The organism is Paenibacillus sp. 01T442 (assembly GCF_056398345.1).
Genome location: NZ_JBFTPF010000050.1, coordinates 1 through 45429, shown reverse-complemented (window position 1 = coordinate 45429; position 45429 = coordinate 1). Strand labels below are relative to the sequence as shown.

36 protein-coding genes, 3 tRNA genes and 1 rRNA gene are annotated in these 45429 nt (G+C 45.6%); 9 read left to right on the top strand and 31 right to left on the bottom strand.

Annotated features, from left to right (window positions below):
* Positions 1–394: 394 nt before the first annotated feature.
* The 4 genes from AC1DLM_RS26185 to AC1DLM_RS26170 all read right to left on the bottom strand — a co-directional run bounded on the left by AC1DLM_RS26185 (position 395) and on the right by AC1DLM_RS26170 (position 6864).
* The gene (locus tag AC1DLM_RS26185) at positions 395–2512 is read right to left on the bottom strand and encodes a molybdopterin oxidoreductase family protein (protein ID WP_477571611.1); all 2118 of its coding nucleotides are present in this window, start codon (positions 2510–2512) and stop codon (positions 395–397) included.
* Positions 2513–2560: 48 nt separating this feature from the next.
* Positions 2561–2911: a nitrite reductase small subunit NirD gene (gene nirD, locus AC1DLM_RS26180; protein ID WP_477571610.1), complete on the bottom strand. Its 351-nt coding sequence runs from the start codon at positions 2909–2911 to the stop codon at positions 2561–2563.
* Positions 2912–2944: 33 nt separating this feature from the next.
* Positions 2945–5368, bottom strand: coding sequence for a nitrite reductase large subunit NirB (gene nirB / locus AC1DLM_RS26175; protein WP_477571609.1), 2424 nt, complete (start codon positions 5366–5368; stop codon positions 2945–2947).
* A gap of 254 nt (positions 5369–5622) precedes the next feature.
* A complete protein-coding gene (locus AC1DLM_RS26170) occupies positions 5623–6864 on the bottom strand; it encodes a nitrate/nitrite transporter (RefSeq protein ID WP_477571608.1) in 1242 nt (413 codons plus the stop codon).
* A 464-nt stretch (positions 6865–7328) separates the two neighbouring features.
* Between AC1DLM_RS26170 and AC1DLM_RS26165 the strand changes: the two genes are divergently transcribed.
* Together AC1DLM_RS26165 and AC1DLM_RS26160 are read left to right on the top strand one after the other, a co-directional pair.
* On the top strand, positions 7329–7979 hold the full coding sequence (locus AC1DLM_RS26165) for an ANTAR domain-containing response regulator (protein WP_246302711.1): 651 nt from the start codon (positions 7329–7331) through the stop codon (positions 7977–7979).
* Positions 7976–9007 (top strand): anthranilate phosphoribosyltransferase, encoded by a 1032-nt coding sequence (locus AC1DLM_RS26160; protein ID WP_477571607.1) that lies wholly within the window; start codon positions 7976–7978, stop codon positions 9005–9007. Before AC1DLM_RS26165 ends, AC1DLM_RS26160 begins: the two co-directional genes overlap by 4 nt.
* Positions 9008–9415: 408 nt before the next feature.
* Here AC1DLM_RS26160 and AC1DLM_RS26155 read toward each other — a convergent pair whose 3' ends face one another.
* The gene (locus tag AC1DLM_RS26155; protein ID WP_477571606.1) at positions 9416–10192 is read right to left on the bottom strand and encodes a peptidoglycan-binding protein; all 777 of its coding nucleotides are present in this window, start codon (positions 10190–10192) and stop codon (positions 9416–9418) included.
* Between the two features lie 190 nt (positions 10193–10382).
* Here AC1DLM_RS26155 and AC1DLM_RS26150 point away from each other — a divergent pair, with 190 nt between their 5' ends.
* Positions 10383–13388 (top strand): efflux RND transporter permease subunit, encoded by a 3006-nt coding sequence (locus AC1DLM_RS26150; protein ID WP_477571605.1) that lies wholly within the window; start codon positions 10383–10385, stop codon positions 13386–13388.
* A gap of 59 nt (positions 13389–13447) precedes the next feature.
* Here AC1DLM_RS26150 and AC1DLM_RS26145 read toward each other — a convergent pair whose 3' ends face one another.
* Positions 13448–14602, bottom strand: coding sequence for a sulfite reductase subunit alpha (locus tag AC1DLM_RS26145; protein ID WP_477571604.1), 1155 nt, complete (start codon positions 14600–14602; stop codon positions 13448–13450).
* Positions 14603–14909: 307 nt separating this feature from the next.
* Here AC1DLM_RS26145 and AC1DLM_RS26140 point away from each other — a divergent pair, with 307 nt between their 5' ends.
* Complete coding sequence (locus tag AC1DLM_RS26140; protein WP_441992189.1) at positions 14910–15899, top strand: ketoacyl-ACP synthase III; 990 nt, start codon at positions 14910–14912, stop codon at positions 15897–15899.
* 36 nt (positions 15900–15935) lie between these two features.
* Here AC1DLM_RS26140 and AC1DLM_RS26135 read toward each other — a convergent pair whose 3' ends face one another.
* The 13 genes from AC1DLM_RS26135 to AC1DLM_RS26075 all read right to left on the bottom strand — a co-directional run bounded on the left by AC1DLM_RS26135 (position 15936) and on the right by AC1DLM_RS26075 (position 28301).
* Complete coding sequence (locus AC1DLM_RS26135; RefSeq protein ID WP_441992188.1) at positions 15936–16193, bottom strand: hypothetical protein; 258 nt, start codon at positions 16191–16193, stop codon at positions 15936–15938.
* The gene (locus AC1DLM_RS26130) at positions 16190–16552 is read right to left on the bottom strand and encodes an alpha-helical endospore appendage domain-containing protein (protein WP_441992187.1); all 363 of its coding nucleotides are present in this window, start codon (positions 16550–16552) and stop codon (positions 16190–16192) included. Before AC1DLM_RS26130 ends, AC1DLM_RS26135 begins: the two co-directional genes overlap by 4 nt.
* A gap of 10 nt (positions 16553–16562) precedes the next feature.
* Entirely contained in the window at positions 16563–16850 is a 288-nt protein-coding gene (locus AC1DLM_RS26125) for a nucleoside-diphosphate sugar epimerase (protein ID WP_441992186.1), read from the bottom strand.
* 59 nt (positions 16851–16909) lie between these two features.
* The gene (locus AC1DLM_RS26120) at positions 16910–17644 is read right to left on the bottom strand and encodes a glycosyltransferase family 2 protein (RefSeq protein ID WP_441992185.1); all 735 of its coding nucleotides are present in this window, start codon (positions 17642–17644) and stop codon (positions 16910–16912) included.
* Entirely contained in the window at positions 17604–18008 is a 405-nt protein-coding gene (locus AC1DLM_RS26115; RefSeq protein ID WP_441992184.1) for a glycosyltransferase family A protein, read from the bottom strand. The genes AC1DLM_RS26120 and AC1DLM_RS26115 overlap by 41 nt, the downstream gene beginning before the upstream one ends.
* Before the next feature lie 141 nt (positions 18009–18149).
* Positions 18150–18317, bottom strand: coding sequence for a hypothetical protein (locus AC1DLM_RS26110; protein WP_171629008.1), 168 nt, complete (start codon positions 18315–18317; stop codon positions 18150–18152).
* 253 nt (positions 18318–18570) lie between these two features.
* Positions 18571–19716 (bottom strand): CgeB family protein, encoded by a 1146-nt coding sequence (locus tag AC1DLM_RS26105; protein ID WP_477571603.1) that lies wholly within the window; start codon positions 19714–19716, stop codon positions 18571–18573.
* A gap of 15 nt (positions 19717–19731) precedes the next feature.
* Positions 19732–20823, bottom strand: a complete 1092-nt coding sequence (locus AC1DLM_RS26100; RefSeq protein ID WP_477571602.1) for a CgeB family protein — start codon at positions 20821–20823, stop codon at positions 19732–19734.
* Positions 20817–21704, bottom strand: a complete 888-nt coding sequence (rfbD, locus tag AC1DLM_RS26095) for a dTDP-4-dehydrorhamnose reductase (RefSeq protein ID WP_477571601.1) — start codon at positions 21702–21704, stop codon at positions 20817–20819. The genes AC1DLM_RS26100 and rfbD overlap by 7 nt, the downstream gene beginning before the upstream one ends.
* On the bottom strand, positions 21701–22702 hold the full coding sequence (rfbB, locus tag AC1DLM_RS26090) for a dTDP-glucose 4,6-dehydratase (RefSeq protein WP_441992180.1): 1002 nt from the start codon (positions 22700–22702) through the stop codon (positions 21701–21703). The genes rfbD and rfbB overlap by 4 nt, the downstream gene beginning before the upstream one ends.
* Positions 22702–23421: a sugar phosphate nucleotidyltransferase gene (locus tag AC1DLM_RS26085; protein WP_441992179.1), complete on the bottom strand. Its 720-nt coding sequence runs from the start codon at positions 23419–23421 to the stop codon at positions 22702–22704. The genes rfbB and AC1DLM_RS26085 overlap by 1 nt, the downstream gene beginning before the upstream one ends.
* 232 nt (positions 23422–23653) lie before the next feature.
* Positions 23654–27019, bottom strand: a complete 3366-nt coding sequence (locus tag AC1DLM_RS26080) for a WIAG-tail domain (RefSeq protein WP_477571600.1) — start codon at positions 27017–27019, stop codon at positions 23654–23656.
* Positions 27020–27110: 91 nt separating this feature from the next.
* Positions 27111–28301 (bottom strand): glycosyltransferase family 4 protein, encoded by a 1191-nt coding sequence (locus tag AC1DLM_RS26075; RefSeq protein ID WP_441992177.1) that lies wholly within the window; start codon positions 28299–28301, stop codon positions 27111–27113.
* A 216-nt stretch (positions 28302–28517) separates the two neighbouring features.
* Between AC1DLM_RS26075 and AC1DLM_RS26070 the strand changes: the two genes are divergently transcribed.
* Positions 28518–29618 (top strand): YheC/YheD family endospore coat-associated protein, encoded by a 1101-nt coding sequence (locus tag AC1DLM_RS26070; protein ID WP_441992176.1) that lies wholly within the window; start codon positions 28518–28520, stop codon positions 29616–29618.
* Between the two features lie 612 nt (positions 29619–30230).
* Here the strand turns inward: AC1DLM_RS26070 and nagZ are convergent.
* Together nagZ and AC1DLM_RS26060 are read right to left on the bottom strand one after the other, a co-directional pair.
* Complete coding sequence (gene nagZ, locus AC1DLM_RS26065; RefSeq protein ID WP_441992175.1) at positions 30231–31532, bottom strand: beta-N-acetylhexosaminidase; 1302 nt, start codon at positions 31530–31532, stop codon at positions 30231–30233.
* A gap of 76 nt (positions 31533–31608) precedes the next feature.
* Positions 31609–31905 carry a transposase gene (locus tag AC1DLM_RS26060; protein ID WP_171628952.1) on the bottom strand — a complete coding sequence of 99 codons (297 nt, stop codon included), beginning with the start codon at positions 31903–31905 and terminating at the stop codon, positions 31609–31611.
* Positions 31906–32109: 204 nt separating this feature from the next.
* Here AC1DLM_RS26060 and asd point away from each other — a divergent pair, with 204 nt between their 5' ends.
* Both asd and AC1DLM_RS26050 read left to right on the top strand, forming a co-directional pair.
* Positions 32110–32898 carry an archaetidylserine decarboxylase gene (gene asd, locus AC1DLM_RS26055; RefSeq protein WP_441992174.1) on the top strand — a complete coding sequence of 263 codons (789 nt, stop codon included), beginning with the start codon at positions 32110–32112 and terminating at the stop codon, positions 32896–32898.
* A gap of 35 nt (positions 32899–32933) precedes the next feature.
* Positions 32934–34193: an MFS transporter gene (locus AC1DLM_RS26050; RefSeq protein ID WP_441992173.1), complete on the top strand. Its 1260-nt coding sequence runs from the start codon at positions 32934–32936 to the stop codon at positions 34191–34193.
* 57 nt (positions 34194–34250) lie between these two features.
* Here the strand turns inward: AC1DLM_RS26050 and AC1DLM_RS26045 are convergent, their stop codons facing one another.
* Positions 34251–35690 (bottom strand): NAD-dependent malic enzyme, encoded by a 1440-nt coding sequence (locus AC1DLM_RS26045; protein WP_441992172.1) that lies wholly within the window; start codon positions 35688–35690, stop codon positions 34251–34253.
* Between the two features lie 239 nt (positions 35691–35929).
* Entirely contained in the window at positions 35930–37651 is a 1722-nt protein-coding gene (locus AC1DLM_RS26040; protein WP_441992171.1) for an aminotransferase-like domain-containing protein, read from the bottom strand.
* A gap of 34 nt (positions 37652–37685) precedes the next feature.
* Here AC1DLM_RS26040 and AC1DLM_RS26035 point away from each other — a divergent pair, with 34 nt between their 5' ends.
* Complete coding sequence (locus AC1DLM_RS26035) at positions 37686–38267, top strand: GNAT family N-acetyltransferase (RefSeq protein WP_441992170.1); 582 nt, start codon at positions 37686–37688, stop codon at positions 38265–38267.
* Between the two features lie 157 nt (positions 38268–38424).
* Positions 38425–39735, top strand: coding sequence for an aminotransferase class I/II-fold pyridoxal phosphate-dependent enzyme (locus AC1DLM_RS26030; RefSeq protein WP_441992169.1), 1311 nt, complete (start codon positions 38425–38427; stop codon positions 39733–39735).
* Positions 39736–40136: 401 nt separating this feature from the next.
* Here the strand turns inward: AC1DLM_RS26030 and AC1DLM_RS26025 are convergent, their stop codons facing one another.
* The 8 genes from AC1DLM_RS26025 to AC1DLM_RS25990 form a co-directional block, all read right to left on the bottom strand.
* Positions 40137–40343: a hypothetical protein gene (locus tag AC1DLM_RS26025; protein WP_441992168.1), complete on the bottom strand. Its 207-nt coding sequence runs from the start codon at positions 40341–40343 to the stop codon at positions 40137–40139.
* Positions 40344–40566: 223 nt separating this feature from the next.
* Positions 40567–40791, bottom strand: coding sequence for a hypothetical protein (locus AC1DLM_RS26020; RefSeq protein WP_441992167.1), 225 nt, complete (start codon positions 40789–40791; stop codon positions 40567–40569).
* A gap of 29 nt (positions 40792–40820) precedes the next feature.
* Positions 40821–42191, bottom strand: a complete 1371-nt coding sequence (locus tag AC1DLM_RS26015) for an aldehyde dehydrogenase (protein ID WP_477571599.1) — start codon at positions 42189–42191, stop codon at positions 40821–40823.
* A gap of 236 nt (positions 42192–42427) precedes the next feature.
* Positions 42428–44671: a glycosyltransferase gene (locus AC1DLM_RS26010; RefSeq protein ID WP_477571598.1), complete on the bottom strand. Its 2244-nt coding sequence runs from the start codon at positions 44669–44671 to the stop codon at positions 42428–42430.
* Between the two features lie 296 nt (positions 44672–44967).
* A tRNA-Leu gene (locus tag AC1DLM_RS26005) sits at positions 44968–45049 on the bottom strand.
* Between the two features lie 13 nt (positions 45050–45062).
* Positions 45063–45134: transfer RNA gene (locus AC1DLM_RS26000), tRNA-Gln, on the bottom strand.
* Between the two features lie 15 nt (positions 45135–45149).
* Positions 45150–45222, bottom strand: a tRNA-His gene (locus AC1DLM_RS25995).
* 68 nt (positions 45223–45290) lie between these two features.
* Positions 45291–45429: ribosomal RNA gene (locus tag AC1DLM_RS25990) — 23S ribosomal RNA — on the bottom strand; the annotation flags it as partial.

Here is a 45429-nt window from a genome sequence, read left to right as displayed (position 1 = left end):
ACTTAGTTCCGCTAAGAGCCTCTTGGGCTACTTTGATGCGTTGCTCATCATAAAGGATATTGCTTTTCATACATTTCATTCCCCCTCACCGATATTGTACCTTATTGCATATTGATGACTCCAATCCAATTAGGGGGCTTCAGAGCAATTGCCCTCCATATCGCTAAAGTGAGCTAGAATAACTTCATAAAATCCATCTAATTGTAATATTCTGCGTGATTGCGTCAAAATAGCTGTATATAATCCAGTTATAGTATTTAAATGAAGTTTGTGGTGGTGAATGGTAGGTGCCAGGGGTCGCAAGTTGAGATTGGCTGAGTGCTGGGTTCGGGGTTATTAATGTGGTAACCAAACTAAACCCCCCAGTCGAATTCCAACTGGGGGTTCCATCTATCTATTCCACTCGCTCAACCTTCACTGCACAAATCTTAAACTCCGGCATCCGACTCGTAGGATCCAAGGCGTCATTCGTCAACACGTTGATCGAATGCTCGTCGCCCCAATGGAAAGGAACGAAGACGGTGCGAGGTTGAATTCCCTCGGTGATCTTGACTTGGAAAACAAGGGAGCCACGCCGGCTGGTGATCCTGATTTTTTGTTCCACGCTTAGGCCGATTCGCTTGGCCAAAGACGGGTGAATTTCGGCAACCGGAACGGGTGCCTTCTTATTGAGGGCTTCGGTGCGRCGCGTTTGTGCACCGCTTAAATAATGGTTGGCCAGACGGCCCGTTGTGAGAACGAACGGAAAGTCATTATCAATAGGCTCTGCAGGCATTTTCGGCTGTATGCCGAATAATAGGGCTTTCCCATCCGCATGATGAAAACGATCTTGGAATAATTGCGGTGTTCCCGGATGGTCCGCTGACCCACAAGGCCAGAAGATCCCTTTCTCTTTTTGCAAACGTTCATAGGTGATGCCGCTATAATCTGCTTTGCCGCCTGCGGTAGCTGCAGCAAGTTCACGAAACACGTCCTCAATACCCGCATATTGAAAGTAAGCACCTCGTCCTAGCGCGTCAGCCAGTTCGCTAATAATGTGAAAATCAAGCTTGCAATTCCCCGGAAGCTCCATAGCTTTCCTCCGATGGAAGACACGCCCCTCCAGGTTGGTCATGGTCCCCTCTGCTTCAGCGAAGGATGAACCAGGCAACAAATAATGCGCATACCGTGCCGTTTCGGTCTCGAACATGTCTACGACCACGAGTAAGTCTAGCTTTTGTAAGGCACGCTCTACCATCTTATTATTCGGGCTAGAAACTAGTGGATTTGAGCCCAGCACAATTAATGCTTTAATTTCACCTTCATCGATTTTCTGCAGCAATTCATAGGCGGAAACACCTTTGCCTGGTAGCTCACTTGGATCGATGCCCCATACTTTCGCCACATGCTCACGTGCAGCAGGATCATCGATCAAGCGGTACCCTKGAAGCTGGTCAGCTTTTTGCCCATGCTCGCGACCACCTTGGCCGTTCGCTTGACCAGTCACAGCGCCATAGCCGCAGCCTGCACGCCCTATTTTACCCGTGAGCAGTGCCAGGTTAATGTAATTGAGCGTATTCTCTACCCCATTCACCTGCTGCTCCAAGCCTCTTGCCGTTAGCACGATGCCCGTCTCCGCCTTCGCGAAACCACGAGCGATTGTACGAACCACCGCTTCAAGAATACCTGTTAGATACTCAACACGAGCTGGTGTAAATGATTTAACAGCCTCTTTCACTTGTTCAAAGCCAGACGTACGAGACTGAATGAACTTATGATCAACTAGATTCTCTTCAATCATGACATGCAGGAGTCCATTGATGAACACGGAGTCGAAACCAGGTTGAAGTCTCACATGAATATCTGCCGTCTTGGAGGTCATCGTATTACGCGGATCAATGGTCACAATCACGGCGCCTTTTTTCTTTGCTTCTAATAGATATGGCATCATCGTAGGTTGACACTCCGCAATATTCGTGCCCGCTAGAATGATATATTTCGCATTAGGAATTTCTGATAAAGGCATCGTCATCCCACGATCAATACCGAAAGCTTTGTTACTCGCAGCCGCAGCTGATGACATGCAATAACGACCGTTATAGTCGATATATTTGGACCTAAGTGCCACACGCGTAAACTTACCCAGTAAGTAACTTACTTCGTTCGTCAACGATCCGCCGCCGTATACGCCGATGGCATCACGCCCATGTTCAGCCTGCAACGCGGTAATTCTCTCTGCAATATCTGAATAGGCATGCGCCCAGGACACTTGCCGCCATTGGCCTACTTTTGCAGCTTTCCTATGAAGCGGCTCCAGAATTCGTTCCGAATGAACGACATGCTCCAAAGCATTCAAGCCTTTTTGACATAAACGGCCTGTTGCAACTGGGAAATTCGCGCTCGGCTTAATCGTTAAACCTTCTGTCTTTTCACTAGGTAGTATCTCCAATCCACACTGCATACTGCAAAAGCAACAATGGGAGGAGGGCTGTTCATCCGATAATGTGACGAGATCTGTTTTCAACGCTCCCACCCCCGCAGATCAAGCTCTCTTTATAGATATATATAGGGTATATAAGGACTAACAAGCCATTTCATTATTGATCGGAAATCCGATAAAAACCGTCCCATCATCCACTTTGGTCAAATACGTTTTCACACAGCCAGTATCAGGCGCTTGCACGAGTCCGGAAGGCAAATGGATCTTGCGATCATGCATAGGGCAGAACACATGATCATCACAGACGATGCCTTCAGCAAGAACACCCTCTTTATGCGGACAACGATTCTGAATCGCTTGAAGCTTACCACTTTTCAATTTGAATAAGGCAACCTCTTCTCCTTGATATCGAATCGTCTTCCCTGTATTAAAGGCTAAATCCTCATAGGAAACGGCTTGCACCCAAATCATTTGCTCATTTTGTATTATCATCTTCTCGGCTCCTCCCTGTTTATCTCTCTATTTCTACTTCAGCTCAACCACTTCATAGAGGTCACGTTGGATTTTCTTGCTATCGATGGCTTGCTTCCATGGATCTTGTGTCACAGATAGGGCCAAATCCATGCGCTCACACAATTGCTTACGCTCTTGGTCATTTTGGACAACCTCACGAATATGATCGATACCTAAACGGTGTACCCACTCGCTCGTACGCTCGCCGTATTTACCTGTTTCGCGGTAATATTGCAGATACGCTTCCGTATATTCGATGATCTCTTCTTCGGTCTTCACGGTGCTCATCAAATCACCTACGCGGACTTTTACGCCACCGTTACCTCCTGCATACAATTCCCAGCCGCCATCGACGGAAACGACACCCAGATCCTTAATTCCTGATTCCGCACAATTTCGCGGACAACCCGATACGGCAAGCTTTACTTTGGCTGGTGTATTCAAGCGTTCAAAACGCTTCTCCAACTCGATACCAACCCCCATTGCATCTCCTGTACCGAAGCGGCAGAAGGTTTCACCGACACATGTTTTAACGGTCCGTAACGCTTTCCCATAGGCATACCCTGATGGCATATCCAATGCTTCCCACATGGCGGTCAAGTCTTCTTTTTTCACACCTAGCAAGTCGAGTCGTTGCCCTCCAGTAAATTTCACCGTTGGTACGTTGAATTGTTCAGCTACCTCTGCTATACGTTTGAGCTCCGTTGGATTAGTGACACCGCCATAAATCCGTGGAACAACGGAGTACGTACCGTCCTTTTGAATATTGGCATGCATACGCTCATTGACGAAGCGAGACGTGCTGTCATCTTTATACGTTTCAGGGCGAATCATGCCCAAATAATAATTGAGTGCTGGACGGCATTTGGAGCAGCCTTCTTCATTCTTCCATTGGAGTACGTTCATCACTTCACGAACATGGGATAGTCCTTTTTCCCGAATCGCCGTAACAACTTCATCCCGTGTGTGCGTTGTACAGCCACAGATTGTTTCTTTCGCTGCGTTTTTATCATAAGAAGCACCTAGGGTGAAAGCCAACAGATCACTGACTAATGGTTTACAACCACCACAGGAACGAGATGCAGTTGTACAGTTCTTTACTTCATCTACAGTCGTTAAGCCCTGATCCTTAATGGCCGAACAAATCGTCCCTTTCGTTACGCCGTTGCAACCACAGATAATCGCGTCATCTTTCATCTCTGCAACCTCGGATGCAGCTCCGCCGCCACCAGAGGAATCCGTTAATATGGCTGTTTTTCCCATACCGCTAATATCTGATTCTTCCCGAATCATTTGCATAAGTCGCGTACCGTCGGCAGTATCACCAAAGAGCACGGCACCGATAATTTTATTTTCTTTAATAACGACTTTCTTATAGGCACCCGTGAATTCATCGTGAATTCGAATCGCTTTGGTTCCTTCAGCATCAACGAATTGACCGCCTGAGAAAACATCAACACCGGATACTTTGAGCTTCGTGTACAAAATAGAGCCTTCATACGGGCCTGTTTCTACGCCAGCCAAATGTTTCGCCAGTACGGCACCTTGCTCATAGAGCGGTGCTACTAGACCATATGCGATGCCTCGGTGCATCGCACATTCACCAACGGCGTACACATTCGGAATGTTTGTTTGCAAATAATCATTTACAATGATACCTGGATTACACTCGACGCCAGCTTCTTTCGCAAGCGCTACATTAGGACGAATACCTACCGCCATCACAATGAGATCCGCTTCAGCAATCGTGCCATCCTTAAATTTCAGGCCTGTTACGCGTTTGCCGCCAATAATTTCGACCGATTGCTTCTCAAGCAAGAAGTTGATCCCTTGCTCTTCGAGTGCAGCTTGCAGCATTTTGGAAGCGGTGCGATCCAGTTGCCGTTCCATAATCGTATCTCCGATATGAACGACATCGACTTTCATACCGAGATTGAGGAAGCCTCGCGCAGCTTCTAAGCCTAGCAAACCACCGCCGATGACAATCGCTTTCTTGTACTTTTTAGCCGACTCAATCATAATTTCACAATCACGGATCGTTCTGTAGGCCATGACGCCTTCTTTGTCTGCACCCGGCATAGGAATCATGAATGGATTAGAGCCTGTTGCCAAAATTAATTTATCATAGGAAACGGTCAGGCCTTTATTGCTCGTGACAGTTTGGGACAGTGTGTCGATGCCCGTGATGGTTTGATTCGTATATAAGGTAATGTTATTGTTCGTATACCATTCATAAGGGTGGATCACGATATCTTCCACTTTGGAATCGCCGGAGAGCACATAGGACAACAAGATTCTATTGTAGTTGGGATGCGGTTCACTACCGAAAATTGTAACTTCATATTTATCTGGTGCCAGTTTCAGTAAATGTTCAACGGCATTAACACCCGCCATTCCGTTTCCGACCAGGACTAGCTTCTCTTTTTTGACAGTCATTGTGATCATCCTTCCATCCATTTACTATGGCATTCAATTGAATTCGAGTAGTTGCGGAAAAAGGGTCATTTAGGAGCACAGCTCCCAAATGACAAATTTGGGATATGGAGCTTGAGCAGTTCGATTGTTAATAGAACTGCAAAGACGCTAGTCGTAACGTCTTTGCCCATACAGCCTGATGAGCAGGCTGCATGAGCAAAAACCTTACTGGGTGTGCCGCTGACCAGGTAGAATCAGCGACGTCCCGGTCCATGTTAAGCTTGAACCGTATCCATGCTGGAAGGCGCTGCTTTTACTTTACCGCCTTCGCCAATCCACGTACGTTTCCATTGCCCTTGAACAACTGCAATAATGATGATACAGCTGATAGCAATTCCACTGAGAATCAGAAAGCCTGGTGTAAAAGAACCTGTGGATAGTTTCAGGTTGCCAAGAATTTTAGGTAAGAAGTAACCCCCTAATCCCCCTGCTGCTCCAACAATTCCGGTCATCACACCAATCTCCGCTTTAAAACGCTGTGGCACGAGTTGGAATACCGAACCATTCCCCATACCGAAAGCCATCATAGCAACGAAGAGCATGACAGTCGTCAATGAAAGTGCAGGAAGCGTCGAGATACCCGCCATCATTAAACCAACAACGCCGTAAAGAACCATTAACATGCGAATTCCGCCAATCTTATCTGCGAGCCATCCACCAACAGGACGGAAGAAGCTGCCCCCGATGACGCAAAGAGTTGTAAAGTCTGCAGCACGCACAGGCGAAAGTCCATATTGTGTATTAAAAAAAATCGTAAGATAAGATGCCATTCCTACAAAACCACCGAAGGTTACACTGTAGAAAATACAGAACAACCACGAATCCTTTTGCTTCAATACTTTACCGTACTCTTTAATCGTTTTTGGTGCTGGTTTATTGGGACTATCCTTGGCCAATACACTAAATATGACCAGCGTTAACGCAATTGGAATCATAGCAATACCGAAAACAACGTGCCAGTCTCCATAATGTTGTGCTATACGATTTGCAAACAAGGTAGCGAAGATCGTTCCACTATTTCCTGCCCCTGCAATCCCCATTGCTAATCCTTGATACTGTGGCGGATACCAGCTGCTAGCGAGCGGCAATGCTGCAGCAAAGCTTGCTCCTGCTATACCTAGCATCAGAGCTACGAAATACATATCTCCCATCGTGTTAGCGAACTGCCATCCCCAGAATAAGGGAATTAAGGTTAGCGAAAGTCCAATCTGTCCTGTTCGTTTAGKACCAATTTTATCCGTTAGTACGCCAAGTACTAGTCGTAGGACCGCCMCTCCTAACGTTGGTAAAGCAACTAAATTTGCTTTCTGTGCGGCATCCAACCCAAAATCTTTGGCAAGGATGACAGCTAGCGGTCCAAGAAGCACCCACACCATGAAGCTCATGTCAAAATACAAGAATGAACTGAACAAAGACCCCTTGTGCCCCACTTGCATAAAACTTTTCCGATCTACCATGCAATCCCTCTCCTTTTATGAGGCTTTTCGCCTTCTTTTTGTCCTATCCTACCTTGTTTGATTATACATTGACAGAAAAGGCCGACAAACATCCCCTATCAATCATAGGATGTTTATCGGCCTCATTGCCACTGCTGCCACTTCCTCGTGAACAGCATGATAGATGTATTTTTTCATTAAATTAAACATAAAAAGCCTATCCAGTTACGTAATTGTAAGGGGATAGGCGCCATTGCCTTCGTTAGGTGGCACATCATTGTGCCGATTTCTTAACTTGATTATACGACGCGTTTAAATCTATGTCAATAAACTTAACATAAAAAATTATTTCAGAGAATTCGAGTAGCATATCGACAAATTTCAGGTGCATATGCTATAGTATTGCCGTATAATAATACCAATTAAGATCGAAACCTAACATGTACTTGTCATGAGTTGAAGTTATTCAAGATGGAGGTATTCCCATGTTACAATCATTCATTCTGGTCGACGAGTTCATGCCAACTCGCTCAGCTACCTCCTCTGAGCCCTCACATGCTGTTCGAACGGAAGACATGCAAGGAAAAGAAATTTCACCTGATGAAATCATGAAGGATTTGGGTTTCCGCATTTATACTTCATCTAATATGAAAGAAATTTCCTTTATCATCCCAAAGGTCGATGCTGTATTATTATCAGTAGGTCCTGAACAAGTCACAGATTGGCGTATACGGTTGCTCGCACAGCGAAGTCTTCCCATATTTTGGTGGTGTAATAAGCTAACTTTTCCTTCTAATGAATGTAAAATGGATGCGGGAATAGATGGCTTGATCGGTCCCACGATGAGCCCACTGGAAATTCATTGTGCGTTGATACTGGGTGTGAACCATTATTTCCAACGAACCGAGTGGCATCAGGAGCGCGAACAACTGCTGTCCAAGCTTGAAGAACGTAAGTGGGTTGATCAGGCGAAGCGAATTTTATGCGAAATCAAAGGTATCTCGGAAGCTGAAGCTTATGATTTCCTCCGTAAACAAGCTATGAATGAACGTAAGCGTATGGTCGACGTCGCAACCTCCATCGTCAAGGTATATCAGATACTTCAGGATCAGAACAAAGGGGGCCGCAAACGATGATATCCTTATTAAAAGAAGTAGGCCGCGGTAAACGCGGAGCCAGAGACCTTACCTATGAAGAAGCGGCTCAAGCAGCCGAACTCATTCTTACCGGTGCAGCTACGCAAGCTCAGATTGGCGCTTTTCTTGTTGCTGAACGAATCAAGATGGAATCACCTGATGAAATCAAAGCCTTTATTCATGCCTTACGACAACGCATTAGCACTTATCCTATGCCTGGAAGTATCGACTGTGCCGGTCCCTATGATGGTCGCTCACGCACATTTATCGCAACGTTACCAACTGCATTCGTACTTGCAGCCTGCGGAGTGCCGACAACCTTGCATGGCAGCCCAAGCATGCCGCCTAAATGGGGCATCACCTTGTCCGATGTGCTTACAGCAATGGGGGTAAATGCACTTGAAGCATCACGTGAAGCATTAGTTTCTGCTGCGGCGCGAACAGGCTTCTTATTTGCACCGACCGAAAGCTGGTGTGAGCCGCTTGGCGAGCTGCGCGAAATTCGCAAAGAACTCGGTTTGAGAACCGTGTTCAACACGGCGGAGAAGCTGCTGCGTTTTACAGAAGCTCCTTATATGGCGGTTGGCGTGTTTCATGGCACTGTTTTTGAGAAAATCACCAATTTGCTCATTGAATTAGGCGTTTCTCGCGGTATCGTGGTGCAAGGTATGGAGGGTTCGGAGGATTTAGGTGTTGATAAACGAACAAGAACCTACCTCATCCAAGACGGGGCAAGTGAGTTATTCATTGTAGATCCGGAAATTTATGAGCTGATGGTTGAAGTGCCCGTAGTGGAATGGACGGMTGAACTGCAAGCAGAGACTACACGATCTGTCCTTCGCGGCGATGCTGCACTTCCCTACTTAAATATGGTACTGCTCAACAGTGCCGTCCGTTTATGGGTTTCCCAGAAAGCTGGCTCCATTGAAGAAGGCATCTATATGGCCCGTCATGCGATTGAGCAAGGTGCTGCGCTTCAGAAGTACACAGAATGGAACGAAGCGATTAAACCTGTATCTGCCACATAAGCCTCGTTGAAGCATATAAACCAGTTAACATCCACTTTATGGGTGTTAACTGGTTTATATGCAGGCTCAAGCTCTACATAATTGCATTAACTGGAAAACGTACAGCTATTTACGCGAAGTTTCCTCGGAAATTCAATTTTACTGTAAAATATGTAGTTAAAACTCCCTATTTTATTCATATCAGCCAATATAGTTAAAATTAACTACAGGATTTCCATCTATTCTGTTTTTAATCGGATAATCCCTTAATTTAACTGTACAAAATCCATCTAATTGCCTAGAGCACGGAGCACAGGAGATTCACGATACTTCCATTCGGCTAATTCACCAATCTGACTCAGCAATCCATAAAATTAAATAAAAGGACGCAATGAATGCTCTCGCATCCGTTACGTCCTTTTCTCATGTCTATTTACCAATAAATTGTTGGGTAAACATTTTACCGCACGGCCCGCCATTTACAATGCCGATACCTATATGCGTGTAATCTTTGCTAAGTATATTCGCTTTATGTCCTGGTGAGTTCATTAATGCTTCATGTGCAGCTTGAACGCCTTGGTTACAAGCAATGTTCTCCCCTGCTGCATTATACGTAATTCCGAATTTCTCCATCATATCGAATGGCGAACCATATGTTGGTGAATCATGGGAGAAATATTTGTTATCCACCATATCTTGGCTTTTTAGACGAGCTGTTTTGGTCAGCTCCAGGTCAGCGGTAAGCGCAGCGAGACCAATAGCCAGTCGCTCTTTATTCACAAGATCCAGCATTTGCTGCTCTTCTACCGTTAATCCTGACGTTGAGGGAACCTGTGGTGCAGGTGTTGGACTCGGTGTTTCCGGCGTCGGCGTCGGTGTTGGCACTGGCGTTGGTGTCGTCTTCTTGGGAATCTTCAAATTACCATAAGCCCAAAGGATGGATTGTAAGGTTTGATCGTCAACGTTTCCCGTCACGGCCAATCCATATCTACTTTGAAACGCTTTGACCCCAGCTTGTGTTTGATTGCCATAATAGCCTGTAATCGGTCCCGAGTAGTAACCAAGAGATTTCAACATCCCTTGAACCGCGTATACATCAGGGCCTTTTGCACCTTTGCCATACGCAAATACAGTCGTTGTGGAAGCACTGAACAAGACCACACAGATGAGGACTATCCAGATCAACCTCTTTTTGCCATGTAACATGCGTTACGATCACTTCCCGTCGTCTTCAGTATCTTCGTCACACGATGGACGATAAGGGTAGCATTTCCTTCATGGTGATCATTTATCCAAATCATGAAATTCTATCTACCTTATCCCTCATTTACATATATCAATCAGATGATGGAATTCTACACCTAAAAGATATAGTTAATGAAAGGGAGCGAATCGTGTGACATGGTTTACGAAATGGGCTTTTAGTAACAAAGCAGCCGTCATTTTTTTGGTAATATTAATTTTAGGCACGGGAGTCGGTAGTTATTTTAAATTGCCAATGGAATTTCTGCCAAGTGCAGATTTCCCACAGATAAGTGTTACGGTCGTCGGCCAAGGCTACGATGCCAAATCCATGCTAGATAGTGCAACTACACCTATTGAGAAGGCTGTCTCCAGTGTGCCGGGTAAGAAAGAAGTCTTCTCCACCTCATCAGACGGCTTTATGAAAATTGATATGACATTTGATTCAGACATTAAAATGAAGGATGCCCAAGCAAGCGTGCAAGAAGCGCTCTCCTCGATTGTTCTCCCTGCAGGGATGTCGAAGCCTTTTGTTATTCGATTAAATACCTCGATGATTCCACTTTCCTGGGTATCCCTGAACTTCAAAGATGGCATTACCAAGCAGAATGTCGAGCTAGCGCAAGAGAAAATTTTGCCTGAGTTTCAGAAAATCAGAGGTCTTGCTAGCGTAGCACTTGGCGGCACATCCGTGTCTCAGGTGATTATTCACCCTGATATAGATAAGCTGGCCAATGCGAAATTGCCTGCTCAAGTGCTGATGGGTGTCCTTCAGGGTCAGAACGTGACTGTCAACGTCGGTGAAAGACCCATTGATGGCAAAACAAGTGCCATTAAGGTCGTTGGGAACCTGGACGATCTCGTTACACTTACTAATTTAACCGTAGCACCAGGCGTCAAGTTAAAAGATGTTGCCACTGTTGAAGTAGCTGCAAACAAAGATACACTGACGCGTATTAACGGCAAGGATTCGCTTACCTTGGTAGTCACCAAGGATGCTAGCTCCAATGCGGTTGATATCTCTAAGGAAGTAGATAAAATCTCAGAAGAAATCGCGACGAAATACCCTGGTGCGACAGCAGAAGTGATTTACTCCACGGCTGAATCTGTCGTCACTTCCGTGAACAGTATGATGCGAGAAGTGTTGCTTGGCGCCTTATTTGCGACTATTGTGATTCTGATCTTCCTTAGAAATATTCGTTCCACATTCATTACAATTGTTTCGATTCCATTATCGCTCGGATTAACTCTATTCCTGCTATCCCAGTCAGGTGTAACATTGAACATATTGACCCTTGGCGGGGTCGCCGTAGCCGTAGGTCGGCTCGTGGATGATAGTATCGTTGTTATTGAAAATATTTTCCGAAGAACCCAGAAGGCGGAGTTCGCCATGGAATTAATCCTTGATGCAACGCGTGAGGTTGCTAGAGCGATTACCGCTTCTACCTTAACAACCGTTGCCGTGTTCCTGCCGCTTGGACTTTTGAAAGGCTCCTTGCAAGCGTTTCTGCTCCCTTTTGCCTTAACGGTAACGTATTCCTTGCTTTCCTCCTTGCTGGTTGCATTAACCGTCGTTCCTCTAATGAGCGCTTGGTTACTTCGCAGTACAAAATTAAAGGAACATAAAGAGTCGCAAGGTCTGCGAAGCATCTTAACCTGGAGCTTGAAACATAAGTTCATCTCCATTCTTGTTTCGCTTATTCTGTTTGGCGGTTCGATTGCCCTTTACTTCATCATGCCAAAAGGTGCAGTCGCGGGTTCCACAGCAAGCCAGTTAAGTGTCACGCTGTCCTACACACCTGAAACTCCGATTTCTACTGTGAGAGAAAAAGCCATGGAATTAGAAAAATTCATGCTCGAACAAAGTGAGCTTGATCATCTTATTCTGCAACAAGGAAATACCGAAGATAATGCCAAATGGGGCAGCGTCGCGCCTCCAACAATTGCAACCTTCCAAGTATTCATGAAGAAAGATGTGGATACACAGCATTTTATCGATCAAATTCTCTCACAAAAATCCAAATATCCGGACGCTGATTTGCAAGCGGGCGGCGGTGGCTTCGATGGCAGCAGCGGTTCCGCCATTACCGTTGATTTAACGGGAGATTCCGCTAAGAGTCTAGATCAAGCAGCTGCGGATGTCATTACCGCAATTAAAGGTATTGAAGGCGTTGAGAAAGTGACAAGTAATCAAAATGTAACCAAACCTGGCTACTCGATTACAGTTGATCCCGCTCTGGCTAAACCTGAGGAAATTGCAGGTACCATCCGCTCACTGATGAACCCAACACCCATTGGTTCCATGAAGCTGGAGAATAAAGAAATTCCAGTAGTGTTAGATGCTTTGATTCATCCATCAACGGTTTCCGACCTATCGAATATTCAAATCATGACGGCAGCGGGTCCAGCTGCCTTGACCTCGGTTGCGAAGATCGAAAAAACAAATGAGTCCAACACGATCCTCCATAAGAATAGTCAACAGTTTTTGCGTGTGACGGCACTCGTAGACTCAACAAAACTATCCAAAATCAACACAGAGATCACGAAAAACACCAAAGACCTCAAGCTTCCAGCCCATATTGCTTTGAGCGTTGGCGGAGCATCGGCAGAGCAATCCAGTGATTTTGCCGACTTGTTCATGACCATGGGGATCTCCATTGGAATCGTGTTGTTGATCATGGTTATCACGTTTAAATCGTTCCGCGCACCGATCGCGAGCATGGTATCCCTTCCTTTCGCGGCTGTTGGTGCGATTGTCGGGATGATGATCACGAAAACATCCTTCGACGTTACGTCGATTTTCGGATTCTTGATGCTGATCGGAATCGTCGTCACGAATGCCATCGTCTTGATTGACCGTGTGAAGCAAAATGAAGAGCACATGACGATTCGTGATTCCTTGCTTGAAGCCGCGGCTACACGGATGCGTCCGATCTTGATGACAGCCGTAGCTACCATCTGTGCGATGGTGCCGCTTGTCCTTGCCAAAGCCGAAGAAGGCAGCATCGTTTCCCGAGGTTTAGCGGTAGTCGTTATCGGCGGTCTGACTTCAGCAACGCTCTTCACGTTGATAATGGTGCCAACGGTATATGAGCTTCTCCATGCTAGAAAAGCAAAACGTCAAAGAAGATCATTTGAAACGGGTCGATCGTCGCGCTAATGACAACCAAAAAAGGCGAGCAAGCTGATAGTCAGCTTACTCGCCTTGCCTAATTTTAATTAATACACGTCACGTTGGTAACGTCCTTGTTCTTGCAAGCCATTCAAATAGGCTTCAGCTTCTTCGCGGCTCAACTTGCCTTCTTTTTCAATAATGTCAATCAGGGTGTTGTGAACATCCTTCGCCATGTTTTGTTTATCGCCACACACGTAGAAGTAAGCTCCGCGCTCTAACCATGCGAATAGCTCTTGGCTATTCTCCTGCATTTTATTCTGTACATACACTTTCTGCGCCGTATCACGTGAGAAAGCTACATCTATTTTGGTCAGTGCACCCRCCAGTTGATATTGCTCCAACTCTTCCTGATACAGATAATCTGTCGCTGAATGCTGGTCACCAAAGAACAACCAGGCTTTGCCTCCCGCTTTGCTCACCGCACGTTCTTGAATAAAGGAACGGAATGGCGCAATTCCCGTACCAGGACCTACCATGATGATATCCTGCTCCGAGGACTCCGGAAGGTTAAAGTGTTTATTTATTTGAACAAAGACCGGAACGGTATCCCCTTCGTTCAGGCGCTCTGCGCACATCACGGAACATACGCCTTTGCGCTCGCGGCCGTGCGTCACGTAGCGAACAGCACCGATCGTGAGGTGAACTTCCCCTGGATTAGCTGCAAAGCTGCTTGCAATGGAATATAAGCGTGGCGGCATTTTTCTTAATAAAGCGACAATTTCGTGCGCGGAAGCTTTCCAAGGTCCAAATTCCCTTAGTAAGTCCAGCAAATCGCGGCCGTCTGTATAAGCCTTCAGCTGCTCCGTATCTGCCACAAGCTGCTTCAACGCTTCATTATCGGAAAATTCAACAGCTTGCTGAACGATTTTCTTGGACAACAGCGTAAGCTCGAAATGCTTCAAAAGCGCTTCTTTCAAAGGGAGCGTTTCGTTCTGTTTATTAATAACAACCGCCGTGTCCGCATCCCAATTCATAACCTCAAGGATAGCAGCGACCAACTCAGGATCATTGTCAGGAACTACGCCTAAGCAATCGCCGGGCACATACGACAGGCCAGAGCCTTCGAGTGAAAGTTCAATATGACGTGTTTCTTTGCTGGAACTTTCTCCGTTTAAATTAATATTTTTCAATACTTTCGCTTGAAACGGATTGGTTCTGGAAAACAAGGATGGTACTTTTTCGACATCAGTAACTTGCATTTCTCTTCACCCCAGAAGAATTTTTATTATTTAGAATAGCACATGCCGCTCAACTTAGAAACGATTATTAATTAATCCTATTATGAATTTTTAACTTTTTCAAAAAAATTAAACAATTTGTCTAAATTAAAGACCATTTTATGTAAATAATACGACGCAACCTTAACAAATGTGAGAGTTTTTCAGTGCATTCCTCTTCATCATCCCATTGACAAAGCACACAGCCATATCATACACTGAAATTAGTACCAACTACTAATATCTAGTACTAAGTTTTTATAAACTTAATCCCAAAGGAGTGTTCCGCATGTCTTCTTCCAGCCCCTTGCAAGCCCGAATTTCAGCCATAGGCACCTATGTGCCTGAGCATATTTTGACTAATGATGAGCTTTCCCGCATGGTCGATACGAACGATGAATGGATCGTTCAACGCACAGGGATCCGAGCGCGCCGAATAGCTGGAGCGCATGAGTTCTCCAGCCATTTATGTATCGCAGCCGTGCAAAACTTGCTCGATCGATACCCAAATTCCCTTGATGATGTAGACCTCGTCATCGTGTCCACACATACACCAGATTTATCGTCAACGCCTGTTGCATGTCAGGTACAGGCCCATTTCGGCATCCCAGCTGCGGGAGCCTATGATCTCAATGCGACGTGCGCTGGATTCGCTTATGCACTTCACACCGCCAGTGCGCTTGTGGCTGCCGGCGTACATCACAAAATACTCGTGATTGGTGGCGACGCCTTATCCAAAATCACAGATTACACAGACCGATCCACCTGCATCCTATTTGGCGATGGCGCTGGCGCCGTAGTCGTTGAGCGGGAAGATACTAACCCTGCATTCCTCGCTTATCATATGGGATCTGATGGCACTGGTGCTAAGCATGTGTACCGGACGGGACTGGCTACAGAGCTGAATGGCGATCCACTGTTAGGGGAAGGGAAACTTGTCCAGAACGGGCGCGAAGTGTACCGATTCGCTGTTTCCACCGTTCCGCAGGGCATCGAGATGCTGTTGCAGAAAAGCGGCTTGCCGCTCGCGGCGATCGATTGGTTTATCCCTCATAGCGCAAACCTGCGCATGATAGACTCCATCTGTGAGAAGAGCGGGATCCCGATCGACAAAGCGCTGTACAGCCTTGAATACTTCGGCAATACTTCCGCCGCTTCGATCCCTCTTGCACTGGATTTGGGGATAAAAGAAGGAAAAGTTAAGGCTGGTGACAACTTGTTACTCTATGGATTTGGCGGGGGTTTGACGCACGCAGGTTTGATCGTACGTTGGGGTTAAGTAGGTTTGCATTCGCTTGTATTCGTACTTGTGTGACTACACATGTTTATTCAACCAAGGCTTAGCTGGCTTGCCATTGACACGCTTTCGGGCAGGCTGCTTCATTAATTTCAACATCAACGCATGCTGATAATCACTTATCGACTTCAGATTATCCGCGACAAGACCAGCGAGCTGTTCAGAACCCTCTACGTGATCCGCTACAGATTCAATGATTCTGCATAACGCTCGCTGGCTTCTGGCCAGCGAGATCAACATATGCAGCTCCACACGTTCCCGATTCCATTCTTTCACAGCTTCCCATCCTCGCCAAACGGAAGTAGGCTGCCGAATTCCATAGCGTCGTCGGACCCTAAGCCTAATGCGGAACCTGAAGGATGTTTCCCAAGCAGCGCCTTCATCTGGCGATTTAGCGCATTCTCCATCTTCGTTAAACCATCTATCAGTTCAATGACACTCTCATGTATTTGGCCAGTAACTTTCATTTTATGGTCATGGCCCTCCAGATTTGTCGTATTGATATGCTGACAAATCCAGTTTTGCGACTTCGACGCTTCAACAACTCTTGCTTCCAGCATCAAACTTATTTCATATTGCAGCTTGGCTGTCGCATCTAACATTTGCATATAAAGATCCGTTCTATCCAAGGTCATTCCCTTCCCTCTATTCCTCATCAGTTACATGGATTTCCTTCATAACTAATTCCGTTTGCATCGCCATAGCTTCTTCCAATTCAGCGAGGCTGTTTAAATAAGTAGTTACATTTTTGGTTAGTTGTAAAGCCCGCTTCTGCAGCATATCCAATCCAGCAAACTCAGGATGAGAATCCGGCAGATCTCCTGCAATTGCCGCCATTTGCGTAGACACATGCCGATGTGTTTCCAATATTCGTCCCAATTGGCTATGTGAGGCTGCAATTTGAGAAATAATTTGCGTCACCCGCTCCTCCACACTTACTCCTCCTACAACCTTTTTCACTCTACGTTATGCTGCTAATAGCGAAACGGTGCCTAAATAAACTGAAAGGGATCAACGCCCCATTTATGAATAAATTTCTTACGATTGCGTCGCAGCAGCAAGAGCTTAGATCGGCGGCTATTTTTTCGAAAACTAACACTTCCACGATGATAAACGAAGCAATCGCCTGCTATGAGCAACTTGTAGCCCGCTAATCGCGCACGATAGGAGAAGTCATCATCTTCGTAATAGCCAGGTGCAAATCGTTCATCCAACACACCTACCCGCTCAAACAACTCCCTCTTAAATAGTAAACAGAAACCAACCAAGCGACTCGTTTCCCGCCATTTTCTAGGATTTACATGATGATAGATACGAGCCATGTTCGAAATACCAGTGAATGGCATACGGATTTTTTGCTTGCCATTCACATAGTTAGAAACGGGACCTACCATCCCAACCTCTTCTCGACTGTATAAGCAGTTCAGTAGCATGGGCAGCCAATTAGGCGTAACGATTGTATCGTTATTCAAGAGCATTAACGAGTCACCTTCCGCTAATCGTAACCCGTAATTGCATGCAGCTGGAAAACCAAGATTGGCTGGCAGCGCCACGAACTTAATATTTTCATTGCGGCAGTAAGTTAATGTAGCATCCCCAGAGCCATTATCCACAACGATAATTTCATAAGGCACAGATGTATGTTGACGGATCGATGTGACACAAGCTTTCAGCAAAGTTAGACCGTTAAACGTAGGAATTATGATGCTCGTTAATTGCAAGTTCATGCCTCCTCACTAATAGTCCGTTTTCAACTCCTAATGCAACATTTTGAATAAACGGAAGCACTTCATCCACATTAACAGCCTTGTCCCCTTCTAGGAAAAGCAAGAAGTCTGACCGCGATATCCTCGCAGCAAGAGTTCTTGCGGCATCTGGTTCGATGCTTTGAGGATCATGTACAATAATGGCACGAGAATGTCTTCTAACTTTATCTAGTGTACGGTCTAACGAACCGTGTACAATCACGATTATCTCCCTAAGCGGTAAACGTTTCAGCGGCTCCAACACATGCTCGATCGTCCCTTCTACATTAGAAGCTAGGATGATCGCACCGACAGGATGGACACTTGTCCTATTTAGCCTAGCCAAAGATCTCTTACGCCTAGGAATGAACCGGCGCTTTGTTTTCTTTAAGAGCATTCGTTTGTTTCCATGCCTTAAGGAAACCTGCCCCCTCATCCGCTTCTTTTTGATAAGTTTAACCAACTGGACTCACCTCATAACTTCACTTTAAGCAATCGTTGGATTCGTAAGCTCCATCGCATATCCTTCAGCGAAGCCAACACCGTAACCCGCATTGTAAGCTTCATTGAAGGCTCGATCATACGCCAATTGGAGTCTCTTAGCTCTTGGACTTTGGATCATACGGCGCGGAACTTTGCGGCGACGAGCTAGCATTCGACTCCCCTTACGTCTAGGAAATCGGATTAGACGACGAACTAATCTACGTCTCCCCTTTCGCCTTGCGAGTGGCCTCAACCGACGAATGGTACGTCCCTTTTTTCTAACAAGGATCCGTTTTTTAAGACCTACCTTTCTTGGCGATCCCACTCGCTTCTTTCGAATCTTTCTACTCACAGTCAGCTTGCGAACCTTTTTTTTCGTGATCAATTTCTACACCTCATTTTTTAAAATGGTTCACTTTCAACCTTTATCTTGGCCCAAAAATGACGGAAAGCATCGTAATAAGCCGATTGGTGTAGGTATGATCTCGCATCGTCCGATAGAGCCCACGCATGGCTATTTGTTTACGTTCCTCTTCGTGAATTAAATAATGATTCATCTTGTGAAGCATTTCTTCTGGAGATGCATACGTCACGATGTCATAGTCTGGCGTATAGAAATTGACTAGATCATCCCGAATGTCCGTTAATTGAAAGGCGCCGCAACCAGAAATTTCAAATGTCCGCGGATTAGGCGAGGCGCCGCTAATTCGACGAGAGTTGTGGTTATACGATTGGTCATCGAAGGCTCTATGCATATTAATGACGATTTTGGACCCATTGTAGAAAGTGGCGGTTTGATCCGGCGGCATCCACGTATTCAATTGAATTTGAGGTGCCAAAAGCCGATAATGTTGAAGCCGTTCCCACCATATTCCTGAGATGATGACGCTTTTCTTCGCTAAATAGGGAGCTATCTGATTAAATACACCAACGCGGTTCCAGTAGGCCGAACCAATAAAACAAATATCGCGGTGCCCTCCCTTTGGCACAGGTCTTGGACGAAACATCTCTGGTTGAAAAGCTAAAGGCAAATAATGGACTTGCCCGCCTCCCATCTCCTGATAGAACTGAACACAATTCACTTCCAAGGTAAATATATAATCATAGTGCGTCGCGTAAGCAGCCGTAATATCCGTGTAATAAGGATCATCGGTTAGCCAGATCGCGGTTCGGATCCCCATTTGACGAACCTTATCCACGGTATTCAGGGAGAGATTCATCCCTTCAAGAACGATCATCACATCCGGTCGGTACCTTGCGGCAAGCGTTTCTGCATTGGCCTTGGGATGTCCCATTCGCGTTGCATCTTTGTCAGAGTTCCCTATTATTAATTCACGAACTAATGGGCGAAGGCTGTTAATTACAGCGATATCCAATGGCTCGTAGGGGTACCCTTTGCCCGATGTAATAAACAACACACGTACGTCCCAAACAGGACTAGGCGCACGGTCACGAGCCGCTTTTTGCATAATCGCTTCACATTGTCCCATCCTGAGTCCATTAGTGTGACCTAATTGATTACCATCAGCAAGTCCGCGCTCCCAAGCATGTGAACTATTTATAAAACTCATCCTCTTCACTCCTTTCTAGGCAAATAGAATGTCCAACAGCTTGACTAATCGAGCTGAAAAAGTATGCTCCATTCGTGTCCTCCGCAGCMCATTGATTGCAATCCGTAATCGTTCCTCTTCATGAATTAGGTAGTGATTCATTTTATGAACGAGCTCCGCTGGATGATGAAAGGTTTCGATTTCATGACCTGGCCGATAGTGCTGTTCCAGATCTTGGCGATAATCCGTTATTTGCAAGGTTCCACATCCTGCGATCTCATAGGTTCTCGGATTAATGGAATGCCCCGGTATATTTCGGCTGTTTTTGTTGTAGGTTTTATCGTACGTGAGTCGGTGAATATTCAAGACGATTTTGGCACCGTTATAATACTTCACTGACTCTTCGACCGGAACGCCCCTAAGATTAATCCCTTGTTGAAGCAAGGCGAAGTGATCTAAACGATCCCATAACCCCCCAGCAATAACCACTTTTCTCCCTATTAAGAAGGGAGTTAACTCATTGAAGAGGGCAATTCGGTTAGGAAAGCCCGTGCCAATAAAGCAGATATCGCTTCGGTACTCAGGGCTAATATGCTGAGGTTTAAACACAGTTGGGTTAGCCGCCAAAGGCAAGTAGTGAACTTGCCCGCAGCCTATCCCCTGATAGAAGGGTACGCAGGACATTTCATGCGTGAATACATAATCATAGTGAGGAGCTAATGTGGCTGTATGATCGGTAAAATAGGGATCGTCCGCAAACCAGATAGCGGTACGTATCCCCATCTGTCTAACTAGATCGATATGATGAGCATGATCAGCCGGGAAAACATGAAGCCMGTTCATAACCAGCACCAGATTCGGTTTATGCTCTTTCGCTAATCGGAGCATATCCGCAGCCGTCGCTGTATATACAACTCGGACTGATTGTTGCAAACCATGAATAATCCCATTGTCTATGGCATCGAAGATGCCCTGAACGATAAATAAAACACTTGCTTCTCGCAGCGGAATAGGTGCTGGAAAGCAGGTGTCGAGGGCATACTGACATCTGCCCATACGAAAGCCACTTTCCCGACCAGCCTGAAATCCCTGACTGCGACTCTCCGCTAAGCGGTTACGATTCACCATGTATCTTTCACCTTCTTAGCTCTAACAGCTGTATCGTAATAATCTACCTGTAGAAAGAAATCCAGCGCCGATCGCCAATCTCGCATAGGCTCAAACCCATTGCTTTGCATAGCTTGGTGTGCAAATGCGGTATACATGGGTCTTGCAGCTGGTGCTGGCGGGAAAGCGTGCGTAGGCACAGGCTGCAGGGAAATATGCGCCATGCCAGCCGCTTGGAGGATATGCAATGCGAATTCATATCTAGAGCATACGCCTTCATTGGAGGCATGATAGAGACCATAACGGTCCGTTTCGATAAGCTCACGAATGAAAATGGCTAGATCCAAGCAATAGGTCGGGGAGCCAAATTGATCATCCACGATGGATAGAGTCGGATTCTCGCGCGCCTTCTCCAATACTTTGGTTACAAAATTTGTTCCTTTTTGACCATATAACCAAGAGGTTCGTACAATAAAATGTTTCATGCAAGTCATGGCAACGAATTTCTCCCCAAGAAGCTTGGATTGTCCGTAGCTATTAAGCGGATTGGGCACATCCGTCTCTTTATAGGGACTTCGCTTCGTGCCATCGAACACATAATCCGTACTGACATAGACAAGCTTGGCCCCAACGATCGCACAGGCCTGTGCAAGATGTAGAGCACCCAAAGCGTTCACTTGATAGGCAGACTCCTTCTCAGATTCAGCTCTATCTACATGGGTATAGGCAGCAGCATGAACAACAACATCCGGTCGTACGTTCAGCAGCTTCTCCATGACTTCTTGTTCCTGTCTAACATCCAATTCCGCTTTCTCCCAAGAGATAACTTCATGCATGGGGCTCAGCACTCGCTTAAGGTCATATCCTAACTGTCCGCCTGCACCTGTAATAACGATTTTCAAGTGTGATCAGCTTCTTTATCTACACGGTACGAACCGTCTGCAATACGGGCGCACCACTCGGTTTCTCTTACATACCACTCCAGCGTATTTTGCAGACCCTTCTCAAACGAGTAAGCCGGCGTCCACCCTAACTCGCGACGTATCTTCGAGCTATCAATGGCGTATCGCCGATCATGTCCAAGCCGATCCGCTACATACTGAATGAAAGATTCGGGTTTGCCCAGCTGCCTCAAAATGCTCTGAACAACTTCCAAATTCGTTCGCTCATTCTGACCACCAACATTGTAAACCTCTCCCGGCACACCAGCTTCAATCACGCGTTCAATGGCAGAGCAATGATCGTCTACATACAACCAGTCTCGTACATTCAATCCATCACCATAGAGGGGTAACGTCTCATTGCGCAGCGCACGTGTAATTAAAAGTGGGATTAGCTTCTCTGGAAATTGACGGGGACCATAATTGTTCGAGCAACGTGTAATCACAGCTGGAAATCCATACGTCTCATAGTAAGCTCTTACTAACAAATCAGAGCCTGCTTTACTAGCTGAATAAGGAGAATTCGGCGCAAGGGGTGTTACTTCACTGAAGGCTCCTTCAGCCCCTAGTGATCCATACACTTCGTCTGTGGATATATGAATAAACTTCTTAACCTGACCTCGACGTGCGGCCTCAAGCAAGATTTGGGTGCCAACCACATTCGTTCTTACAAACCGGCCAGGGTCATGAATACTTCGATCTACATGGGATTCAGCGGCAAAGTGAACAACCACATCGATGCCTTGCATCAGTTTCATCATGAGCGCCTCATCACCAATATCACTTTGCACAAATTGATAACTAACTTGACCATCAAACAGCCTAGCATTGTCCCTATTCCCTGCATACGTAAGTAAATCAACATTGATTATTGGATCATCTGGATGATGTTTCTTCCAATAATGTATGAAGTTGCTTCCAATAAAACCCATGCCTCCTGTCACAAGCAATGACTGCATTAGCTGTACCCCTTTCTTACTAACAGCGTGGCTTGAAAGAGCGATTCATGCGTGCCAGCGTCAATCCACCAACCTGTCAAGAACATATGAGCAAGCGATCCAGCAGCCGCATATACATTATTAACATCTGTGATCTCCATCTCGCCTCTTGCTGATGGTGATTGTGATTTAATAATCTCAAATACAGAAGAGTCATATAAATAGATCCCCGTCACAGCAAATGGAGAGGTTGGATGCTCCGGTTTCTCTACAATGCGTTCAATTTGATTGTGCTTCATTGTTGCTACGCCATATCTACGAGGATCTTCCACCTCTTTTAAAATAACCATAGCCCCTTCATCCTGCTGGTAAAAGGTTTCAATCATGGGCTGAAGTGGATCTAGGAATAAATTATCTCCCAATATGACCACGAATTTCTCACCCTCCCCCACGAAATCCTCTGCCAATGCCAAGGCTTGTGCAATTCCTCCTGGTTTCTCTTGAATCTTATAGGTTAGATTCACGCCGAACAGGTCACCATTGCCCAAGTAGTCTACATATAAGCTTGCAGATTGTTTCCCCGTAATAACAACAATATCCTGAATGCCAGACTGACTTAGTTTATCAATGGCATATTGAATCATGGGCAGATTACCAACTGGAAGTAAATGTTTGTTAATAATATGCGTTAAAGGGCGTAAACGACTTCCAGTTCCTCCTGCAAGTACGACACCTTTCACAAGTMATCCCCCTTCACGAACTTTCGCATGATGTCTTATGGTGCTTAGTCACATCCATTTCTACTATCATATGCTTTCGTGATAGACGGAAATTGGACGATTACCCCCAAATTGAAAATTGGTCATCAATCTATCTATGAAATAGCAAAAAAAAACAAAAAAACAGTAGTCTCGCTTAAATTGCGAAACACCGTTTTTTTGTTTTCTGAAGCAGGATTTCACATCGAGGCGATTACTGACTCTTCCCAATGACCATCCAATTCACAATACCCTGTTGATCGGGTGAAAATTTGGCTCTGATAATGGACAATACTGCACTGCCTGTAGACTTTTGACTAACAATGACATAACAAGCTGGATGATTCGTGATCGCTGTTAACACATAATTCGTATTCGCATATTCCTCTTCAAAATGAAGTACCAGCTCAATGGTCTCATCCTGAATCTTCATAACAAATGGCTCAAGACCGAACTGTTGCAACACATTTCTTTGCCCAGAGGAAGTGCGCACAAGACTATCTGCCAATTTCGTCACTGTAATAGAGGCATCAGCAACATGTTGATTCGTGATAACTCCATCCTGCAGCTTACTTCCATCAACACTACCCATTGCTAAGTGAAAATCAGTTACGGCTCCCTGTGCCAGTTTATAGCTGTCTACACTGCCATCAGCCAGTTTAGCAGTATCGATCGCCCCGTCGATAACTTTGCTGCCATCAATACTGTTAACGGATAGCTTCGCTCCTGTAACAGCATCATCAGCCAGATGCTCCGTATTCACCGCACCGAATCCGAGTTTAGTGCTGTCCACACTACTTGGAGCTAGCTTTTCACCTGTGACGGCTTCGTCTTGCAAGTGCTCGCTTCCGATCGTTCCCTCGATTAGCTTGGAACTATCTATGCTGGCATTATGCAGCTTCCCACCGTCAATAGAGCCAGGAGCAAGATGGCTGTTCGTTACAGAACCCAAGGAGAGCTTCAATCCATCAATGATAAAGTCCGATAAATGTTCTCGTTGTATCGCACCGTAAATGATTTTACTGCTATCCACACTTCCCGACGCCAGCTTAGATGCATCCACTACATGATCAGCCAGATGCTCACTAGTTACAGCACCTGAAGCCAGCTTACTACCATCCACGCTTCCCGGTGCCAATTTCACACCATATACGGCATGATCAGCAAGATGATAATTATTCACTGCGCCCGACATCAGTTTACTGCCGTCTACAGAGTTCACCGCTAACTTTTCACAGTCAATAGCCCCTGCCAGGAGATGCTGATTACTTACGGAACCATGCGCCAATTTCGTACCATTCACTACGCCAATTGAAAGATGTTCGTCTGTGATCGTGCCAGGCATGATTTTCGATCCTTCTACACTATGATTCGCCAGCTTCGTACCAACGACCGCTCCTTCTGCCAGATGCTCTGAGCTGATCGCGCGATAAGCAACCTTCGAGCTAATGATGGACCCATCCGCCAAATGCCTGGAAACTACCGCAGCAGGTGCCAGCTTGCTACCATGTACACTTTCATTCGCCAATTTCGAGGCCGTGATCGCACCGTCGATGATATGCTCAGCATTCACCGCTTTGCTCGAAATTTTGGTACTAATGATACTGCCATCAGCCAACTTATCTGAAGTTACCACTTCATCCTCTAGCTTCGCGTTCGTTATGGCTTGATCTTTAATGGTCCACGTAGTTACAGATTCTGCCTGGAGGTGTTGTGTGCCCACTGCTCCATTCGCGAGCTTCTCTTCGGTGACTGCACTGTCGGCTAAGATTTCAGTCGTGATGGCGTTTTCTTGTAGTTTACTGCCCATTAGACTTCGATCAGCGAATACCTCCAACGTAATGGATCCTTGTGCCAAATGTTCAGAAGTAATCGTCCCAGGTTTAATATGAACACTATCGATAATTTCATCTTGCAAATGACGTGATTCTATCGACATCGGAGCGATCTTCGCCGTTGTTACGGCTTCCTCAGCAARCTTACTTGTCGTAATGCTTTCTTCCTGAATATGTCTAGTTGTGATGGCTTCGTCCGCAATATGGTTGCGATGAATCGCGTGCAAATCGATTTGTTTCTCACCAATCGCACCTTTTGCGATGTGACCAGTAGCAATAATCTCTTCCTGCAGATGAGTAGAATTGATGGTGCGGTAGGCAATTTTGTTGGAGGTGACACTCTCATCTTTCAGTTTAGAATTACCAACACTACCCTCTGCCAATTTATCTGTAATGATGGATCCTGCAGCAATTTTGGAGCTAGATACCACATTCTCCTCTAGATGATCAGTCTGAATCATATGTGAACCGATATGTTTAGCGAGGATGGCACCTTGCGCAATTTTATCCGCAGTAACCGCACCGTCTTGCAATTTGCTGCTAGAAATAACTCCATCGTTCAAGTGGCCAGACTCAATAGCTTGCGGCGTTATATGTTTGCTCGCTATGATCTTCTCGCCCAATTTCGCCACGGTAATCGCGCCATCTTGAATGAGCTTCGCTTCTATGGCACCTTCTCCAATATGCTTAGTCCGAATTGCATGATCAGCTATGTGGTAACTGGTTACCTCACTGCCTTCAATATGAATACCTCTCACCGCGGATTGTGCGATATGCATCGAATCTACGGCATGCGGAGCAAGCTTAGCACCTGTTACAGTTTGATCGGCGAGCTTATCATTTGTAATTAAGTGATTTCTTAAATGTTCGGACTGAACACTCTCGACCTGAATATGGATAGAACCGATACTGCCAATCCCTAATTTATCTTCCGTAACAGCACCATCTCTAATTTTGGCAGAGGTGATGGAAGCGTCCATAAGCTTAGCCGTATCAATAATATAATTGGCCAAATGCTTCGTCTGAACAGCACCACTGAGGATTTTATCAGACGTGATCGCTTGCTGATCAATATAGTCACTTGTAATAATCAGTTCCGATAAGTGTTGAGGCAAAATAGCTCCGTCTGCCAGTTTGGAGGCATCCACTGACCTATCTGCAATTTTGGCGGTTGTAATGCTGCTATCGAACAGCTTTCCGCCAGATAGTGTATTATCTTGAATTTTATCTCCTGCAATACTGTTTGGAGCAACATGTTCATCATGGATCGCCTGGTTGGCAATTTTAGGACGTGTTACGCTTGCCTGAGCTAATTTGGAAGGTTCAATCGCACCATCCTTGATGGATCTGACACCGATGCTGAACGGTTTTATCTTCGTATCATCGATCGATCGGCTTGCAATTTTGTCCCATGTTACCGCTTCATCTACAATGTCGTCCGTATAGACAACCGGGTCAACGAATTTCCCCGTTTTTCGCTCCGTTAATAACAAATCAGGTGTGATTTGCTCTGTAACCTTGGAGACATGCAAGACTTTGTTTGGCTCTGCCTTCTCTGCCTTCTCTGTCTTCTCTGACATCGTTGGATTCGTTTTCGCAATTAGCTTGGGTTGTTCTACCACTTTCTCTTGCTTTATTGGTGCTTCATCAAGCCATTTTAATTCATTCAAGTTAGCGTTCACTTTGTGCACGTTCGCTTTGTGCACGTTCGCTTTCTGGGTAGTGCTGCTCTTACGCTTATTCATATGACTCCTCTCCATTCACCAAGATTTATCTTTGGTAACATATTCATTCTCACCTTAATAAGTACATTAGCCCCAAAAAATGTGCGCTCACCTAGACAAGAGCCGTTTCTTTCAACATCTGGCTGTACAACGCTGACCTCACCTCAGCAGCTCGCTGCCACGTGAACAGATTATCAACCCGTTTAATGCCGTTTTCCCCCAGCTTTCGTTGCAGGCTTTCATCTTTCAGTAACCGTATGATACGATCAGGGAGCTCATTGTCAATGGCACCCAGTTCGATTAAATAACCGGTATTACCATCTTCCACAACCTCTTGAATCCCGCCTACTTTAGTGGTAACAACGGGAACACCAGTAGCCATTGCCTCCACATTGACAAGACCAAAAGCTTCCTTACCAATCGAGGGGACAACAAAAACATCAGCGATTCGAACCCATTTGGGCATTTCTTGATGCTTCACATAAGGAATGAATAGGACATGTTTAGGCATCGTCCTGGCTGCTTTAACTAATTGCCTGACATACTTGGTTTCTTTCTTGGATCCATAATAAGCACTCCCAATGATAACAAGCTTGGCGCTTGGTTCACTCTTAATGACGCTTTCCATCGCCTTCAGCAGATGATGAACACCTTTCTTAGGAATCAATCTACCTACAAATAAAATAATTTTGAGATGCTCACAATTTAGGCTTTTGCGCATTTCTAGACGTGATTTGATGCCTTCATCCGACCATTTGGAAGTGAATTGAGCAATATCAACACCTAAATAGTGTGTAACTATTTTATGGGCAGCACTAGGCACTTTTTTTTGCAGAAACCGCTTTAGAAAGTCGCTATTAACGATAATGACATCAGCCGCACGCAAACACACGGTTAAAGATGAATTAGAAATATAGGGTTTTGTGATAAAGGACGTAGAGTGGAGGACGAGACTCAATATGGAATGAGGGTATCGTTTGCGAAGAAAGGAAAGGAATCGTGGCCGATTATCCACTTGAATAATACCAGGACTTAACGAGGATATCTGTTTAGCTACATGTTTCATATAGGTAGTTTGCGTCTGATAAGGTAGTCGCTGATACGTTACACCCTGCCGAATTTCCTTCCAAGGTTGATAGGATGTTTTCCGTCCAAGTACGACTACAGGCATGCTCTTCACCAAATGCTCCGCTGTCTTCTGAACCACTTGCTCAACCGAGCTACTAGTCCCTGAGGGTATAGGAAAAGAGCCTGGTGTAACGATGACAAGATGGTTCGATTGCGGCTTCCGCTTCGTCTTCAACTTCTAAACCTCCTGGATAAAATGAGGCTGAGCTCCCCCCATTTTGCTACTTCTTCTATACATATGCGGATAAAGTAGCAAAGCATGGGCATCTGTCCTTGTTTTAGAAGAAAGTATCAGCATTTGTACAAACAAGTCTTGTTCTTTTTCCATAAACTAAGAGTGATTCCGCTTTCGGCAAATATTCAAGCCCCAATTAGAGAGGGAGTGAAGTCAATGAGTAATCCCTATGTGGGTATTTTAGTTAACGATTCCTTGTTTGCAGGTATTCCTCTAGGGAACACACAATACGAAGCAATTCGATTTTACGAGGATGCTGGCAAACTCTATGGCCTTACGCCTTGTTATTTCCGAATTCATGATGTTCATATGAAAACAATGAAGGTACATGCCTATGTAAAGGATGGCCAACATTTTATAAGAAAATGGTCAGATCTCCCTAAAGTTATTCATAATCGTGCCATTTATTTGGATTCCTCTTCAGCACGGATTTTGGAAGCATGGACACAGAAAGGTGTTACGCTGTTTAATCGTTGGAACCGTTATAGCAAGATGCGTATACATGAGATTTTAATGAAAAACGAGAGCATTCGGCCCCATCTTCCCTGTACATTTCCAGCCACAATTGAAAATGTTAAAGCCATGATGGATTCGTTTGACTCGTTAATTATCAAACCAACCAATTCTAGCATCGGTCGCGGTGTGATGAAATTAGAGCGTCAAGGGAACTTATGGAAACTCCTCTATCCAGTTAACATGAAACTTACGAACCGGACTTGGCGAACACTCAGGTTCCGTCAACACTTGCCGAAACTTCTCCGTAGACGGATTGTAAGAAGCAGCTATATGGTTCAACAATGCCTGCCTCTTGCCACTGTAGATGGATCTCCTTTTGACCTTCGTATTTCCGTTCAGCGTGGAACTGAGGGATCATGGGGCGTTACTGGCATGATTGCTAAGGTTGCCTCACGTAAGCATTTCCTAACGAATGTCGCACACGGCGGGCGAGTAATATCCTTATCAGATATTTTGAAAAACCACTATCCGCAGCTTGATCCAGGAACCGTATGTCTTCAGATGACGAATTTCGCGCTCTTGGTCGCCCAGCATCTCAGCACAGAATTGCCAAACTTGGCTGATTTAGGACTCGACATTGCTATGACGAATGAGGGTTTCCCTTTATTTATCGAATGCAACGGGAAGGATCAACGTTACAGTTTTCGTGAGGCAAATATGGAAGAATGTTGGAAAGCCACCTATTTCAACCCTATAGCCTATGCCAAATTCATTTTAGAAGGTGGCACGCCACCGTGCTAGAGGTTGGAGCGCGAGCTTCAGCAGAGTAACAGAGGGCAAAGCAGCAGAGCGAAACAAAAAAAACGTCCTTTCGAGTTTACTCGGGGGACGTTTTTTTGAGGTGAGCCGGGCTGTGAGGGCATGAGACAGGCCCCGTGCTTCGACGACTGCGCCTTCCTTCGAGTGAATGGAAATTAACTGGGGAAACTACATCTATTTTCGGCAATAATCCCTCCATCTGAGGAATAACTGGAAAACCTACAGCTAATTCCAGGCATTCCCACCTCATGAGGAGAAAAACGAGATTTTAGCTACATATTTTCCATTAAAATTAAAAAATCGATCGAAATCTTTCAAAATAGCTGTATATTTTCCAGTTATTTCAATTCAATCAGATCATGTGTTTACTCGGATCTCAAAGAGGTGCGCGATTCCGGCTCAATTAGCTTGGATGATGGAGGCAAGGGGTATAAAGTAGCTAGTTTGTTGTAGGCAGAATGAGGTGCGTTGAGAGACTAGGTTGATGTGGGCGAGGGGGATAAAGTAACTAGTTTGTTGTCTGTCCCCCGCCCCCCTCCGTGCGGCGGCCGACTGAGAATATCGCATCTCAGCACCGTCATTACGCTATTCCCCCTACTTCGCACTAAGCGGTGCAAGCACCCGCTGAACCTCCGCATTCAGCTGCTTCGGATCCGGTGCGCTTACCGGTTGATCCTGAAGCTTATACTTCATTTTCAGCTTATAGACCTGTTGCACACTTTGGTCAATCGTATCCAAGGGAATCCGCCCCGCCTGAACAGCGGTACGCAATGCTTGAATAACGGCTATCGCTTTCTGCGGATCGTGACCGACCATCACGACATTGGAACCCGCGAGCACAGACTTCACGGCGGCTTCGCCCATTTCATAATTTTCCGCAATGGCGCCCATCGTCATATCATCGGTCATGATGAGCCCCTTGAAGCCAAGCTCCTTGCGTAGAAGATCCGTCATGATCGTCTTCGACATCGAAGCCGGATATTTCGTATCTATTTTTGGCAGCAAAATATGAGCGACCATAATCGCATCCGCCTGATGCTTAATGGCATCTGCAAAGGGAATCAGCTCAAGCTTCCGCAAGCGCGCGAGGTCATTTTGAACAACGGGTAAGCCAATATGTGAATCAACAGAGGTATCGCCATGTCCTGGGAAATGCTTCACAACCGGAACAACCTTCATCTCTTGAATGCCATTCATCATCGGAATCCCATAGCTGCTTACTAGCGTTGCATTCGCCCCAAAAGAGCGATCGCCAATAACCGGGTTCTTGGGGTTGCTGTTGATATCCAAATCAGGCGCAAAATCCATATTAAGCCCATAGGCATTCAACTCTTTCCCCAGCAACTGACCGATATTATGGGCCAACTGGGTTTTACCTGATTTCCCAATCGTCTGACTTGTCGGTGTTTTCGAAATTTCATCAGGCAAACGCGTTACCCTGCCGCCCTCTTCATCGACACCAAGCCAGAGTGGAAGCTTGTTCACCGTATTCGTCTTTTTCAAATCATTGACTAGGCTCACTAATTGATTCGTATCTTTCACATTCGGCTTATACAGAATAATGCCACCTACATGATAGGTTGCAATCAATTTACGTGCTTCATCATTCATGCTGTAATCATCAATTCCCGCGATTATCATCTGACCTAGCTTCTCATCCAGTGTCATCTTAGGAAAATCTACCGATGCTACTGGAGTTGGCGAAGGTTTAGGAGCAGTCGACGGGATAGGTGTAGAGGTTGGTACCACTGTTGGTGAAACCGTTGCGGGCGGTACACTCGGGATCGGAGTTCCACTTGGCCCAGCTTCATGACGTGTCGCGCAACCAGTAATAAGAAGGATTAACCCTCCAACTGTTCCAATTCCACGCATAATTTGGGAGTAATTTCGTTTCATCTTACCACCTGCCTTTACTTTCACAGTCACTATATAGAGTAGACGCTCTATGCATCGAAATCGTTGAATGGCCGCTTCACTCGCTGCGAATTCCTTTCAAGAAACAATGCACTAACATATAAATCCCATATGCGCCTAGATAACCACCTGTGAACAGAAACAGCTTGTTCGTAAAAACAACATGGATGTTCGTCATGAAAACCGTATCATCCCGAAGGATCTGGTACACGTTCATGGAACTGATTGCACCAAATATATACGCGCACAAAACCGCTGCCCCTGCGAATACATGTTTAAAGGATTGTAGTAACCAAGCACTAGCAAGCATGACTAGCGGAATCACAATAACAAAAATAACGATTATTATCGACATTGTCGTGTTCACCTCTTCAACAGCATTGACGAATTTGCTGTCGAAAATACAGAAACTCACTTGGCTAGTCCCAAGGAATCGAACAATAGGCAATTGATTCTTTTACCTATCTGTGGCAAGATTAGCGAAGAACCGCTAAATAGGAAACTTTGTGCTGATGCCAGAGTCCCTCCTAACCAACGAATGAACAGGAGTTTATGATCTATGTCTAAGCCTTTTTTCCGATTACTGACCGAGTTGTCTTCACGCAAATGGGTCTCACAACTAACAGGTGCCCTTGCTCGTTCCAAAATAAGCCGGCTCTTTATCCCTCGTTTTGCCCAAACCTATGGCATTCGCATTGAAGACGCTGAGAAGCACATCAAGGAATATAAGTCCTTGAATGATTTCTTCACGCGCAGATTGAAGCCAGGCTTGCGCCCGATCCACGAAGACACAACACGTGTTGTAAGTCCGGTAGATGCCATGATTACAGGTATCGGCGACATCAAAGAGGGCTTGATCGTCAATGTCAAAGGTCAAGACTACACGATCGACGAGCTGCTAAATCGCTCTCCGCGCACAGTCAACTACAATAATGGTTTTTATTTCGTACTGTATCTGAGTCCAACTGATTATCACCGTATTCATTCACCAATCTCAGGAGATATTCTGGAGAAAGAGCATGTCCTTGGGAAAGTGTATCCCGTTAATGAATTCGGACTGCGTCATATGAAACGTGTACTTAGCCGCAACGAGCGATTAATTACATTCATTCAGCATGCAACTGGAGAAGTAGCCGTTGTCAAAGTTGGCGCACTGAATGTGAGCTCCATCCAATATGTAACACCTCTTCCAAAAACACTTGAACGCGGTCAAGAGCTCGCCTATTTCGAGTTCGGCTCCACAGTCGTTCTGTTATTTGAAGATGGGATGTTCGAAGCACGCCCTGATCTAAAGCTTGGCTCTAAAGTGAAAATGGGCGAAGACCTTGGGCGTTTCTTGGACGCCTAACCTAGTCGGGAATCAGAACCTGAGAGGAGAAAACCATGGCATCYATTTCAACACCATCTCCTAATCATAGCTCGAAGAGCTTGCAAGGAACGGGAGATATCAAACCAACTGTTTATCGGATTTTATTGGCAATTGGGCTTGTACATTTGCTCAACGATTCCATTCAATCCGTGATTCCTGCTATTTTCCCCATTTTAAAAGATGAAATGGGACTCAGCTACGCACAAGTCGGCTGGGTGCAATTCGCAATTAACTTTACAGCATCCATCATGCAGCCTGTCGTTGGACTCTATACAGACCGGAAGCCATCGCCCTACATGCTGCCAATTGGGATGACATCGACCTTGATCGGCATGTTGCTGCTAGCTTTTGCTCATTCGTATTGGGTAGTCCTTTTGTCTGTTTGTTTTGTCGGACTTGGCTCGGCCGCCTTCCATCCAGAAGGTTCACGTGTTTCACATATGGCAGCTGGAAATCGTAAAGGTCTCGCCCAATCGATCTTCCAAGTCGGCGGCAACGCTGGTCAGTCATTGGCTCCCATTATGACCAAATGGATCTTCATTCCGCTAGGATTGTTCGGATCGATCTGGTTTACGGGTGTCGCGGCTATCGCGATCGCTGTGCAAATGTACATAGCACGTTGGTATAAGGTCGTCCTGCAAGACGCACCTGTGAAAGCCAAAACCGTCGTTAAACGTGTTGTTAGCCCGCAGCGACGTAAGCAAGTCATGTTCGCTATCAGTGTATTGATTTTCCTTGTGTTTGTTCGTTCTTGGTATGGTGCGGCTATGAGTGGCTATTTCGCCTTCTTCCTTCAAGATACGTACGGTATCTCCATTGACCGAGCGCAGAATTTCATTTTCTTATTCCTAGCGGCTGGAGCCGTTGGTACTTTCTTTGGCGGACCGATATCGGATCGCTTCGGTAAGCGTAATGTCATTTTCTTTTCCATGTTAGGATCGGCACCATTTGCCTTATTACTCCCACATGTGTCCGTCGGTTGGGCGTACGTGCTGCTCGTTATTATCGGTGTTATTCTGTTATCCAGCTTCTCTGTTACAGTCGTGTATGCGCAAATGCTTTTTCCTGGCAAAGTAGGGACCGTATCCGGCCTCATCACGGGATTAGCCTTTGGTCTTGGCGGTATCGGGAGTGTCGTGTTAGGCAACCTTTGCGATGCCATCGGAACAGGCCGAGTTATGGAACTCTGTGCATTTCTCCCGCTTTTAGGCATACTTACTTTCTTGCTCCCTACCGATCGTAAGTTGAAGGAATGGACTGAAGAACAAGCCTAAAACATAAAAAGCAGTTCGGCACGCTGGATCAGCGTTGTACCGAACTGCTTTTTTCAATTACTCGTGATGTCCCTCGTTGACTTCGCGTTGGCTGCGACGACGTGCAACACCCGATTCAAACGCCGCTTCCATAACGGCTTCTCTAACTTTCTCGACCACCGCGTGATTGAACACGCTGGGAATAATGTAGTACTCGTTCAGCTCGTCCTCATTCACGACAGCAGCAATTGCTTTGGCTGCCGCAAGCTTCATCTCTTGCGTGATCTTGGATGCTCGGCAATCTAACACGCCGCGGAAAATACCAGGGAAACAAAGTACATTGTTAATTTGATTCGGATAATCCGAGCGTCCTGTCGCCATTACGCGAACATAAGGCTCCGCTTCCTCTGGCGTGATTTCCGGTGTGGGATTCGCCATTGCGAAAACAATCGGGTCAGTCGCCATACGCTTCACATCATCTTGCTTCAGCACGCCTGGTCCTGAAAGACCAATGAAAATATCTGCACCTGAGATGACATCAGACAATGTACCACGTTCTAGCCCAGGATTCGTATTTTCTGCGTACCACTCCCAAGCCTTGTTCGTGAACTCATCTCCTCGCACAATAGCCCCTTGACGATCCACACCAATGACATTGGTGACACCTGCTGAGATCAGCATTTTAGTACATGCAATACCTGCAGCCCCGATTCCCGTGATTACTACCTTACACGACTCCAATTGCTTTCCGACAAGCTTAACCGCATTTAGCAGCCCAGCTAGAATAACAACCGCTGTACCGTGCTGATCATCATGGAATACAGGAATATCAAGCTCATTAATTAAGCGTTCTTCGATTTCAAAACAACGCGGGGAAGAAATATCCTCCAAATTAATGCCGCCAAATCCTGGCGCAATCGCCTTCACGGTACGAATAATTTCTTCGGTATCTTGGGTATCCAAACAAATCGGGAACGCATCTACGCCTGCCATTTGTTTAAATAGCATCGCTTTCCCTTCCATCACGGGCATTGCCGCTTCAGGCCCAATATTCCCAAGCCCTAGAACAGCCGTACCATCTGACACGACAGCAACGGTATTCCTTTTAATCGTCAACGAATGTGCCTTGCTCGGGTCTTCATGAATCGCCATACAAACCCTGGCAACTCCTGGCGTATATACGCGGGACAAATCGTCCCTGTTTTTAATTGGTACTTTGGGGGTGACTTCAATTTTCCCACCCAAATGAAGCAGGAAGGTCTGATCTGACACGTTAATGATGCGGACACCTGGAATAACCTGTAGTGCTTTCGTTATTGTTTCCGTATGCTCGGGATCACTTACTTTGACTGTAATATCACGTGTAGTCGTCGTTTTGCTGGCTCTTGTGACGTCAATCGCCACAATATCGCCGCCTGCATCACCAATGGCTGTTGCAATTCTACCAAAGGTTACGAGTTCCTTATGTATTTCCAGTCGCACGATGACACTTGTGCCCCCACCATTTAATCCAGCCATGAAAGGATCACTCCTACGATTTGTAATTTAATTGAACACATGTTAGATGATAACATACAACCTATGGCAAACAAAGTTATTGCCCAAAAGACTTATCTTGCACAGTGATAGAGACTTTTTATGGTAGGCAAGCAGGGATTAGGAAAAGTATGGTATAGATTGAGCAGGAAGCATGGAAAGGGCTATAGAGATTGAGCGAAAACATTCTGGAAAAGCCAATTGAGATTGAGCGAAAAGAGTCAGGGAAGGCCAATAGAGATTGAGCGGAGCAGAGTGATGCCTTGCTTGATCTCAGCCTCTGTTAGATGGGCGAAACCGAAGCAGACACCCGCTCTGCCGACTGGGAGCGCGTAGTTGCCGGCGTCCGTCCAGGTCACGCCGGCTGCCCGACATGCGGCTGCATACGCGGTATAGGTGCGCAGGTCACCGCGCCACCACCCGAATAGATGCAGCCCGCTATCGCTGTCCACCCACTCGAAGAGGGTGGACAGGTGCTCCTGCAGCAGCGCCTGCAGGAGCAAGAACTTGCTCGCGTACACCCGCCGCATGCGGCGCAGGTGTCGCTCGTAGCCGCCGCTCGCCATGAAAGCGGCGAGCGAGCGCTGTTCGAGCAGCCCCGTTGGGTGCGGCTCGTATAGCCGCTTCGCGGCTACAAAAGCATCGTGCAGCGCCTCCGGCAGCACGACATACCCGATGCGCAGGTCCTGCAGCATCGTTTTGGAAAAGGTGCCGATGTAGACCACTCGGCCCTCTTGGTCCAGCACCTTGAGCGGCTCAATCGGCCGCCCGCGGTGCCTAAACTCGCTGTCATAATCGTCTTCGACGATGACAGCGCCTTGTTCCGCCGCCCAGCGCAGCAGGAGCTGGCGGCGCTCCAGGCCCAGCACCGCCCCCGTAGGGAATTGGCGGCTGGGCGTCACGAACAGCAGCCGCGCGTTCCACGGCTGCGGGATAAGCCCTTGCCCGTCCACCGGCGCGTGGACGGGCACTCCGCCAGCCGCCAGCACAGCGCGGCTGGCGCCTTGATACCCGGGGCGCTCCAGCACCACGGGATCGCCTGGGTTTACGAGCAGCTGGGTCAGCAGGGCAATCGCCTGCATCGACCCATTGACGATCACGATGCGCTCAGGCGGCGCATCGATGCCTCGCATTCGCCTCAGGTGCACCGCGATCGCTTCGCGAAGCGCGTAGTGCCCCTCGGCGATGTGAGCGTCCTCTTGCGGCGACTCCGTCATCCGCCGCACCTGCTCATACATCCCGCGGTTCCATTGCTCCCGCGGGAACTGCTCCATCTGCGGACGCGCCACCACGAACGCAATCTCTCTTCCACCTGGCATACCTAGGAGTTCTCGCTCTTTTCTCTTCTCTTTACCACCATCTGCCTTACCCTCTCGCACTTTTCCTTGCTCTTTGATGCCATCTGCCTTACCCTCTCGCACTTTTCCTTGCGCTTTGATGCCATCAGCCTTACTTTCTCGCTCCCCCAGCTCACTTACCTGATCAGTCCCACCTTCTCGCTGCTGCCCCCCAGCATCCACACCCTGGCTCACTCGGACACCCCAAGCTGACAGTTCTATATTCTTCCCCACCTTGGGCTCATACATCACATGACCGTCCGCATAAACGACAAAAGTACCTCTTCCAACATCTGCCTGCAAATATCCTTCTGCGATCAGCATATCGTACACTTGATTTACCGTCCCCCGAGAAATATCCAGTTGATCAGCCAAATCCCGGCTTGAGGGCAATTTCGTATGCTGCTTCAACTTATTTCCTACGATTTCATCGCGAAGCGCATGATACAAGGCAGCGTATTTACTAGGATATCGTGAACAGTACGTGTGAAACGGCAAATAAAATGCCATACAACCACTTCTTTTCTTTTTAAAATGGTACATATAAATTGAGTCATATTGGTACTTATTATGAATCCAATCATACAGTATGCTTACAACAATCACATTAAATTTTTCACGAGTAAGGAGAAATCAAACTATGAATCTACTGCCGCCAACCCTAAAAGGAACTCGCGTCACCTTGCTTCCTTTGCATGAGTCACATATTCCTGGACTGATCGAGGCTGCAAACGACCCTGCCATTTTCTCATTTATGACTCCCTTGCTTGATCCCGCCGAAGTTCACAAATTTGTCTACCAAGCACTTAACGAGCAGGAAGCGGGACAAGGAATCCCTTTCAGCGTCTACGATAGAGCTACTGATACCATCGTCGGCAGTACACGACTCTTCGATATTTCCATCCCTCATCGGAATTTGGAGATTGGGCACACCTGGTACAATTCGAGTGTTTGGAGAACTCGTGTGAATACAGAAAGTAAGTATTTATTGCTTCGATACTGCTTCGAGTCTCTGAATCTTTTGCGTGTTCAGCTCAAAACAGACCTTCGCAACGAACGCTCCCAAGCAGCCATTGCCCGTATAGGAGGCCAGAAAGAAGGTATTCTGCGTCAACATCGTGTGCTTCACGACGGTTATGTACGAGATACGGTTATGTTCAGTATCCTTGACAATGAGTGGCAACAGGTCAAGCAGCGACTAGAAAGCTTTTTAATCAAATAAATTGTTGAGCACGTGACTGGAATGCGTTCATCCATGGCTCTTGCTTCTTTTCATATCAATTCATAGAAAATTTGTTTACGCAGTGACGTGCAGGTGTGAAAGTGATATAATAACTGGGAAAAAATGAATCGCTCATTGGAAGGAATGACCCAATCTTATGAATCCTTTGGCAAGTCAGCTAAACGAGACCCTGCAACGTGAAAATTCTCATGTACATGACATGCTTTCCACATTAGGTAAATCGATTTACTTCCCGAAAGAAGGCATTCTCAGCCAATCGGCTGAAGCGAAGGCCAAAGCCAAGAAATTCAATGCTACCATCGGTATTGCAATCGAAAATGGTCAACCAATGCATCTGAAGGTCATTCAAGATACACTCTCCACTTACAATCCTAAAGATATATATGAATACGCTCCACCGGCTGGTAAGCCTGAGCTTCGTACAGCTTGGCGCAAAAAAATGCTCGAAGAAAACCCTGGCATTGGCAGCAAGCTTATCGGTAATCCGATTGTAACGAATGCCTTGACGCATGGACTAAGTATTGCTGCTGATCTTTTTGCAGACGCAGGTGATGCCGTAATTATTCCTGATAAAAATTGGGAAAATTACGAGCTTACTTTCGAGATTCGCCGCGGTGCTCAAATCGTGAACTACCCGCTCTATAACGAACAAGAGAGATTTAATTCCGAAGGATTACGTGACGCACTTCTCGCTCAGAAGTCCAAAGGCAAAGCGATCGTCGTACTGAATTTCCCGAACAATCCAACGGGTTACACACCTGATGTCGAGGATGGCAATGCCATTACTGCCGCGATCAGAGAAGCTGCTGAAGCTGGGATTAACGTAGTTGTTCTAACTGACGATGCTTATTTCGGTCTTTTCTTTGAAAATTCCTTGCATGAATCCTTGTTCGGTCAATTGGCCGACCTGCATCCGCGTGTGCTTGCAGTCAAAATTGACGGAGCAACCAAAGAAGAATACGTTTGGGGCTTTCGTGTAGGCTTCATTACGTATGCGGGTCAAAGTGATGCACTTCTGAGTGCTCTTGAACAAAAAACAATGGGGATTATCCGTGCTACAATTTCCAGTGGTCCGCATCCGTCCCAAACGTTCGTGCTTCACGCGTTGAACTCACCAGAATTCAATGCTCAGAAGCAAGAGAAATACGAAATCATGAAAGGCCGCGCGAACCGTACGAAATCCATTTTGGACAGCGGCAAGTTCGACGATGCATGGGGCTACTACCCGTTCAACTCCGGCTATTTCATGTGCTTGAAGCTCAAAACCGTTGACGCTGAAGCATTGCGCGTACATTTATTGAATCAGCATGGTGTAGGCACAATCGCGCTTGGCGAGACTGATCTTCGTGTAGCATTCTCTTGCATCGAAGAAGGCAATTTGGAAGAGTTGTTCAACATCATTTATCAAAGTGTTAAAGAAATAGAGACCGTTGCTGCAAGCAAATAGGTTGGCAACGCAAAAAGAGGGCGTCCCAAAGCCATGTTGGTGGCGGGGGACCCTCTTTTTTGTGAGTTAATGGGCTTAGAAGAAGTCCGTATGGTGAATGCAAGCAGCGAAAGATGCAAAAGAGCATTCTTTTTCTTCGAATTAATATCTGTATTTGAAATGCTTGCGAAAGTGCAACTATTTCTGTCGGCAAAGCTCATTTTGACATCTTTCGGTCCTAAAGGTTGCCTTTTCGCACTTATTCATCCACTTGTAACTGTTTTCCCGAAAATATGTGTCTTTTTGCATCTTTGACCATGTACACATATTGAAAATAACGTCTTCCCACTTGAAGTGGAAGTTATATATGACAAAACATATTCAAATCATCCCCTAGACTCTTCATGTATATGAAACTGTCATCACATACCCGTCGAACATTGCGGAGGCGGAGCTACTACAAAGGTTGAACTGCTTCGTACATATCGCCCCTGCCCTACCTTAACCTCAGTTTCATCAAACTCCGCGACAAGCCCGCCGCCAATCATTTTCCCATCCATTAACACCATAATGTAAGTTCCAAACAACATCGCATTCGTGAAGTCAGCATCCCGATGTATGATATCCATAGGCCCCCCAGTAAATAGCTTTTCTATTATTTTTATTTATACGCCACTATACCTTTTCAAGCGTTACAGTATAGTTACACACATCTTCTACAAAGAGAAGGCAATGAATGTTCCCTGCCCAGTCATTTGTTCGCGTTTTCCGCCCTCAGATCCAATTTGAAGATTATCTTACATCTGTTCGTTTCTTTCACTGTGGATCCTCCCAGGTAGCATCTGCAACCGCTTAACTGGTATAATACATAATTCCCTGGTACACAGGATCTGCTGCCAAAATACAGCGAAGCACATCCGGACAGCGAATAGACTTACTCGCCACCCTAATCTTCTTCCCTCCAGCTTCCTGTGCAATGGCCTTAAAGTTAGCATCCAGTAGATCCAAATCTACGAATGCGAATGGCTTCGGTACATCATTGAAAATCAGTTTATAGTGCTCGTAGGATCCTATCACGAGACTAACCTCTTCCTAGTGAGCCGTAATTAAGGCTTAGTCAGCCTGCGAATGATTTTCAACCCGATTAGACTAGATGGATATCGAAAAGGGATATCGAACCTCGTCGTCTGCTTTAATATACTTTTCATATGTGAGAATATTTGAAAACTCATCTCGCCATGATAGCTGCCCATTCCGCTCTCGCCGACTCCGCCGACAGGCAAATGCGTAGAACCAAAATGCATCAGCGTATCATTGACACAACCGCCGCCGAATGAAATTCGCTCAAGCATGGCATCTTGCACCTTTTTATCCTCCGAAAATACATACAGTGCCAGCGGCTTCGGCCTAGCTTGGATTAAACCTACGACTTCGTCTAGGCTGTCATAGGTCAGGACAGGAAGGATAGGGCCAAAAATCTCCTCCTGCATAACGGGCGAATCCCATGTAATCTGTTCAAGTACCGTTGGTTCAATTTGCAGCGTCTGATCTTCAGCCAACCCACCAATAGCGACCTTTCCGTCATTCAAAAAGTGACGCAACCGTTCGTAATGACGACGAGAAATGATTTTGCCGTAATCAGGGCTTTGCAGCGGCTTGTCGCCATAGAAAGAGACGATAGCTTCTTGAAGATAGGACAGCAGTTTATCTTTCACGCTCCGATGAACAAGCAAATAGTCTGGAGCCACGCAGGTCTGTCCCGCATTTGAGAATTTCCCGAAAGCAATACGCTGCGCTGCTAGTTTCAAATGCGCGTCGTGGTGTACAATGCAGGGGCTCTTCCCGCCGAGCTCTAACGTGACACGTGTGAGCCGCTTTGCTGCTGCCTCCATCACTATTTTCCCAACGGCTACGCTGCCTGTAAAAAAGATTTTGTCAAACGGCTGCTCCAGGAGCGCACGACTTTCTTCCACGCCGCCTTCTACAACCGCAATATATTGCGGTTCGAAGGTAGCACGTACGATCGAGGTCATCACAGCAGATACCGCTGGCGCTAGCTCTGACGGCTTCAACACAACCGTATTGCCAGCCGCAATTGCCCCTACTAGCGGATCAAAGGCCAGCATAAACGGATAATTCCATGGAGCAATGATAAGCGCCGCCCCCAGCGGCTCAGGGATTATGTAGCTGCGACTCCCCGAATGCGTCATCGGTGATTTCACTTTCTTCGGCTTCATCCAATGTTTCAGATGCTTGATGACATGAGCTATTTCTTGATAAACGATGCCTATTTCAAAAGCGTACGCTTCCTTCTCTCCCTTATTCAAATCGGTGCGCAGCGCCTGAATAATCTCCGATTCCCGATCGACAATCGCTTGTTTCAGCTTTTTGAGCTGTGTAAGTCGGTAAGCGAGTCCTCGTGTCGAACCGGAGAGATAATACTTTCTTTGCTGATCCATCAATTGGCTTATCGTCATGCGGATCTCCTCCTTTCGGATATTCATATCCTGGTTGTGCAATCGCCACACGAACTGAAAACGTTTACGAATTATAAAATTAAACAATCACATAGTCCTATAAGCTTACCATCCCATTCCCCACAGTGACAATAACATGATACTGCTCCGGTAATGATTTCGACCATAGAAAAAATCCCTGATTGCTCAGGGCTTCTAATTTGATAATACATTTTGTTTCCGATGTAATCGTCCTATTATGCTCTCTTTTGCTTTGTTACCCTACTTCTTCTTGTAATTTTTCGCTTTTTGACACTTCTTCTAATTGTTCTTATTCGCTTTGTTACACTTCTTTTAGCCGTTATCTTTTTCTTTAAAATGGATCTCTTTCTTCTTGTCATTTTTAAATTATTTCTTCTTTTTATCAGTTTTAATTTTTTGCTTCTTAGCAGTTTAATTTTTTTTCTTCTTCCTATCCGTTTTAACTTTCCCCGTCTTCTCTTCAATTCATTAATTTTTTGTTCATACAACGTTATATACTGGTCCACCATTGTAGAAGTCGTGAACTTGTTAAGCACATATTCTCTTAGGACATGTGGTGGCGGAAATGACTCATTTAATGCTTTGTGCGCAAGTTCATCTATGCTGTTACATACTAACTGTGGAAAACTTTCAAGTACCTCTAAGGCGGCACCATTGTTCAAGGCTAATACGGGAGTGCCTGAAATCATAGCCTCAATCAAAACAAGTCCAAAAGGCTCCTTCCAAATTGACGGAAAGAGGACACAACGAGCTCTCTTAAGTAGGTCCTGCTTTTGTTTACCTGCAACAGCGCCAATATAGTGAATGTTTTCATTATTATCAATTCTGGGCACCAAAATATTTCGGAAATATACTTCATCTTTAATGGGTCCAGCTATAATTAGCTTTTGGTTATTGCGTTCAGCGACTTCAATTGCATGAATGACGCCTTTGTCGGGGAGTATCCTCCCGATAAACAATAAATAGTCATCTTTTCCTTCACTGTACTCGTATTCATCCGGATTAATTCCGTTATGAACGACTTGGCCTTTGGCGCCGGCATTTCCCCGAGCAGCTCTACTGACATAAACGGAATCATGAAATTCTTTATTCGTAGGTAAATGATGAGTGGGTAAAACGGGAATTCCCATTTTTCTTAATCTGACAATAGATGTAAACGTGTGATCATGAATCAGATCTACTTTCGAAGGTCTTGTTTTACGGATAAATGCGGGTAGGTGTCGATCTTCGAAATATTTGGGGAAGGGTACTAACTTAGCTGAAACTTTACTTCCCTTAGGAGCATATAAAATAACCTTATGTCCACGTTTTACCAATTCTTGTGTTATTTCATAAACAATTTTCTCTGTTCCAGCTGTGTCAACAGCTGATACAGGGCTACAGACTGGTGAAATAACTTGTATGATTCTCAAGGATCGTTTTTTGGGAGTTGCATATTTTGTTTCATATTTTGTTTCATACTTTGTTGCATACATTGGCGTACTCATATTAAATAAACCAAATAAGTCACGAATTTCTTTAGTTTCAACTGCTTTACGATTGTACTCTCCACCGCTTAAAAGTTCTCGATGCTTCCTAGCATATTCCCAGAAATGATCAGCGTACTCTGGTTTGAAATCAATATAATAATTAATGCATTTGGTTACAAAAAAGAGAATTTCCTCTTTAAAACCATTATTCAAGTGTGCGTGTTCGATTAAACGGTCCCAGGCTTGTAAAATATCTAACACTTTAGGTCCGCTGCTATTTGCGATAGAACCTGGTCTAGACCTTTTATAATAATATAAGGGAATATTCAAATAAGCTGGTCTATTCGCTAGACTGATCAAAATTGGAGTTGATGCAACATCCTCATACCAAATATTCAAATACTGAATTTTTTGTAGTAATTCCTTATTGTAGAGCTTATTCCAAGGAACCACTTGAGCATAAAGAATTGCCTGTTTTTGCGTAAAGATGTCTTGTGCGTATCCCTTCTCAGGAATGGTCAGATCTTCATCTTCATACCTACTAAAATAATCACAAATCACCATGTCATGCCCATCTAAAGCCTTCGTAAACAATACCTCAAACATATTGTTAGCAATCCAATCATCCGAATCAACGAAACCGATATAGTCACCTCTAGACTGAGCAATCCCTACATTCCTAGAGTTACCTACACCTTGGTTTTCCGCAAAATGTATACTAATAATACGTTCAGGTTGGTTTTTCACGAACTCCTTAATAATTGCGGAGGAATGGTCTGTTGAACCATCATTGATAATAACTAACTCCATGACATTCCATATTGTTTGGTTAATTATCGATTGTAAACACTTACTAAGGAATTCCCCCGTATTGTATACAGTTACGATAACTGAAATTTTAGGACTAGCTGATCCTACTTTTTTTGAAATGATCTCTGTCGAGTCAAGAATAGGTTCCCCCTCCTCTTTTATTGAATTATATACATTCATATTCCCAATAGATGACTACGGCTTGTGTATGTGCTGACTTCTCCTATAAATAGTAATGACTACTACCCGCTTTAAAGATAAGCATATTGAAATAGTAAACGAAACCTGTATGCAAAAAAAGGATACTCTCTTAAAGAGCACCCTCTAGTTGGATACTAACTATACACGCTATGCCGTTTCTTGCATACGAACAAGGCTGGTATGAAGATGTACTACTGCATTCTTTTTATCTGTTTAAAAAAAGAAAAAGCCCAAAACCCTTATACATCAAGGGTTTCAGGCTTGTAATGCTGGGATGCGGTCGGAGGGATTTGAACCCTCACGCCTTGTGAGCGCCACCCCCTCAAGATGGTGTGTCTGCCGTTCCACCACGACCGCTTAAGAAAGTATACTGGGGATCTAGGATTTGAACCTAGGCATGACGGAGTCAAAGTCCGTTGCCTTACCGCTTGGCTAATCCCCATTATGAAGGGAAAAGGGCGACCGATGGGACTTGAACCCACGAATGCCGGATCCACAAACCGGTGCGTTAACCCCTTCGCCACGATCGCCACAGTAGGAATATTATTCCCTTAAAACTAGATACGAAACTCAACGTAAAGTMTTACTCTTAGGAATTTTGGTTAAGCCCTCGACCGATTAGTATTCGTCAGCTGCATACGTTGCCGCACTTCCACCTCGAACCTATCAACCTCGTCGTCTACAAGGGGTCTTACATACTGGGAAATCTCATCTTGAGGGGGGCTTCGCGCTTAGAT

Bases quoted from the DNA above. Each gene is read 5' to 3' on its own strand.
- nirD (WP_477571610.1), bottom strand. From the start codon at position 2,911: ATGATAATACAAAATGAGCAAATGATTTGGGTGCAAGCCGTTTCCTAT.
- nirB (WP_477571609.1), bottom strand. From the start codon at position 5,368: ATGACTGTCAAAAAAGAGAAGCTAGTCCTGGTCGGAAACGGAATGGCG.
- AC1DLM_RS26165 (WP_246302711.1), top strand. From the start codon at position 7,329: ATGTTACAATCATTCATTCTGGTCGACGAGTTCATGCCAACTCGCTCA.
- AC1DLM_RS26155 (WP_477571606.1), bottom strand. From the start codon at position 10,192: ATGTTACATGGCAAAAAGAGGTTGATCTGGATAGTCCTCATCTGTGTG.
- AC1DLM_RS26140 (WP_441992189.1), top strand. From the start codon at position 14,910: ATGTCTTCTTCCAGCCCCTTGCAAGCCCGAATTTCAGCCATAGGCACC.
- AC1DLM_RS26130 (WP_441992187.1), bottom strand. From the start codon at position 16,552: ATGACCTTGGATAGAACGGATCTTTATATGCAAATGTTAGATGCGACA.
- AC1DLM_RS26120 (WP_441992185.1), bottom strand. From the start codon at position 17,644: ATGAACTTGCAATTAACGAGCATCATAATTCCTACGTTTAACGGTCTA.
- AC1DLM_RS26110 (WP_171629008.1), bottom strand. From the start codon at position 18,317: ATGCTAGCTCGTCGCCGCAAAGTTCCGCGCCGTATGATCCAAAGTCCA.
- AC1DLM_RS26105 (WP_477571603.1), bottom strand. From the start codon at position 19,716: ATGAGTTTTATAAATAGTTCACATGCTTGGGAGCGCGGACTTGCTGAT.
- rfbB (WP_441992180.1), bottom strand. From the start codon at position 22,702: ATGCAGTCATTGCTTGTGACAGGAGGCATGGGTTTTATTGGAAGCAAC.
- AC1DLM_RS26070 (WP_441992176.1), top strand. From the start codon at position 28,518: ATGAGTAATCCCTATGTGGGTATTTTAGTTAACGATTCCTTGTTTGCA.
- nagZ (WP_441992175.1), bottom strand. From the start codon at position 31,532: ATGAAACGAAATTACTCCCAAATTATGCGTGGAATTGGAACAGTTGGA.
- AC1DLM_RS26060 (WP_171628952.1), bottom strand. From the start codon at position 31,905: ATGTCGATAATAATCGTTATTTTTGTTATTGTGATTCCGCTAGTCATG.
- asd (WP_441992174.1), top strand. From the start codon at position 32,110: ATGTCTAAGCCTTTTTTCCGATTACTGACCGAGTTGTCTTCACGCAAA.
- AC1DLM_RS26045 (WP_441992172.1), bottom strand. From the start codon at position 35,690: ATGGCTGGATTAAATGGTGGGGGCACAAGTGTCATCGTGCGACTGGAA.
- AC1DLM_RS26035 (WP_441992170.1), top strand. From the start codon at position 37,686: ATGAATCTACTGCCGCCAACCCTAAAAGGAACTCGCGTCACCTTGCTT.
- AC1DLM_RS26030 (WP_441992169.1), top strand. From the start codon at position 38,425: ATGAATCCTTTGGCAAGTCAGCTAAACGAGACCCTGCAACGTGAAAAT.
- AC1DLM_RS26025 (WP_441992168.1), bottom strand. From the start codon at position 40,343: ATGGATATCATACATCGGGATGCTGACTTCACGAATGCGATGTTGTTT.
- AC1DLM_RS26015 (WP_477571599.1), bottom strand. From the start codon at position 42,191: ATGACGATAAGCCAATTGATGGATCAGCAAAGAAAGTATTATCTCTCC.
- AC1DLM_RS26010 (WP_477571598.1), bottom strand. From the start codon at position 44,671: ATGAATGTATATAATTCAATAAAAGAGGAGGGGGAACCTATTCTTGAC.